The sequence below is a fragment of the Streptomyces antibioticus genome, assembly GCF_002019855.1.
In the GTDB taxonomy this organism is placed as follows: Bacteria; Actinomycetota; Actinomycetes; order Streptomycetales; family Streptomycetaceae; genus Streptomyces; species Streptomyces antibioticus_B.
Genome location: NZ_CM007717.1, coordinates 8,093,633 through 8,151,303, shown reverse-complemented (window position 1 = coordinate 8,151,303; position 57,671 = coordinate 8,093,633). Strand labels below are relative to the sequence as shown.

The following is a 57,671-nucleotide window of genomic DNA, read 5'->3' as shown; positions in this document are numbered from 1 at the left end:
ATCAACTACTACTTCAGCGACACGGTCGCGCCGGGCGGTGAGGACGAGGAGCCCCGACGGGTGCCCCAGCCCGAGCTGCCGCTGACCGCCATGCCGTGGGAGATCTACCCGCAGGGCATGACCGATCTGCTCATCGGCATCGACCGGGACTACCCGACGCCGCCCCTTTACGTGACGGAGAACGGCGCCGCCTTCGACGACAGTGCCTTCGGCACCGACGAGGACGGCCGGATACAGGACTCCCCGCGCACCGCCTACTTCGCCGATCACCTGGCCGCGGTGGCCCGGGCCCGCCTGGAGGGCGTCGACGTACGGGGCTACTTCGCCTGGTCCCTGCTGGACAACTTCGAGTGGGCGTACGGCTACGACAAGCGTTTCGGTGTCGTCCACGTCGACTTCGAGACCCAGCGCCGCACGCTGAAGCAGAGCGCCGTGTGGCTGCGCGAGGCCGCCCGCAACAGCCGTACGCGCTGATACACCCCTGCCCCTGACGGCTGCGTGCCGTCACCTTCCGGCGCCGTACGGCACACAAGTCGCCCCCTTCCTTCATGTCTTGAAGCAGGCGGGCCCGCTGCCGTCAGAAACTACGGTTTCTCGACTCCCCACAGAGTCTCCCTGTTTCGAGTCTTGACGGGACACCCCGAGGAGCGGCAGGCTCCACCCGTCGACTGGGAGCGCTTCCAAAACGTTCCATCACGAAGTCCTAGGAGGCTTCCCCATGCACATCGCACGAGCCGCGAGAAGCACCTTGATACGGCTGGGCGCCGTCGCGCTGGCCTCGACCCTGCTGGCCGCCTGCGGCTCCGGTTCGACCGGCGGTCAGCAGAGCGACGGCAAAGTCACCCTGAGCATCGACCTGTTCGGGACGTTCGGCTTCGAGGAGGCCGGCCTCTACAAGGAGTACGAGAAGCTCCACCCGAACATCACCATCAAGCAGACCGACACCGAGCAGGAGCAGAACTACTGGAAGTCGCTCCAGACGCGCCTGGCGGGCGGCGGAGGTCTCGCCGACGTCCAGGGCGTGGAGATCGGCCGCATCACGTCCGTCGCGCAGTTGCAGAGCGACAAGTTCGAGGACCTCAACCAGTACGGCGCGGGCAAGCTCAAGAAGAACTTCACCGCCGCCAAGTGGGGCGCGGCCACCACCAAGGACGGCGCGGTGATCGGCCTGGGCACCGACAACGGCCCCGGAGCCATGTGTTACCGCACCGACCTCCTCAAGAAGGCCGGGCTGCCCACCGACCGCGAGGTGCTCGCCCAGCGGTGGTCCACCTGGCAGGGGTACCTCGACCTCGGCAAGCAGTACAAGAAGAGCGCGCCCGGCAAGAGCGCCTGGATCGACAGCGTGCGCAGCATCTACACCAACGTCGCCGGGCAGTCCGAGGAGCGCTACTACGACACCTCCGGCAAGCTCATCTGGGAGACCAGCCCCACGGTCAAGGAGGCATGGGACCTCTCCGTCGAGGCGGCCGAGGCCGGGCTGAGCGGCTCGCTGGACCAGTGGTCGCCCTCCTGGAACCAGGCGTTCGCCGCGGGCTCGTTCGCCACGCTGCCGTGCCCCGCGTGGATGCTCGGCTACATCAAGGGCCAGGCCGGCAAGGCGGGCGAGGGCAAGTGGGACGTCGCCAAGATGCCCGGACGGGCGGGCAACTGGGGCGGCTCGTACCTCGCCATCCCGAAGATGAGCCAGCACAAGAAGGAGGCGTACGACCTGGTCCAGTGGCTGACCGCCCCGGAGCAGCAGGCCAAGCTCTTCCAGAGGATCGGCAACTTCCCCTCCAGTGTCCCGGCGATCGAGAAGGTGGCGGACACCAAGGACCCGTACTTCTCGGGCGCCCCGATCGGTGAGATCTTCGGCAGCGCCGCCGAGCAGGCGCCGGTGCAGATCCTCGGCGTGAACGACCAGGACGTCCAGGAGCAGATCGCGAAGGCCCTGTTCGAGGTGGAGCGCAAGGGCACGAGCTCGAGCACCGCGTGGAACAACGTGAAGAAGGGTGTCCAGAACGCCCTCGGCTGATCCTTCTGCCGCAGGACCGGAAGCGCTTCCAATCCCGTCGCACCCACCATTGGAAGCGCTTCCACCCTCCTCCTTCCATCCCCTCCTTCCGCCCCGCTCCCGCACCTGCCGTACCCGATGCCCGAAGGGCCGTCGCATGACTCTCACCGCTCCCGCGCCCAGCGCCCCAGCTCGGCGCGCGCCCCGGCCGGCTCCGGCCCGCCGGTTCCTGCGCGCCGTGTCGCCGTACAGCTATCTCGCACCGTTCTTCACCCTGTTCGCGGCGTTCGGCCTCTTTCCCCTGATCTACACCGCGTACATCTCCTTCTACCGCGTCGAACTCCAGACGTCCGGTGACAAGGCATGGCGGGGCTGGGGCAATTACGTCGCCATTTTCGAGGACCCGTTCTTCTGGACGGCACTGCGCAACACCTTCACGCTGGGCGCGCTGTCGACCATTCCGCAGCTCATGCTCGCCCTCGGACTGGCGCATCTGCTCAACTACCGGCTGCGCGGGCGCACATTCTTCCGCACCGTGATGCTGCTGCCGTACGCCACCTCCGTGGCCGCCGCGACCCTCGTCTTCGCCCAGTTGTTCGGCCATGACTTCGGGCTGGTCAACTACGTGCTGTCGCTGTTCGGGATCAGCCCGGTCGACTGGCAGACCGGCACCTGGACGTCGCAGACCGCCGTCTCCTGCATCGTCATCTGGCGCTGGACCGGCTACAACGCCCTCATCTTCCTGGCCGGCATGCAGTCCATCCCCGGTGACCTCTACGAGGCCGCCGAGGTGGACGGGGCCTCGCGGTGGCGCCAGTTCTTCCACGTGACGCTTCCCGGGCTGCGCCCGACCATTGTCTTCGCCGTCATCATGTCCACCATCGGCGCGACCCAACTCTTCGGTGAGCCCCTGCTGTTCGAGGGCTCGGCGTCCGGTGGCATCAGCCACCAGTACCAGACCCTCGGCCTCTACATGTACGAGCAGGGCTGGTCGTTCTTCCACCTCGGGCGGGCCGCGGCGATCGCCTGGGTGATGTTCCTGCTCATCCTGCTGCTCGTCGGGCTCAACACCCTGCTCGCGCGCCGCCGTACGGCCAAGGAGACAGCCCGGTGACCACCACCCTGCCAGACACCCAGCGGACGCCCGCGGCCCGGAAGTCCACCGCGAGCCCGGCCCCCGCACGACGCCGTCGGCGCTCCGGGCGCACGATGCACGCGGGCCGTCTGACCTACGTGTTCCTGATCCTGGCGACCCTCGTGTCGATGTTCCCGCTCTACTACACCTTGGTCGCGGCCAGCCGTTCCAACGCGGACATCGCCCGGGTGCCCCCGGTGCTGTGGCCGGGCCCGAACCTGCTGCACAACTTCCAACAGGCCCTGCACCAGGCCGACATCGGCAAGGCCCTGCTCAACTCCCTGATCGTGTCGACCTCGATCACCGTCGGCACGGTGCTGTGCTCGACGCTGGCGGGGTTCGCGTTCGCCAAGCTGCGCTTCCGCGGCCGTAACGCCCTGCTGTCCTTCACGGTCGCCACCATGATGATCCCGCCGCAGCTCGGCGTCATCCCGCTCTTCATGATCATCGCCAAGCTCCAGTGGGCCAATCAGCTCCAGGCGGTCATCCTGCCCAGCCTGGTGTCCGCGTTCGGTGTGTTCTTCATGCGCCAGTACATCGCGCAGTCGCTGCCCGACGAACTGATCGAGGCCGCTCGCGTCGACGGCGCCTCCACGTCACGCATCTTCTGGACCATCGTCGTCCCCGTCGCCCGTCCGGCGATGGCCGTGCTCGGACTGCTCACCTTCATGACCGCCTGGAACGACTTCTTCTGGCCCATCATCGCCCTGTCGTCCCAAGAGCCCACCGTGCAGGTGGCGTTGCGCCAGCTCGGCGGCGGTTACGTCCACGACCAGTCGGTCATCATGGCCGGCACCCTGCTCGGAACGCTGCCGGTGCTGGTCGTGTTCGGTCTGCTCGGCCGGCAGATCGTCGGAGGGATCATGCACGGCGCCGTCAAGGGCTGAGGGGGGACGGCGGGGCCGTGCGGGCGGTGCGGGTTGTCGGGGGCGTCCGGGCGGTGCGGGTTGTCAGGGCCGTCCGGGCCGTGCGGGTTGTCGGGGCCGTCCAGGCCATGCGGACCGTCCGGGCCGTCGGGGCCCGTCCTCGTGTCCGTCGCTCGCGTCAGGCAGTGCAGAGATGCTCCCCCGCTGTGGTCGTACCGACGCGACCGACGCTGCCTGGCGCGTGCCGCGGACACGAGGGCGTGCCGCCCCGGACGCGGTTTCGCGTGAGCCGGGCGCGGCCCTGGTGAGTGTCCGGGGCGCGCCCCGGGCTTATGCCGGGGCGCGCTGCGGCCATGTGTCGGGGCGCGCTGCTGGCGCACGCTCCTGGCGTGCGCCGGGCGCGTTTCCGGCCTGCGCCGGGCGCGTTCCCCACCTAGGCCCGGCGCTTCCCCCGCGTGGGCCCGGCGCTTTCCCCGCGAGGGCTTGGTACTTTCCCCGCGAGGGCCCGGCGCGCCCTTGGCGTGTTCCCGGTCCGCTCGCTCAACTGCTCGCGCGCACTACCAGGTGCGTAGGGAGCAGGAGCGGGCTGGGATCCTGGCCGCCGATCAGCCCGACCAGCATGCGCGCCATCTCCCGCCCCAGATTCCTTATCGGCTGGTGCACGGTCGTCAGCGCGGGCTCGGCGATCTGCGCGACGGCGAGATCGTCGAACCCGACGACCGACACCTCGCCGGGCACCGAACGCCCCGCCTGCCGCAGCGCGCGCAGGGCGCCCACCGCCATGTTGTCGTTCGCCGCGAAGACGCCGTCCAGGTCCGGATGGGCCTGGAGCAGCCTGGTCATCGCGGCGGCCCCGCCGGCCTCCTCGAAGTCCCCCGTCTCGGGCTCCCGCGGCGTCACACCCGCCAGCAGCAGCGCCTCCCGGTACCCGCGGTGCCGTGCCTGCCCGACCTGGGTGTCCAGCGGCCCGCTGATGGTGACGATGTTCTTGCGTCCCCGCGCCAGCAGATGATCTGTGGCCACGCGCGCGCCGGCGACATTGTCGATGTCGACGTACCAGCGCGGATCCTTGCCGACCGGTCTGCCGCCGAATATCACGGGCGTCGCCGTCTGCTCGGCCAGGGCCGCCAGCGGGTCGTCCTCGTGGAGGGCCATCATCATCACGCCGTCGACGCCGCCGGAGCGCAGCAGGTGCTCGACGCGTGACCGTCCGCGCTCGGATGCGGCCAGGCACAGCATCAGGTTGAGGTCGGCCTCCTCCAGGACGGCGGACACGCCGACGATGACCTGCCCGAAGAAGGGGTCGGCCAGTACGGCGGGGTCGTGCTGGGAGATGACGAGCGCGGCCACGCCGGCCTGGCTGGTCGCCAGCGCGCGGGCCTTGGAGTTCGCGACGAAGCCGAGATCGCGCACCGCGCGCTCTACGGCCTCGCGCTTGGCGCGGCTGACATGGGGAGCGTCGTTGAGGACCCGTGAGGCGACCGAACGGGACACACCGGCCCGCTCGGCCACCTGGTCGAGCGTCAGCCGGCGAGGCGGTGGCACATTACTCATGAGACCGGGGGCCCTCCTGGTTCGCAACAGTACTGGAAGCCCTTCCATTCTGGACCGGCGGGGGTGCGTCGGGCTAGCGGGTTCGTGGGGGATCTGGGGAGCGGAGCTGCACACTCGGGGCGCGGAGCCGGTCCGCGTAAGATCACCGCAGGGGGTGGTGGCATGACCATGAGGAACTACCGGTGGTGCGTGACGATCGCGGCGGCGGCGCTGCTGTTGGCCGGCTGTGGTGGTGACGGTGACGGTGGGAACGGCAAGGCGGTGGCGCTCTCGAAGGAACAGGTACGGGAGACGTTGCCCGACGGCGAGGCCATGCCCGGGTGGAAGGAGTCCGCTCGGCCCACGGCGGTCGAGATGGACAAGCTCTACCGTTCGCAGGCCTGCCCCATCAAGGGCAACGCGGGCTGCGAGAACTCCCGCTTCTTCGGCGCCTCGACCTTCCAGCACGACGACAACGCCGCCACCGTCACCTTCCTGGTCATCGCCTACGACACCGAGCAGGCCGCCCACGCGGCGTACGACGTGCTCTGGGACGGCTACTACGGCAAGCGGGCGGGGCAGAAGGCCAAGGCATTCGAGATCGGCTCGCTCGGTGACGAGCGTGACGCTCGATTCGGCACCGCCGGATTCCTCGGCGAGCCCGGCGCCGTGACCCAGACCCGGGTCGGCACGGTGCTGCTGTGGACCGAGACGGCGTCCACGGACAAGGGCGGCATCGACGAGGAGGCGGTTCGGGACCTGGCAACGGTGCTCGCCGAGCGGGCCCGGCAGGCGCAGAACGGGGACGCGCCCTCGGCCGGGCTCGACGGCTGAGCGGAACCGGCCGCGTCTCAGGGAGCCTTGATCGCTGCCGGGCGTGCTGCTTGGGTGGCCTGCATGACTGATCTCGGCCCCGTCGACTGGCCAACTGCTCCCCTCCGGACCGAGAGGCTCGTGCTCCGTGAGTCCGAGGCCCGGGACCGTACGGCGTTCATCGAGCTGCTGACGTCGGCGGAGGTGCACACCTACCTCGGCGGCGCCCACTCGCGGGACGAGCTTGAGCGCGAGATGCCCGAGGTGCCCGGGCGGCGGCCCGTGAGCCTCGTGGTCGATCTCGACGGGGAGATGATCGGGCAGGTCCTGCTCAGGAGAGTCACGGAGCACCGTCGCCCGGCCGCTGTGGGGAAGGTCGATCTCGGCTACCTGTTCCTGCCGCGGGTCTGGGGATTCGGATACGCCCGTGAGGCGTGCGCGGCGGCTCTGGACTGGTTCGCAGGCGTCCATCCCGATGAGCCGGTGGTGCTCACCACCCAGACCGCCAACGCTCGCTCGATGCGGCTTGCGGCGAAGTTGGGATTCGCCGAGGTGGAACGGTTCCACGCCTGGGACGCCGAACAGTGGCTCGGCCTGCGGCCGCCGGGCACGTCCTGGGGGTAACTGGGCCTGGGCTCGGCAAGGGTGGACATCCCTGTCCCGCCTGTCGCATGATCACCGCATGACGACACAGCGAAAGGCCAGTGCCGCGTAGACGGCCCGGCGCCCTGCGCGCCCGACGCTTCAGTCCCCCGTCCGTCGACCTCCTCCCCTGGCCGACCCGGATCGACCGCCTCGACTCACGAACCGTGTCCGCCGTTCACCGGGCGGAGTGCCTGTACGCGGACTCCTTGCCCCTGCCCGACACGGACCCGAGCGCGCGGCACCGGCGACAAACCCTGTACACCGACAGGCTCGTGACGCCGGGGATCACCAGGGCCGCCGTCGCCGCGCTGCGCCGTTTCCTCGCCACCCCGGGCCGGTACCTCTACATGCGCCGCGACTACTGCGCCTGCACGCGCTGCGACCTCGAATGCAATCCTGCTGCGGCCCGTGACGTCCTGGAGGGGATGCTCCCGCTGCTCCCCCACTACGCCCGCCGCGACTTGGAGTCCCTGCTGGCCGAGCTCGACGGGGAGCTGCTGCACAGGACATTGCCGGACGTCTTCGCACACCGCGAGCCCTGGCGCAGGGGCGCCTGGTGGCACGAGCGCCTGTACGACACGGACGATCTGCTGTGAGCCTCCAACGACGGGAACGGAAGCCCCGCTCACCAGGGCAAGGCGCGCTTAGAGTGAGTGGATGGTCGAACGTGTTGTGCCGCACAGACGTATCGGGCTGCCTGCGTACACCGTCGAGGTCGGAACCGAACCCCTGGCCCGGCCGACGCGGAACTCGGTGGGCGGCTGGCCCTTCCTGGACGAGGGCCAAGCGTGGCCGGAGTGTTTCTGCGGCGAGCGAATGGCACTGTTCTTCCAACTCGACGTCCCTCAGGACGTCGGGCCTTTCGGCGGAGACCACCTGCTGGTTTTCCACTGCCGTGCGCACAACGACGCCTCCGACCCGCAGTTGACCGACGGCCGGCTCGTGCCTCGGTACTGGGACGCTGCGCAGCCGCCCTATCCGGGTCCGTTCTGGAGCCTGCTGCTCCAGCGCCACGCGACGCTGCCGACGGCGGAACCCGAGCCGTCCGTGTGTGCCCTGCCGCTGGTCCTGCGCCCCTTCGTGGACAACCCGAACGCGCGAGGGCTGGGGGCCCAGACGTTCAAAATGGGCGGCACACCGTCCTGGGCCCAAGACCCGGAGTTCTACCGGTGCGCGTGCGGCGCCGAGTTGATCTACCTCTGCCAGGTGCCGGAGGGCATGGAATTCGCCGTCCACCCGGACCAACCGGAGCAGCCCTACAGCATTGGCGCCGACACCTACGGTCTCTTCCTCGGCAACGAGGTCTATCTACTGGCCTGCCCGGCCCACTGCGACCCGGCCGCGGTCTGGCCCGTGAACCAGAACTGAAGGGGCCATGATCCTGAAGATCGAACGCACTGATTCCCGTACTTGGCACGACGCGCATCTCAAGGAGCTGTACAGCGAAGGCTTCCCGGAGTTCATCACTGCTGACCGGCTGGTGAAGGAATACATCGGGAGGGTCGGCGAGTGGTTCGCCGATCTGAACCTTACGTTGGTGGATGAGCGTGATGTGCCGGTCGCCGCAGGCTGGGGTGTGCCCATTCGCTGGGACGGGCTCCCCGAGTCTCTCCCCACGGGCTATACCCAGGCACTTGTCCGTGCCGTCGAGGGCCGTGAGCAAGAAGTCGAGCCCAATACCTTGGTGATCTGCGGAGCGATCGTCACCCCGGCGCTGAAGGGACGAGGGCTGGCCGGGGAAACCCTCAAAGCGCTCCGTCAGGCGGCGGAACAAGCCGGTTGGGACCGGGTCATAGCCCCGGTCCGCCCCACGATGAAGGCCCGGTATCCGTTGACGCCGATCGAGACATTCATGCGGTGGAGCCGTGAGGACGGCACGGCTCTCGATCCTTGGATTCGAACCCACCAGCGTCTTGGCGCCAAAATCCTTTCGGCGGCTCCGGCTTCGCAAACGATGACGGGCACGGTTGCCGAGTGGGAACGCTGGACCGGATTGGCCTTCCCCTAGTCGGGCGACTACGTGATCCCCGATGGGCTCAGCCTCCTGCGGATCGACCGCTCGGCCGATGAGGGCGTGTATCAGGAGCCCAACGTCTGGATGCAGCACGCCTGAACCGCGCCCCTCGCGTAGGCGGGGCCGAATCTCCTCTCCCCGCCTACTCGTACCGGTACTTCAGCGACTCCGCCTCCGCCTGCTCGATGTCGGCGATCGTCAGTTCCGGCATGCGCAGTTGGGCCAGCGTCACCTCGGCCGAGGTCGGCTGGGCGTCCGTCGGCAGCCACTGTTCCGGCTTCCACGCCGCGCTGCGCAGGAGCGACTTGGGGCAGTGCGGGTAGACCTCCTCGATCCCCAGCACCAGCGCGCTGGCCGGCGGTTTGCCCACGGCGGTGAGCTGCGACAGCAGCTCCGGGCGGGTGGAGATGCAGGCCCGGCCGTTCACCCTGAGCGTCGTGGTGCGCCCCGGGATGACGAACAGCAGCCCGGCCCGGCCGGTGGCGACGACGTTCTGCAAGGTGTCCAGACGCTTGTTGCCGGTCGCGTCCGGAATCGCCACCGTCCGCGCGTCCAGGACGGCGGCGAACCCGGCGGGGCCGCCACGCGGCGAGACGTCACAGTTGCCGTCGGCGTCCGCGCTGGCGACGAAGACCAGCGAGGAGCAGCCGATCAACCGCCGTGTCTGCTCGGTGAGTTCGGTCATCTGCTTGCGCATGGCCGCGGCCTTGGGCAGTTCGTAGACCTGGCGCAGCGCCTCCTGGTCGGACACGGCGTCGAGACGGAGCGAGTCGAAGGCACTGCCGGCAAGGGGTGTCGTCATGCCCTCGACATTAATGGGCCGACGTGCGATTGATCATCGTGGGTGGGTGCGGGCACGGCTCGATAGGATGGGGACTCAGGTGCGTTCCCCACAGGCGTGCACTCCCTCCCCGCGAGGTTCTTGGCGAACGGCGCCGGGGACCGCAACCGAACCAAGGGAACGGCGATGCCCCACCTACGACTCGCCTGGATCCTGTCCGGACACGGTTGGGCCGATTGCGTCGTCGGTGACCACCAGTCGGAAGCCGAAGTCACGGCGTCCTACATCACCACCGCCCCCGAGGATCTCCTGACGGCGGTGACCAGACTCGTTGGCGGCGAGTCCGAATGCCGAGCACAGTTCGAGGCCGAGCCCACCGCCTTCCGATGGATCTTCTACCGTCAAGGCACCGACGTCTGGATCCGCCTACTCGAACTGCCCCACGGCAACGCCCACGACAAGACGGGGACCGAGATCTGGTCCACCCAGCAGGACATCGACATCGTTGCCCGAGCAGTGATCCGCTGCTTCGACGAAGTCGTGAGGGAGCACGGCGAGAGCGCATACCGCGGCAAGTGGGGCGAGCACTTCCCGCGCGCCGAACTGGAAGCCCTCAGGTCCGCGTGGCGCGACCATCGTGACGACTGGGCAGCCGCGTAGCCGCCGTCGAAGCCGTGATGTTCCGGCGGCGCCATCAACTGCGCCTCGCTGGAACGATCAGCACCACGGTTCAGCGGATGACGCCGCCGTGGCTCGGCCGGACCAGCCGGCCGAGCCACTCTTCACGCGCCGTCAGCGCACGTCGATGTAATCGGCCGTGCTCGTGGTCGCGCCCGTCGTGGTGTTGCCGTTGTACACCCAGCGGTAGTAGCCGTCGACTGAGGCGGTGACCGTGGTCTTCAGGCCGCCCGTGCTGCTGGTGGTGGCCTTCTTGATCGTCTTGAAGGTGTCGGTGCCCTTCGCGCGGAATTGGAGACCGACCGTACGGCCGCTGTAGGTGCCGTACTTCTTCGTGCTCCAGTTCGCCCGGGTCAGCTTGCCCGTGACGGTGATCGGCTTGCCCTTGGTGACCGGTTCCGGCGAGGCGTTGGTGGTGAGCTTGGCCGCGCGGCGGAACTGGACGGTCGTGGAGCGCGTCTCCCGTTCCTCGGTCTTCAGGCCGCCGTCGGCCTTGAACAGCCGTAGCGTGACGCCGACCTTCCAGGTCGTGGCGTCGCTGTTGGAGTCGACGTGATCCTGGGTCCGGTCCGGGTCGATGTAGAGGTTGCCCTCACAGCGAGCGTGTTTGGCGTCCGTCTCGTAGCACGTGTAACCGCCCGGCCCGATGTAGTTCTCACCGGTCTTGGCCGCCGTACTGATGCTGCCCCGGTAGAGGAACGGCTCCGCCTCGTAGCGGAAGGGGTTGGCGGTGCTGTACCCGGAGGGCAGGGCGATGTTGAAGCGGAGCGGCGGCTCCACGACCTTCGACGTGCCGACGACGATCGGCTTGCCGTTGTTGATGACGATGCCCGACACGGTGATACCGGTGTCCGCTGCCTGAGCCGCCGGCGCGTTCAGCACCGAGAGGCCCAGCGCCCCCACGAACGTCACCACCGTGGCGGTTCGTCTGCCTGTCTTCATTCACACCTCTTCAGGAGGTTGCCGTTGCAAGAGGCGGCAGCCTATCTGACGAGTTCATGCCCTCCGACCCTGACCTCCCAGGTCAGAGCCGTCTCCCTGCGAGGGATCTTGAGACCACGAGCAGCCCGTGGCAGGCTCATGCCGCATGATCGACGACTTCGCGAAGGACACCCTGCACGGGAGACTGCGGCGGGACCGCCAGGCGCTGCTCTGGAAGCTCGACGGCCTGTCCGAGTACGACGCCCGCCGGCCTCTGACAGCGACCGGGACCAACCTCCTCGGCCTGGTCAAGCACGTGGCCAGCGTCGAGGCCAGGTACTTCGGCGAGGTCTTCGACCGTCCTTGCCCGGAGCCGCTGCCCCGGTGGCAGGACCACGACGGCAGCGATCTGTGGGCGGCCGAGGACGAGACGCGTGACCAGATCGTCGGGTTCTACCGGCGTACGTGGGACCACGCGGACGCGACGATCAGCGGGCTGCCCCTCGACGCCCCCGGCCATGTGCCGTGGTGGCCGGAGCCTGCTCCCAACACGAACCTGTTCGCCGTCATGGTCCATGTCCTCGGCGAGGCCAACCGGCATGCGGGGCACGCCGACATCCTCCGTGAGGGCGTCGACGGCCGGACCGGGATGCGCCCCGAACACGAGCAGCGGATCGACGAGGAAGCCCGTGCGGCCTACCGCGCGAAGGTCGAGCAGGCCGCCAGGTCGGCCGTGGCGATCAAGGCTTGAGCCGCGCCGCTTCGTCCCCGACCTGACTGACGGGCCCGAGCGGGAGCCGCATGTGATCACACCGGAGCGAGGTGATCGGAACCCCGCCTGACCAGGAAGAAATCCTGTGGCAGCGATGTCGTAGGGACCGCCTATGCTGCGTCGGACGATCAAGCAGAATCAGATCAAGCAGGATCATGGGGAGGGACGCGGCATGTGGGGGAAGCTGTTCGGCAGGGATGAGGAGAGACCGGCGGATCCGTACGCCCTGCCGGTGTCGCGCAAGGAGAAGCGCAACGGGGTGTACGCGCTGCGGGCCCTCGGGGACACCCGGGTCCTGGCGATGGTGGAGGCGGCGCGCGCGGGTCACTGGGAGGAGCTCAAGACGGCTTCGGCGCCCTTCGATCTCGGCCGTGACCATCAGGTGCTCGGGGAGCTGGCCGACATCGCCGGGGTGGAGTACTGGATCGGCGGGGTCGCCGAGGCGGACGAGGAGCACCGGGCCACGGCCCTGCTGATATCCGGCGCGCGCCACATCGTCTGGGGCTGGGAGGCGCGTACCTCCGCGCGGGCCTCGGACGTCTCACAGGAGCAGTGGCGCACCTTCCACCAGCGGCTCCACATCGCCGAGGAGCATCTGCTCGAAGCGGCCGAGCTGCGTCCGGAGTGGGTCGCGCCGTGGCGTCGGCTGCTCACCTCCGGCCGCGGTATGTCGCTGGGCGCCGCGGTGAACGAGGCGCGTCTCGACGCCGCCCTCCGCCGTGACCCGCTGGACCTGGAGACGCACATCGAGTGGGTGTCGCAGCTCCAGCCGCGATGGCGCGGCGAGCCGGGTGCGGCGCTGGAGTTCGCGCGGAAGGCGTTCGCCCAGGCTCCCGACGGACATCGCCTCGGCTGTGTGATCCCCATGGCCCATATCGAGGACTGGGTGGAGTCCGGCGACCGCAACTGCCTCGACACCCCGCAGATCCAGGACGAGTTGAGGGACGCGGCCAGGCGCAGCATCCTCCATCCCGACTACGTGCGGCGCCCGGGCTGGCAGGAGGACTTCGGCATCTTCGCCATGGCCCTCTCGCTGGCAGCGGAAAGCCTCGTGGCCCCGCGCGTCTACTACGAGCTGGGCGGCGCCTTCACCACGTGGCCCTGGTCCTACATGACTCAGCCGGAGAAGGTCTACGCCCGTTTCCGGCGCTTCGCGTGAGCCGGCCCGGAACCCGCCGCCATCACTGACGTGCGCCCTCCGGCGTACGGCCCGAGGCGCCACGTCTGACGCGCCACGTCTGACGCTCCACGCGCGCGACAGCCCTCCCGTCAGCCTTCGATCACCCACCCCGGACTTCTCGATGACTCTGCCTCACTCCCCCGCACACCCGGCCGCCGACGGCGACCGCACCTTCCAGGTCGACCTGCGCGGCCTCGTCGATCTGCTCTCCCATCACCTCTACTCCAGCCCCCGCGTCTATCTGCGCGAACTCCTCCAGAACGCGGTGGACGCGCTGACCGCCCGCTACCGCCTCGAACCCGCCGCCGCGGAGGGCTCGTTCGGCATCCGGCTCTTCGCCGACGGGTCGGTCGTGCGGGTCGAGGACGACGGCGTCGGGCTGACCGAGGCCGATGTGCACACCTTCCTCGCCACGATCGGCCGCAGCAGCAAGCACACCGACCAGATCGCCGAGCAACGCGCCGACTTCATCGGCCAGTTCGGCATCGGTCTGCTCTCCTGCTTCCTGGTCGCGGACGAGATCCACGTCCTGAGCCGCTCCGCCCGCACCCCGGACGCCCCCGCCGTGGAGTGGCGAGGTCGCGGCGACGGCAGCTACAGCGTCCGTACGCTGCCGGCCTCCGCCCGTCCCCGTCCCGGCACCACCGTCACGCTCACCCCGCGCGCGGACACCGCCGAGTGGACCCGGCCCGCCCAAGTGCACGCGCTGGCCCGGCACTTCGGGTCGTTGCTGCGTCATCCGGTGACCTTCCAGGACGGTACGAGCGGCCCCGGTACGGCCGTGAATCCCGAGCCGGCGCCCTGGGCTCGCACCCATCCCACACCCGGGGCCCGCTCGCGGGCACTGGCCGCCTACGGTGCGGAGGTCTTCGGCTTCACCCCGCTGGACACCATCGAGCTGGACCTTCCCGCCGTGGGCCTGAAGGGCATAGCGTGCGTGCTCTCCGAGGCCGTACCGGCCGGGCGCCGCCACGGGCACCGTGTGCACGTCAAGGGCATGCTGCTGTCCGAGCAGGCGGAGGAGATCCTGCCCGAATGGGCGTTCTTCGTGCGCTGTGTCGTCGACGCCGAGAGCCTGCGCCCGACGGCGTCGCGCGAGGCGCTGTACGAGGACGACACCCTCGCCGCCGTCCGTGACGCCCTCGCCGAGCATCTGCGGGCGTGGATCGCGCGGACCGCGGCCAGCGACCCGGACCTGCTGTCCCGTTTTCTCCAGATCCACCATCTGGCCGTGAAGTCGCTCGCGGTGCACGACGACGAGATCCTGCGGATGCTGCTGCCGTGGCTGCCGTTCGAGACCACCGACGGGCACGCCACCCTCGACGAGTTCGCGCGCGCCCACCGCACGGTGCTCGTCACGTCCAGCGTGGAGGAGTTCCGCCAGGTCGCGGCGATCGCCTCGGCGGCCGGGCTCGGTGTCGTCAACGGCGGCTACACCTACGACCGTGAACTCGTCCACCGGCTGCCCGAGATCAGGCCGGAGGTCGGTGTCGCCGACCTCGATCCCGCCACCCTCACCGCGCATCTCGACCCCGTCGACCGGGAGACCGAACTGGCCGCCGCGGCCTATCTCGCGCTCGCCCGCGACGCGCTCGCCGTCTTCGACTGCGACGTCGCGCTGCGCACCTTCCAGCCCGCGACCGCTCCCGCTCTCCTCCTCGACAGCCGCGAGGCCCGCCACGAACGCACGCGCTCACAGCTCGCCCGCGAGCAACAGGGCGGACTGTGGGGCGACATCCTCGGCCATCTGCGCCAGGAGGCACCCCGGGCGCAACTGATCCTCAACCAGCTCAACCCGCTGGTGCGCACCGCCGTCACCATCGACGAGCCCGAACTCGCCCGCACCAGCGCCGAAGCCCTGTACGGGCAGGCCGCGATGCTGTCGAGGCGCCCGCTCAGGCCCGCCGAGTCGAGCCTGATCAACCGCTCGTTCCTCGACCTGCTCGCCCACGCCCTCCGCAAGGACAACTGACGATGCCGACCACTCCCCAGACCATCGACGAGCTGCACGAGGCGCTCCAGGAGAACGGCCGCCGCCCCTACGGCCGTACCCGCACCGTCACCGCCGAGGAACTCGTCGACGCCGCCGAGCAGTTCGCCGAGCCCGTCGCGCTCGTCCATGCCCTGCTCGAACTCCAGGAGGCGTACACCTACGGCTCCGAGCCCCGTAAGTCGCCGGTCGTCTTCGCCCGTCTGCTCACGCTCTTCGACGAACAGCCCGACGTCTTCGACGAGCGTCTGCGGCATCTGCTGTTCTGGCGGTTCAAGTGGGTGGCCGCCGCCCTGCGCGCCCTGCCCGAGATACCGCTCGCGAGCCTGCGCCAGTGGCTGACGGAGATGCGCGACCGGTACGAGAAGGCCGGCCTCGGCCTCCAGCCCTACTACGGGCAGGCGTATCAACTCGCCGCGCACGTCGGGGAGGACACCGCGCTCGCCTACGAGTTGTGGGCGGGCCGCAGCCGCACTCAGCTCAGCGACTGCGAGGCGTGCGAGATCTGCGAGCGCGCCCTGTACCACCTCGCGGCGGGCGACGACGAACGGGCCCTGCGCGCCTGGGAACCCGTGCTGGCCGGGAAGGAGTCCTGCCAGGAGGAGCCCGCGCGCTCCATCTCGTACGCGCTGCTGCCGCTGGTGCGCGCCGGCCGTACCGAGGAGGCCCGACGGCTGCATCTCGCCGGGTACCGCGGCTGCCGCCGCAACCCCTCGATGGCCGGGGAGGTGGGCCGGCATCTGGAGTTCTGCGCACTGACCGGCAACGAGGCGCGCGGTCTGGAACTCCTCGCCGAGAACCGCACCCTGTTCGAGGAGGTGGACTCGCCGCTGGACCGGCTCGCCTTCCTCACCGGGGTGGACGTCCTGCTCCGCCGCGTCGAGTCCCTCGGCCACGGCGACCTGCCCGCCGCCGGACCGGCGGGCCGCACCTGGACGGTGGCCGCACTGCGCGCCGACGTCGCAGAGCAGGCCGACGGACTCGCCGCCCGCTTCGACACCCGCAACGGCACGGCCACCCACGCCGAGCGCCGCGAGGCCCGCCTCGACCGGGCACCGCTGCTGGACGCGCTCGAACTGACCCTGCGCGCCCGCAGCCTCGACGACGTGGTCCCGGCCGCGACCGTGGTCGACTCCCCCGCGCCCGCCCCCGTGGCCGAGTCGCTGACCGAACTCATTCTCCGGGCAAGGGCGTTGAGGACGGATGGGCACCCGGACGCGGACGCGTGCTGGACGCGGCTGCGCACGATGGTCGCCGCCGAGGACTACACGCATCCCGACGACGCGACCGTGGGCACGCTCGCCGAGCTGCGCGCCGACCTGCTGATCGAGGACGCCCACAAGGCCGGTGAGAAGCAGGAGTTCACCGTCGCGGCGGCCCTTCAGGAGCAGGCCGCGGAGCTGTACGACGAGGCCGGGCAGGAGGAGCACGCGCTGCTCGCCCGCGCCGGAGCCCTGCTCACGACCGCGGAGGCGACCTCGCAGGACTCCGAATCCACGGAGGCGAGGACCGCCGCGCTGACCGACGCGCACGCGTCCATGGTCCGTATGCAGGAGGCGGCGACCGGCCTCACCCCGCCGTACGAAGCGCGGCTGCTGCGGCTGCGCGCGACCGCGCTCGGCCTGCGTCTCCAGGTGTCGAGGGACAAGGAGTTCGCCGCTCCCGCGCTCGCCGAGGCGGACCTGCTGCTCGCGCACGCCACCGAGCACGACATCGCCGGACAGGTCTCCCGCGCCATGATGCTGCGGGCCGGCAGCTACGCCCTCTCCGGCGAACTGCCCACCGCCGTCGAGGAGATCGACGCCCTGCTCGACCGGCTGCGGACCCAGGGACCCGCCTGGCACCTCCCGGACGCGCTCGGCCTGCGCGGCCAGCTCCACCTGGGCCTTCGCGAAGCGGAGGCGGCCCACGCCGACCTGGCCGAGGGGATACGCCTGGCCGCCGAATGGCCCGCCGGCGCGATCGACACCGTCCGTCTCCACGGCGGCCTGGCCGAAGCCTGTATGCGCCTGGGCCGCGCGCAGGAGGCGCTGCGGCATCTGACCCGCTCCGCGGAGCTGGAGCTGCGGCACGGCAGCCGCACGGACGCGTACTGCACGTACAGCAACGCGGCCCAGCTCACCCTGGACCTCGGCCGTGTCGAGGACTGCATCGCCCTGCTCGACTCCCTGCTGTCCGAACCCGACATCAGCAGCGGCGAGTTGGACGACCGTCTCACCGCACAGCTCCGTCTGACGCGCGCCCGCGCCCTGCACGCGGGCGACGATCTCAAGGCCGCCACGGCGGAGTTCATCGCCCTGGCCGCCTCATCGGCCGGCTGGGACGACGACCCCGGCAGCCATGCCATGATCGCGGCGGAGACGGCCGTACTGCTCGGCGAGTCGGGCGAGTTCGGCCGGGCCCGCGAGGTCGTGGACCAGGCACTGGCCGCCCACGCGCGGGACGCGCGCTACGAGTCGCTCAGCAGCGCGTTGCGCGAGCTGGCCCGCCTCCAGGCGCGGGCACAGGGCCCCGACGGCCTCGCCGACGCCCTCGCCTTCCTCACCGACGCGGGCCGGATCGCGGACGAGGCGCGCGCCGCGGGCTACCAGGCCCACGGCCGCCCCCTCGACGCGGCCCTCGCCTACGAGTACGGCCGGGTCAACGCGTACGCCGGTGAGCACGAGGACGCCCTGACGGCCCTGGACAAGGCCCTCGGCCTGCTCGGCGAGCCGGGCCCGGAAGGCGGTGACCAGGCCGTCGAGTGGGCGGAGTGCGTCCGTCTTGCCGCCGCCGTGGAGGGCTTCCACCTGGAACGGCCGGGGCCCGCCCTCGCCCGCCTCGACGCGGCGATCGACCGCCTGTCCGCGCTGGGGCACAAGGAGGAGACGGAGGCACTGGCCGCGCTGGCGGCGGAACTGCGCGACGAGTAGTCGTGATCTCGGGTCAGGGTGACGGCGCTCACCCTGACCCGCGGTTCGAGGCCGTTGACCGGTGAAGCACCCCACATGACCCACATCACCTACGATCCGGCCTAGTGGGATATTTCGGACGCCATGAGCATGCCATAACCCGCCCTGACCTGCACATTGAGAGCCAGCTCACACAGGCGGTCGGGTCGGCGAATACGACCACAACTAGCAAAAGGGGTCATTGCGGACGCCTGTCCGGGGTGCTTATCTGGACGACGTCGCACGGCGCCGACAAGCCCCCCGGGCCTCGGCGCCGACGCATGCAGACACCACCACGTGACTCACATGCGAGCGATGGCAACGTCCCCGAAGAAAAAGGTTCTCTGTGTCCGTCTCCGTCATCCGCCGCATCGCCAGCCCGAAGAAGGCCGTCACCGCCGTCGCCCTCGTTGCCGCCTCCGCCGGCATCGCCATGACCGCGGCCCCCGCCCACGCGGCGACCTCCTCCGCGTCCAGCGCTCAGGCGATCGCGCACAAGATGATCCCGGACGCCGCGCAGTACAAGGCCTTCTCCAACATCGTCAGCCACGAGAGCGGCTGGAACGTCAAGGCCACCAACGCCTCCTCCGGCGCCTACGGCCTGGTCCAGGCCCTGCCCGCCTCGAAGATGGCTTCTGCCGGCTCCGACTGGAAGACCAACCCCGCCACCCAGATCAAGTGGGGCCTCGACTACATGAACTCCCGCTACGGCAGCCCCGTCGCCGCCTGGAACTTCTGGCAGACCCACGGCTGGTACTAAACCAACCCAGCCACACAGCACCACCACGCACCACGCACCACGCACCACGCATGACAACGGCGCCCCCGACCCCGGGGCCGCCGTTTCGGCGTACCCGCACGTAGGCTCACGCCTTGTGAATCATCTGGGTGAGGTTGGGAAGACGCGCCATCTGGTCCTTCACGACTACGGGATGGGGGGCCTGTGGTGGTGGGTGTGGGCCGAGTCGGCGGAGGAGATCGTCCTTGCCTGCGCCGAGGTCAAGGTGGTCACCACCCCGGAGACCGTCGAACGCGCCGAGACCTGGGCCTTGGAAGAGGTCCACCTCGACGCGCCGGACCCCAACCCACTGTCCGATTTCCGCGCCCAGCGCGACGCGCAGCGCGGTCAGCCCGGGTTCGGCGTCCTGGCAGGTCGGGACCGTGTGTACTTGCGCGGCCAGGAGGACGGCGACGAAGCCGTGTATCTGATGGAGTTCGGTCCGGACGGGCGGCGATTGCGGCAGGTCGAAGTCGGTCCGGACGGTGGTGCCGTGAAGACGACCGAGGAGGACTGTCCGTTCAACCCGCCCTTCGACCTGTATGACCCGCAGTATGCGTCCATGGAGATCGACTCCACCGACTTCGAGGAGGCGTGGCACCGGGCTCGCCCTGAGTCTCAGGGTTGATCGGCGCCCCGAGCCCCGCGCCACGCGAGGAGGTGGAGGGCCGCGCCGATGCCTACCGGGTCGTCGGTGGTGGGGCGTGGGAGGAGTTCGTCGCAGCGGGTGAGGCGGCGTACCACGGTGTTGCGGTGGGTGTGGAGGCGTTCGGCGACGCGGGCGGCGTTGCACTGTTCGTCGAGGTAGGTGCGCAGGGTCAGGGCGAGGTCGGGGTCCGCGTGGACGAGGTCACCCAGGGTGTCGTCGATGAAGCGGTCGGCCTCGGCAACGTCGTGGCTGAGCAGGGCGACCAGTTGGGTGTCGGCGTAGGTGCCCGCGCGGCGGGAGGTGGCGAGGCGGGCCATCATGCGCTGGACGGTGGCGGCTTCGAGGTGTGTCTGCCGGAAGCCGTCGAGGCCGAGCCGGGGGTGTCCGACGGCGACGTGGACCGAGGGCACGGTGGTGAAGGCGGCATTCAGTTCGTCCGAGCGTGGCGCGGTGGGGACCGGGAGCCACAGCCAGAGCGAGGAGCCGGTGGCGAGGACGGTCAGGCGGCCGGTTGCACCGGTCGCCGTGAGGAGGAGTTCGGCCGCGTTCTCGAGCCGGTCCCCGGGTACGTCGTGTCCCCAGACGATCGCTCCGAGGTGGTGCCCGGTCAGCCGGTAGCCGAGTCGGGTCTCCGCGGTCTCGCGCGAGACGGGCGCGCCTTCGAGGAGGAGGGAGACCGTCGCGAGGCGTTCGGGGTGGGTGCCGCGGGTGAGGTCGTGGCGTTCGGCCCTGATGGTCTCGGCGACGGCGGCGACGGTGTCGTCGATGAAGGCGGAGATCGAACGCGACGTCACGGCCAGGACCTCGTGGAGGACGGCCTGGTCGTCCGTGAGGCCGAAGCAGATCTCCATCCAGCGGCGCCACGCCACGTTCTGGCCGCGGCGCCAGGTCTCCAGGGCGGTCTCGTCGAGGCCCCGGCGGACCATGTCGCGCTTGGCTTCGAGGAGGTCGGGGCTGCGGTTCGCGCTCACCCTCGCGCCCGGGTCGCGCACGTTGGCGGCGGCCCAGTGGAGCAGGTTGGACAGGTTGGCCCGGCGCGCGCCTTCCTGGAGGACGGGATCGGTGTACGCCGGCTCCGTGCGCTCGCTGTGCACGACCGCGTCGAACAGCTCGGCGAGCCATTCCGGACGGGGGTCGAGGGCCTGCTCGGCGCCGCGCCGGATCACCTCCCGTGCCGCCTCCGACGGCGTCGGCCAGCCACAGCTATCGCGGTCGCGGTCGCGCTTTAAGTTTTCGCTCACGGGTCTATTTCACACCATTCGAGACCAGATCACGGTTGATTTTGAACCTCGCTCGCCGTGCGTCCGTCTCGGACACTGGTCCCGACAGCGGCCCCGAGCAGAACCAGGACCACCATGCCCCGCACGGACGTCTCCTTCCCCTCCGGCAGCGACTCCTGCGCCGCCTGGCTCTACACGCCCACGGCCGACGGCGAGGGCCCGGCACCGGCGACGCGTCCGGTCGTGGTGATGGCGCACGGACTGGGCGGCGTCAAGGAGGAGCGTCTCGACGCCTTCGCCGACCGGTTCACCGCCGCCGGCTATCTCTGCCTGGTCTTCGACTACCGGCACTTCGGCGCCAGCGGGGGCGAGCCGCGTCGGCTGCTCGACATCGAGCGCCAGCGCGAGGACTGGAGGGCGGCCGTCGCCCACGCCCGCACGATCGAGGGGGCCGACCCCGGACGCGTGGTGGTGTGGGGGACGTCGTTCGGCGGCGGGCATGCGATCGTGACCGCCGCCCAGGACCCGCGGATCGCGGCCGCGATCTCGCAGTGCCCCTTCACCGACGGCCTCGCGTCCTCCCTGGCCGCGCCGCCGCTGACCTCGCTCAGACTCACCGCTCGCGCCATCGCGGACCTGGTCGGCTCGCGGCTGGGGCGGGCCCCGGTCATGGTCCCCAGCTACGGCGAGCCCGGCTCCACCGCGTTCATGACGGCTCCCGACGTCGTCCCCGGCATCAGGAAGCTCCTGCCTCCCGGCGCGGACGTTCCGAAGGACATCGCGGCCCGCTTCGCGCTCGACATCGTCCGCGACTTCCCGGGCCGTCAGGCCAGGAACGTCGCCTGTCCGATCTTCTTCGCCGTCTGCGAGCGCGACTCCGTGGCGCCACCGGGGCCCACGCAGAAGTGGGCGGCCCAGGCTCCCCGGGGCGAGGTCAGGCTCTACGACGCCGGCCACTTCGACATCTACGTGGGCGAGGACTTCGAGCGCAACGTCGCCGACCAACTGGCCTTCCTCACACGGCACGTGCCCGTCGCCTGAGCACACGACCGACGCCCCCGCCCTCCTCCGAATCCGAAACCGAAACCGAAACCCAATCCACATCCGAACGGACCGTCATGCCTCGCTACGACCTCGCCGGCCGCACCGTGCTGATCACCGGCTCCACCGGCGGCCTCGGCACGCCCCTCGCACGCGCCCTGCGCGACCGCGGCGCCCATCTCGCCCTGCTCGACCTCGACGGCGACCTCGCGCGGCGACAAGCCGCCGACCTCGGCCCGGACACGGTCGCGCGGGGCTGGGCCGCCGACGTGCGCGACCTGGACAGCCTCCGGTCGGCAACCGACGCCGCAGCCGCTCACTTCGGGCGCCTCGACGTCGTCGTCGCCGGTGCCGGCGTCGGATCCATGGCTCCCCTCGAAACCCTCGACCCCGAGGCATGGGAGCGGGTCGTCGACATCAACCTCTCCGGCGTCTGGCGCACGTTCCGCGCCGCACTCCCGCACGTCAAGCGCCACCGTGGCTATCTGCTCGCCATCTCGTCCATGGCGGCCTTCGTGCATTCCCCGCTCAACGGCCCCTATGTCGCGAGCAAGGCCGGGGTCTGGGCGCTGTGCGACGCCACCCGGCTCGAACTGCGGCACGAGGGTGTGGGCGTGGGCAGCGCGCATCCGACGTTCTTCAAGACCCCGATGATGGACGACGTCCACGCCGACCCCGCCGGCACCACGCTCTGGGGCGGCAACGAGAGGGGCTTGTGGAGGATGATCCCTCTCGACAAGGTCGTGGACGCCGTCGTGACCGGGATCGAGCGCCGGTCCCCCATGATCGTCGCCCCGCGCCGCCTGGGCCTGGCCGCCCGAACGCCCGGGCTCGTGCGCCCACTTGTCGACCGGATCGGGTTCCGCGGCACGACCGTCCCGGATGCCATCGCCCGGGCCACCCCGGCCGGTTGGACCACCCGGGATCGGTGAGCGACCCGGCATGGACCTGGCCGAACCGCTCCTCGTGCACGGCGCCCGCGACCTCACCGACGAGGAACTGAAGCGGACGGCGGAGCGATACCAGGAACTGCTGTGCGCCGCCGGATGCACGCAACGAACGTTCCAGTCGAGGCTGTTGAGAGGAGGGGACGCACCCTTGACGGGCCGTCCCCCGGAGTTGAAGGATGGGCGGCGCTTCCCTGACAACGTTGTCCAAGAGAGGTGGCTGACGCCCATGAGATGGACTCGGCGCGTACGCGGGGCGGTGGTGGCGCTGGCGGTCGTCGTGGCCGCGTTCGTCGCCCCGGCCCCGTCCCCCGCGGCGGCAGCGGCCGCGACGGCTACGGCGGACGGTGGCGGTCAACTCACCGACCTGGTCAACCCGTTCATCGGGACCGAGAACGAGGGCAACACCTACCCGGGCGCGGCGGTGCCGTTCGGGATGGTGCAGTTCTCGCCGGACACCGGGCACAACACCGGCTACGACTACTCCCACAACCGCATCCGGGGCTTCTCCCTCGTCCATCTCTCCGGTGTCGGCTGCGGGCTCGGCGGCGATCTGCCGGTGCTGCCCACCACCGGTGACGTCACCGAGACGGACTACGCCCGGTACGCGGCCGAGTTCAGCCACGACGCCGAGAAGGCGAGCCCCGGCTACTACAAGGCCGCGCTGAAGACCGGCATCACCGCGGAACTGACCGCCACGGAGCGCACCGGCGTCCAGCGGTACACCTTCCCCGCCACTGACAAGGCCAACGTCCTGCTGAACGCGGGCCAGTCGCTGCATCGCACCGTGTCCACGAAGGTCGAGGTGTTGGACAACCGCACCGTGCGCACCGCGATCACCGGCAGCGGCTTCTGCCAGGACACCGAGCCGTACACCGTCTACACGATCACCCGGTTCGACCGCCCGTTCACCGCGCACGGCACCTGGAACGGCTCCACGGTCACCGACGGCTCGCGCACCGGCCGGGACGGCGCCTACGTCCGCTTCGACACGACCCGGGACCGTACCGTCGAGGCGACGACGGCACTGTCGTACGTCGACGCGCGCGGCGCGGCCGTCAATCTCCGTGCGGAGGGCGGCCGTTCCTTCGACCGTGTCCGCGACGCGGCGCGGCGCGCCTGGGAGGACCGGCTCGACGACGTACGCGTGCAAGGGGGTGGTGACACGCTGCGCCGCACCTTCTACTCGTCGCTGTACCGGTCGTTCCTGGCGCCCAACATCGGCAGTGACGCCGACGGCCGGTACACCGGCTGGGACCAGCGGATCCACCGCGCCCGGGGCTTCACGTACTACCAGAACTGGTCCCTGTGGGACACCTACCGCACCCAGTCCCAGCTCCTGTCGCTGCTCGCGCCGCGCGAGGCACGGGACATGGCGATCTCCGTCATCAGGATCGACGAGGAGAGCGGCTGGCTGCCGAAGTGGGGCTACGGCACGGTCGAGACGAACATCATGACGGGCGATCCGGTCACCCCGTACCTCACCAACGCCTACCAGCAGGGCCTGCTCAAGGGGTACGAGGAACGGGCGTACCGCGCGCTGAAGAAGAACGCCGACGGCGTGCCGCCCGCCGACTCGCCGGCCGTGGGCCGCGAGGCCAACGCGGAGTATCTGGCGGGCGGTTTCGCACCGTACGTCAAGGGCCGTCCGCACGCGAAGCCCGGTGACTCCGACTACGACCACGGGGCGTCCGCGACACTGGAGTACGCGCTGTCGGACGCGATGCTCGCCGCGATGGCCCGGGACCTCGGCCACACCGCCGACGCGGCACGTTACGCCGCCCGGGCCCAGAACTACCGTAAGATCCACGACCCTTCGACCGGCTTCTTCCGGGCGCGTGACGCCTCCGGCGCGTTCACCGGGCCCGCGGATCCGGCGCGCAGCGAGGGCTTCCACGAGGGCACGTCGTGGCAGTACCAGTGGCTCGTCCCGCAGGATCTGCCCGGGATGGTCGGCCTGATCGGTGGCCGGCAGGCGGTGAACGACCGTCTGGACTCCTTCTTCGCCTACGACGAGTTGGTGCGTGACCCGGCGCGAACGGCGCGCGAGGTGTGGGTGAACGGGCCGTACGACTACTACAACGCGGACAAGTACAACCCGCAGAACGAGCCCGACCTGATCGCCCCGTACACCTACCTCTCGACCGGCCAGCCGTGGAAGACCACCGATGTCGTGCACGCCGCGCTGACCCTGTTCACGGACGCCCCGACCGGCATGACCGGCAACGACGACCTCGGCACGATGTCCGCGTGGAACGTGCTGTCCTCGATCGGCATTTTCCCGGTGCAGCCCGGCTACGACACCTGGGGCCTGTCCACACCCGTCTTCGAGCGGGTCGACCTGCGGCTCGACCGCCGCTACTACCCGCGCGGGAAGCTCACGGTGACGGCGCCCGGCACCTCGGACGACCGCCGCTACATCCGGTCGGCGCGGGTCGACGGCGCGCCGTACGGGCGGACGTATCTGACGACCGACACGCTGCGCCACCTGCGGTCCCTCGATTTCACGGTCGGCACCGCGCCGTCCGCGTGGGGGACCTCTCCCGAGGACGCGCCACCACCGCTGAACTGACACGGGACGCCGTCTGTCGGCCGTCACGGTGAACGGACGGGCCGCGTCGGGCCCGGATGCGCTCCGCGTCGCGGTCCGGTCAATAGATTCCGACCGACCGGACCGCCCGCACGGCGGCGTCGTGACGAGCGGGAGTGGGAGGTGTGGACCTCAGGGACGATGGCGTCGGACTTCGTGCTGCGCGAGCAATTCGTCACCACCGCGACCCGCGGCACGACCTCGCTTCCAGGTCCCACGTGGGCGACGTGGCCGACGCCGGGCGGCGGAACTCGGTTGCGACGGCTTCTGCGCCCACCCGTCCGTGGGCCCGTCGGCCCTGGGCCTTCCCCCCTCTGGAGCAGGCGTGGCGCAGCGCCGTCCGGGGTCGGTGTGGGAGCCCGGCCGAGTCGCGTCCGGCTGAGACCGGCGGGCGCCCTGCGTGTTCTCTCCGCCCGGCGCTCGCCGGTGCGCGACGATACGGACACCGAAGGGAAAACCAGACAAAAGCAGCACGAAGGCAGGGAGAAGAGGCGGACGTGTCCGGCAGCGAGAGCGAGAACCCAGCAATCCCCTCCCCGACGCCCAGGGCGACCCGGCCCTGGTCGAACCAGGACTGGTGGCCGCAGCAACTGGACCTCCAGGTCCTCCATCGGCACGCGCCCCAGGCCGATCCGATGGACGCGGACTTCGACTACGCGAAGGAGTTCGCGACCCTCGATCTCGACGCCCTGAAGCGGGACGTGTTCGAGGTGATGACGGCGTCCCAGGACTGGTGGCCCGCCGACTACGGCCACTACGGGCCGCTGTTCATCCGGATGAGCTGGCATGCCGCGGGGACGTATCGCATCGCCGACGGCCGGGGCGGCGGCGGTTCCGGCGCGCAGCGCTTCGCGCCCCTCAACAGCTGGCCGGACAACGCGAGCCTCGACAAGGCCCGTCGGCTGCTCTGGCCGGTGAAACAGAAGTACGGCCGGAAGATCTCCTGGGCCGACCTGCTGGTGTTCGCCGGGAACTGCGCCATGGAGTCGATGGGCTTCGAGACGTTCGGGTTCGGTTTCGGACGGCAGGACATCTGGGAGCCCGAGGAGATCTTCTGGGGGCCCGAGGACACCTGGCTCGGGGACGAGCGTTACAGCGGTGACCGGGAACTCTCCGGCGCGCTGGGCGCCGTACAGATGGGCCTGATCTACGTCAACCCGGAGGGGCCGAACGGCAATCCGGATCCGCTGGCGGCCGCCAGGGACATCCGTGAGACGTTCGGGCGGATGGCGATGAACGACGAGGAGACGGTCGCGCTCATCGTCGGCGGACACACGTTCGGCAAGTGCCATGGCGCGGTCGATCCCTCGTACCTGGGCCCGGAACCCGAGGCCGCTCCCCTGGAGCAGCAGGGTCTCGGCTGGCGCAACACCCATGGCAGCGGGGCGGGTTCGGACACGCTGACCAGCGGTCTGGAAGGCGCCTGGACGACCGAGCCGACGCGGTGGGACAACGGCTACCTCGACAACCTGTTCCGCTACGACTGGGAGTTGACGACCAGTCCGGCGGGGGCGAAGCAGTGGACTCCCACGGACGCCTCGGCGCAGGGCACCGTGCCGGACGCGCACGATCCGTCGAAGCGGCACGCCCCGATGATGCTGACGACGGACCTCGCGCTGAAGGCGGACCCCGTCTACGGGCCGATCTCCAAGCGCTTCCACGAGAACCCGGACGACCTGGCCGTCGCGTTCGCCAAGGCCTGGTACAAGCTGCTGCACCGCGACATGGGTCCCCTGTCGCGCTATCTCGGCCCGTGGGTCCCCGAGCCGCAGTTGTGGCAGGACCCGGTGCCGGCCGTCGACCACGAGCTGCTCGCGGACGCGGACGTCGCCGCCCTCAAGGGCGTGATCCTCGCCTCGGGGCTGTCGCTCCCCCAGTTGGTCACCACGGCCTGGGCCGCGGCGGCGAGCTTCCGCGGCACCGACAAGCGGGGCGGCGCCAACGGCGCCCGGATCCGGCTCGCGCCGCAGAAGGACTGGGAGGTCAACGACCTGCCCGAGGTGACCGAGGTACTGGAGACCCTGGAGCGGATCCAGCGGGACTTCAACGGCTCGCAGACCGGCGGCACGCAGGTCTCGCTGGCCGACCTGATCGTCCTGGGCGGGTGCGCGGCCGTCGAACGGGCCGCGAAGAACGCCGGGTTCGACATCACGGTCCCCTTCGCGCCGGGCCGTACGGACGCCTCGCAGGAGCAGACCGACGCGGAGTCGTTCGCCGTGCTCGAACCCCGGGCGGACGGGTTCCGCAACTACGTCCGGGCGGGCGAGAAACTCTCCCCGGAGACCCTCCTGCTGGACCGCGCCAGCCTGCTGACGCTGACCGCGCCCGAGATGACCGTCCTCGTCGGCGGCATGCGGGTCCTGAACACCGGCTTCGCGGGATCCTCGCACGGCGTGCTCACCCACCGGCCGGAGTCGTTGACCACCGACTTCTTCGTCCATCTCCTCGACATGAGCACCGAGTGGAAGCCGTCGGCCACGGACGAGAACGTCTTCGAGGGACGCGAGCGCGTCACCGGCGAACCCCGGTGGACCGCCACCGCCGCCGACATCGTCTTCGGCTCCCACTCCCAGCTCCGCGCCCTCTCCGAGGTCTACGCCTCCCAGGACGCGGGCGAGAAGTTCGTACGGGACTTCGTGGCGGCCTGGGACAAGGTGATGAACCTGGACCGGTTCGACCTGCGCTGAGCCCACGGGCCGCGGGTGGCCGGACCGCGCGGTCCGGCCACCCGCGGTGCGAGCGGTGTGGCTACTGGGGCATCTCGTAGGCGCCGGACAGCGCCTCGACGCGCTGCCAGACGCGCTCGGTGCGGGACGCGTCGATCGCCGGGCGCCGCACCGCGCCGAGCGCCCACTCCTGCTGGCGTTCGGTCGCGGAGTCCTTGCCGTGGAGTTCGACGGCGTGCGCGGAGAAGTCCCGGACCAGGACGGCGAAGAGTTCGTCGAGCACGTCCTCGTCGAGTCCGCTCAGTGCGGCCTGCTCCAGGACAAGTTGGCCGTGCACGACGAGGGCGAAGAGCTGGCCGACCGCGAGGAGGAGGTCGAGGTCGCGGCTCTGCTCGGCGTCGGGGGCGGCCGTGGTGACGAACTCGCAGAGCGCGTCGGCCTGTTCACGGAAGCGGGCCACGTTGGGCAGGTGGGCGTAGGCGTCGAAGGCGGGCCGCCAGTCGTGGAAGCGCACCGAGCCCAGACCGCGGGCCGGACCCTGCCGGAACAGGAAGTCATCGTCGGCCGCGTCGAGTCGCGTCGGTACGGCGGGGTAGTCCGCCGGGTCGAGGAGGTGGCTGCGCATGAACTTGAGGATCAGCGCCAGGTTCACGTGGACCGTGCCTTCGAGCTTGGGCAGACCGCGGATCTCCACCGCCGCCTGGCCGAAGTAGGTGTCCTTCTCGAAGCCCTTGGCCGCGATGACGTCCCACAGCAGGTCGATGACCTTCTCGCCCTCCGTGGTCACCTTCATCTTCGTCATCGGGTTGAACAGCAGATAGCGGCGGTCCTCCGGGCCGGCGGTGCGGAAGTAGTCGACGGCGCGGTCGCTGAAGTGCTTCATGCCGACGAGCCGCACGTACGCGTCGGTCAACTCCCGCCGCACATGCGGGAAGTCGGTGACTGGACGGCCGTAGAGGACGCGGTTGTGGGCGTGGGTGACGGCCTCGTACATCGCGTGCTCGCAGATGCCGATGGAGGCGGTGCACAGGTTGAACTTGCCGACGTTGACGGTGTTGAGGGCGGCGTCGAAGGCAGCGCGGCCGGTGTGCAGAACGTCCTCGGCGGCCACGGGGTAGTTCGCGAGGCGGAACTCGCTGACGAACTTCGAGGAGTCGACGACGTTCTTGACCAGGTGGTAGTCCGGATGCCTGCTGTCGGCGGCGAAGAACACATAGCCGTCGGGGCCCTCGACGTCGGTGCGGCGGCCGAAGACGGAGACGAGTCCGGCGGCGTTGCCGTTGCCGATGTAGTACTTGGAGCCGGTGGCGCGGAAGCCGCCGTCGCCGTCGGGCTCCAGCAGCATGTCGGTGGAGTAGATGTCGGCGCCGTGGGTCTTCTCCGACAGTCCGAACGCGAACACCTCGCCCTGCGCGAGGAGTTGTGCGGCGCGGGCGCGGGCGGCGGCGTTGTCGCTCTGCCACACCGGGCCCAGGCCGAGGATGGTGACCTGCCAGGCGTACCAGTAGTCGAGGCCGTAGAAGCCCAGGATCTCGTTGAGCGCGGCGATGCGGGCGGTGTCCCACCGCTTGTCCGCCTCCGTCTCGCCCGCCTCGGACGCCGGCGTCAGGAAGGTGGCGAAGAGGTTCTCCTTCGCGGCGAAGGCGAGGAAGTCACCGAGCCAGGCGCGGGTGCGGTAGTCCTCCATGAGCTGCCGCTTCCCGCGCTCCTCGAACCAGTCGACGGTGGCACGCAGCAGACGGCGCGTCTCGGGGTCGAAGTGCGCGGGGTCGTACGTCCGCGGGTTGAACAGCAGGCGGTCGGCCATGTCAGGGACACCTTTCGGCAGGGGGATTCGGGTGCAGGGTGGCGACGATCAGCGGGCCGGCGCGAACTTGGCCAGCGTGGCGAGGACGTCGTCCAGCCAGCCGATCATCATGCGCTCGTAGGCGATGCCGCCGCGCAGAACGACGTGCTGGAGCTCTCGTTCCGGGTCGAGGGGTGCCGTCCCCGGACCTGGGAAGTCACGGGTCTCCCCCGCCAGGTAGTGCGCCAGGCGGTCCCGGTGCACCTGACGGTGCCGCTCCACCTCGCCGATCAGGGCGGCGGGGTCGTCGAAGGCGGCGCCCCTGATCTTCACGGCGAGATCGTGGCGGACGCTCTCCGGTTCGATCGGATCGCCCAGCCAGGAGGACAGCGCGGCGCGGCCCAGGTCGGCGACGCGGTACTCCCGCTTGTCCGGCCGGCCCTGCTGCGGGACGTCCTGGGCGCCGACCCAGCCGTCGACCTCCATGCGCTTGAGCACGCGGTAGATCTGCTGGTGCGTGGCGGTCCAGAAGTAGCCGATCGACCGGTCGAAACGCCGGGCCAGCTCATAGCCGGAGCCCGGCTTCTCCAGGAGCGACACCAGGATCGCGTGTTCGAGCGCCATGCCCGTGATCCTTCTATGCAACTCGTTGCATAGCAAGCGGGGCCGAGCCCGATGCGACGCGTTTCACGCCGCACCGGGCCTTGGGCGTTGCGTGGCGGCTACCGGTACCGGACGGTCACCTGCTCACGGACGCTGTGCGCGGGCAGGGTGACCCGGAGGGTGTGGGTGTCGGCGTCCCACTTCCAGGCCGACGCGGACAGCCGGGCGCCCTGCACCGTCATCTGGCGCGGCGCCTGTTCCACGCCGAGGAAGGACACGGTCCACCGGCGACGGCTCACCTGTCCCGTGAAGGACCCCTTGGCCGATCCGATCGTCAGCAGGTGGGAGTCGCCCTGCTCGGCGTACCGGATCCGGGTGGTGGCCGCGCGTCGTGAGGGGGCGCTGTGGCCGTCGTCCTCGTAGAGGGAGAAGGTGCCGGAGTCCCCGGCGGCGACCGTGAGGCTGACCTTGTCCAGCGGGCTGTGGGCGTCGTGGGGCACGTTGTCGGTCCGTGTGGCGAGGACCGCGCCCGCGCGGACGAAGACCGGCATGGTGTCCAGGGTCGTCGTAACGTCGTACGTCGCTCCGCCCTCGGGCGCGGTGTAGGTGCGGCCGGTGAAGTAGTCCGTCCACCGGCCCGGCGGGAACCACACGGAGGTGGTGGCCGTGGTGCCGGGCGTGGTCACCGGGGCGACCAGGAGATCGGGACCGTAGAGGTACTCGCCGCCCGCCCTGTCGTAGGCGGCCGCCTCCTCCGGGTAGTGCAGGTACAGCGGTCGCACGATCGGCACCCCGGTGGCGTTGGCCTCCCGTGCGAGCGTGTACGTATAGGGGACCAGTGCCTCGCGCAGCCTCAGGAACTTCTCCGAGGACGCGCGCGCCTCCGGGCCGTACTGCCAGGGCAGGCGGTCGCTGTGGTTGCTGTGCAGACGGTCGATCGGCTGGAAGGTGCCGAACTGCACCCACCGCGCGTACAGGTCGTCGGGCAGCTTGGTGGTACGGCGGGTCGTGCCGTCCACGACGTAGGTCTCGGCTCCGGGGATCCCGTAGCCGTCGTTGTGGCCGCCGATGTCGTGGCTGACGGCGGGCAGGCCCGTGGCGACGGACTCCCCCGGTGTGTAGCCGACTTCGGCGCGCAGCGTGCCCCAGTTCGACGCGGTGTCACCCGAGAAGTGCAGGGTGCTCCGCTTGTCGGCCCAGGGGCCGGTGGGCAGGCCCACACCGCCGCTGTAGCCGCCGGCCTGCAACGACCCGTAGGCACGGGAGACGACGAAGCCGCGGTCGCCGGTCTCCGACGTGAGGTCGGCGTACTTCTGGTTGATCCAGGCGTCCGGGGTGACTCCGGACTGCGAGGAGCGGGAGGCGTCGCAGCACCAGTCCAGCCACCACACGTCGTTGCCGGCCCGGTCCATCGGCCGGTGCAGGTCGAGGTAGGCCGTGAGCTGGTCGGGGTCGCCGAAGTCGAAGGCGTAGCAGTCCGATCCGGCGGCGGGCGCGCATCCGCCCTTGCGGAGCTTGCCCTTGGCCGTGGCCTGCGCCTTCGCGAACTGCGGATCGGAACCGAGGATGCTCGGGTGCACGTTGAGCGAGTTGGCGAGCCCTTGACCCTCCGACCAGTCGAAGAATCCTTCCGGATCAGGGAACTTGACCGGATCGAAGTTCCAACCGCTCCAGGTGTTGGGCCACTTGAAGTCGGTGTCCGTGACGAGCACGTCCAGCGGCACGCCGGCGGCTCGGAACGCGGGCAGGATCGTGTCGCGGTAGTCGGACTCGGTGCGGTCGATGTACTCGGAGTACCAGACACCGTAGGCCCAGCGGGGCAGCAGTTGCGGAGGACCGGTGAGGGTCGCCAGGTCGCTCAGGCCCTGCCGGTAGTCGTGGCCGAAGCCGAAGAGGTAGCCGTCCTGGTAGGGCAGACCGCCGTGCGCGGGACGCGGGGTGGCGGTGCCGGTCCGGGCGTCGTAGACCGCGGAGGACGTGTCGTCGAGCAGGTACCAGCCGTCGCGGTGCAGAAGCCCGGGTGTGGTCCAAGGAGTCGGGTCGGCGTCGCCGTCGAGCCCGTCGAGGCTGCGCCGGTATCCGCCGAGGGCGAGGTGCGGGGCGGGGGCGGGATCCGTGACCGGGGCGAGCGCGAGCGTGTCCACGTTGACGTGACAGCCGTCGGTGTCAGGGCAGTTGAGGGTGAGGTTGTCGGTCCCCGCCTTCAACTCGACGGGGATCGAAGCCGACCGCCAGGTGTCCCAGTTGTCGGTGACGGGGAGGACGGCGCTGTGCGGGGAGCCGGTGGCGGTGACGACCTCGATCTTCCGCGGCTGATGCAGGCCGTCGCCTCCCCTGCCGTTGGCGTAGCGCAGGTGGAGCTGGTAGGTGCCGTCCGCGGGCACGCCCGCGATCGGCACCGACAGCCCGGCGCCCTTGGTGAGTTCGGCGACGAACCCGTACCCGGCATGCCCCTCGTGATCGGTCGCGACACCCGCGGAACCTGCCAGGAGCGCGTCCTCCGCCTCACAACTGGTGCCGAACCGGCAGCCGGGAACGGCACTCGCGGCCCGGGACGGATACGCCGCCCCGGGCGGAAGCAGGGAGACGCTGTCGACGTTCACATTCCCCGAGTCGTCAGGCGCGCGGTTCAACCGCACCGAGTGGTGACCGGCGCCGAGCGACAGCGGCAGACGTGCCACGCCCCAGGTGTTCCAGTCACGCGTCTCTGGCAGGCTGATGGTGCGGTCGGCGCCGCCGTCCACACTGAAACTGAGCGTCCGGGTCTCGTGACGGCCGTCGCCCCCAACAGAGTTGGCGTACCGCACGGCGAACTCGTACGCACCGGCCTGGGGTGCCTTTACATCCGCGGCGAGGGAGTGACGGTCGACCTCGAAGCCGGCCAGGAACCCCTTGCCGGTGAACTGCGCGTGGTTCGAGGCGAGTCCGGGACCGTCGTACACCTGGTCCTCCGCCTCGCAGAGGGCGCCTGCCGCGCACACCCGGTGCTGCCATGGCGCGGCCAGCACGGGGTCCGGTCCCGCCTTGAGCCGCACGGTCAGGTTGTCGGCGGTGAACGGCCCGAAGCCGACTCGGTAGTTCAGGGTCAGGGCGCTGGTAGTGATGGTGAGGAGCCCGTCCTCGACGGAGGACGTGTAGCGGGGCGGCGCCGAAAAGGCGTCCCGGCCAACGGCGTTGAAGGTGGCACGGTTCTCGAACTTGTCGTCCCCCGCGTACTCGGTACGGATCAGCGTCGGCGACAGCACCTGGAAGCGGGCGTGGGGGACGGAGACGGTCGAGGGTGGGGTGCCGGCGGCCGGCCGGGCTGCGGTGCCCGCGGCGGCGGCATCGACACCGACCAGCCCGAACACCACCGCCAGACAGACGGCGAAACGGCTGCCGGCCTTGGGCACACGCGAGGAACGGAACAATCCGGAGTTCGACGGTCGCACGGGCACGCTCCCATTCCCGACGGACAGGCGGCAACGACTCCACAGACGCACGTGTTGCAACGATGTAAAAGCGGCTCTCAGGCATGAGAGCACGTCGATCGTCTCGGTGTCCACACTCGAATCAGGACATCGCCGAGTGTGGCGGGAGGGACTGCTTGGGGCTGCTTGGGGCTGCCGTTACGGTGTCTGGGGCAGGCCCGGTTGGAGGTAGTGGTGGCAGACCATGGCACGTCCCGCGGCGGTGCCCGCCTGTCCGCCCACGGCGCCGTATCCACGTCGTTGGCGCTTCGAAGTGACCGCGAACTGCGTGATCTCGTGGACGCCGGCGCATCGCTCGGGTCGGGCATCGGCGGGCAGACGGTCCTGCTGGAGGTCGAGGGCACCCCGGTCTTCGTCAAGCAGGTACGGCTGACCGATCTGGAACGGCAGCCGGAGCATGCGCACTCCACCGCGAACCTCTTCGACCTCCCGGCCTTCTGCCACTACGGCGTCGGTGCCATCGGCGGGCCGGGGTTCGGAGCCTGGCGGGAGTTGGCCGTGCACACCATGACGACGGAGTGGGTTCTCGCGGGGGACTACGCGGGCTTCCCGTTGATGTATCACTGGCGGGTGCTACGAGACTCGGGCCGGCTGCTCCCCGAGGAACTTGCCGACGTGGAGCGAGCCGTCGCCTACTGGGGAGGCGGTTCGGAGGTACGACGCCGGATCGAGGCCCTCCAGCAGTCCACGGCGAGTCTCGTGCTGTTCCTGGAGTACATCCCGCAGAACCTTCACGACTGGCTGGGCGTCCGGATCGGGGCGGGTGGCGAGGTGGCGGAGCGGGTCTGCGCCATGGTGGACGACGAGCTGAGAGCCGGGATCTCGTTCATGAACGCCCGCGGACTGCTGCACTTCGACGCCCACTTCGAGAACATCCTCACCGACGGTCGCCGGCTCTACTTCACCGACTTCGGCCTCGCGATCTCCTCCCGTTTCGAACTCGCCCAGGCCGAGGCGGACTTCTTCGACGAGCACCGCGCGTACGACGAGTGCTACGCGGTGACACACCTGGTGAACTGGCTGTCCGTCGCCCTGTACGGACACAGCCCGGAGGAGCGCCGGGCCTTTGTCCGCTCCTGTGCTGAAGGGGTGCCTCCGGAGGGGGTTCCGGAGTCGATCGCAACGCTGCTGGTCCGGTACGGGGCGGTGGCTGCGGCGATGGGGGACTTTTATCGCGCGTTCCGGGAGGGGAGCCGGGAGGCTCCGCATCCGTTGGCGAGGATCGGGCGGGGGCCACGGTGTGCTGTGGGGGATCCTTGATGTAGCTGATGGCGGGCGGGGGATGGTTGTGCGGGGGGGGCGGGGCGGCTCAGGTGCCTGGAGGCTCAGCCGGAGAAGGACACCCTGGCGCCGGGGCGCGTCACCCGGTCGGCTCCGTGGCGCCGCATGGCCACGAGTGTGGCGGGGAGGTCGGTGTCTCAGCCCACGTCTTCTCATCGACCCCGTCAGCAAGATCACCAGCCTGCGAGGACGACGTTTCCGCCCGATACGGCTCACGGGCAACCATCGTGCGGCCTGGGAACCGGTGCGTTCCATCCCGTCGGTCCGGCCAAGCCGACCACGATGACCGCTGCTCTCCTCACCCCTGATCCGACCCGAATCGACATGATCGACGCAGCAGCGAAGCCCGGCTCGCGCCCGAGCCGCCGGGATGCCTGCGACTCCGTTGGCGGTGACCGTCGCGGACGTGTTGGCGTGGGACCGTGCTCGCGGCGAGCCACCGCTGGGGCGCGGGTTGTCCCCAGAGGAGGAGGCGAAGCTGTTCTCTGGGGCCTGATCGCCAGTGCGGGCGAGGGCACCCAGCGACACCACGGTTGGCGGCTGGAGTTGGAGCCAGCGTTGAACGGGCCTTATGCGAGGGTGGGGGCCATGCTGCAACTCGGCTCCCGGCTCCGGTCCTTCAGATTCGCGTCCGGGCTCTCCGCGACGCGCTTCGCTGCGTGTCGAGAAACAGGCGTGTTGGGTCCGGAACACGCCTTGGCGGAGGGCGCGACGCTCTGTGGCATTCCTCGGCGTCGTGTGACCGTCTATCGGCATCTGTTCGTCGCGCGGAGATCCGGGAGGTGCCCGGGATGCCGAACAGAGGCGGTCAGGGTCATGTCCGAGCGGGCTCGGGTGTCGACGGACGGTGAGAGTCGGTGAGGGTCAGGCTGTCTTGTTGTCGTCCTCAAGGTCTCCTCGCTCGCCGACCTGCACGAAATGCCGCCCCAGACGGGCAAGCGGCGACAAGGCCATCAGCACCGGGGACAGCAGCATCCCTACAGCCGTCATCAGGAGGCTGCCACGCACACCCCACTCCTCCGCCAGGAAGCCACCGAACAGGGCGCCGAGTGGGGCCAGGCCCATGCCGACGAATGTGATCGTCGCGGCCGCGCGGCCTTGCATGCGGTACGGCGTGACGGCCTGCCGGACGGTCATCACCGTGACGTTCACCAACTGGCCGCCGGTCCCGAACACGAAACTGACCGCGATGAGTGCGAGGACCGTCACCGCGGACGAGCCGTGCAGCGCGGGTACGGCCAGGAACGCACCGTCCCCGATCGCCGCCGCCACCACGAGCACCGCGCCGTACCCGAACCGACGGGGCAGGCGGGCCGCCAGCAGTGAGCCGAGGAGCGCGCCAGGCCCGGTCGCCGCGAGCGCCAGCCCGACGGCGGTGCCCGAAAGGTGCAACTCCCTTGGCAGGAACAGCAGGTCGACGGTCATCGTCGCCGCGAAGAAGAACTGGAAGGCGGCCGAGGCGAGGCACACGGCCCGCAACAGGGGCTCGCCGATGACGAATCGGAGCCCTTCACACACTCGCCCCCATGTGCGCGGGGGTCGTTCCGAGTCGTCCGGGATCGATTCGAGCCGGTGGATGCGGCGAATCGACAGGGACGACAGCGCGAAGAACAGTCCACCGGTAGCCGCAGCGATCGGCGCCGAGAGCAGGGAGACGAGCGCCCCTCCGAGGGCAGGACCACCGATCTGCGCCGCCGACCTGCTCCCCTCCAACGCACTGTTGCCCCGGACCAACTGATCGTGCGTCACCAGTCTGACGAGGGAGGTTTGATAAGCCACGTCGAAGAACACGGACAAGGCCCCGACCGTGAAGGCGACCACGAACAGCGCGGGCAGGCCGAGCCAGCCGAGGAGGCCGGCTACGGCGGCGGCGCCCAGGGCCAGGGTCCGACCGACATCCGTCAGCACCATCACCGTTCGGGTCCGCCATCTGTCCACCCACGCCCCGACGAAGAGTGAGAGCAGCAGAACGGGCGCCTGCCCCACCGCGCGGAGGACTCCCAACTGGCCGGCGCTCGCGTTGAGGGTCAGTACGGCGAAGAGCGGCAGGATCACCAGAGTCGTGTGTTCGCCGAGTTGTGAGGCGGTCTGGCCCGTCCACAGTCTGCGGAAGTCGCCGTTCCGCCAGAGGCTGGACGACGCGGGTCGGCCGGAATCGGATCCGGCGGAGGAAACAAGCGGCACGGGAGAGTTCCTTGTGTTGCAGACAACGAGGCCCCGCCGCCCGGCACATGAACGGTGCTCGACGGTTCAGGGAGGGAAAGGCTCGCTGTGCCGCGACATCAAGGGCAGCACGCGATGACAGGCCGTCACGGCCTACGAAGTCAACGCGCGCTCGGAAGACCGGGCATGTCTGTCAGCTCCTCAGAGATCGCTTGCCACCCGCACGGTAGCTCTTGGCATCCGGGCGACGAAAGCTGTTTTCCTCGCAGTCGATCGCCAACCCATGCCGCCCGAAAATCCTCAGGCGAGAAGGGCCCGTAGGCGACTGCCGAACGTCTCAGGCAGGTTGGACTGGGCTTCGATGCCGTCGAGGAAGGTCGGGTCCGTGCTCGCGGTGAGAGCGTCGAGCGTGAGTGAGTCCAGGGACGAGACCAGCAGTCGCCCTTCGGCGATGGTCGGTCCGCTCGGTATTCGGGTGCGGGTGTGGAGAAGCGGGAGTCGAGGGCGTAGTTCGCTGCCGGTGGGTGCGATCTCGTCGAGGGCGAGCCGCCACACCGGCGCGTCGTCGATCAGCGGAGGGATACGCAGTTTCTCCAGCCGTGAGGCGAGGAGAGGGAGTTCGGCGAGGACGTCGGTGAGGTGTGCTGTCGCCTCGGCGAGCGTCAGGTCGCCCACGAGAGGATCAGCGGAGGGGTGGTGGAGGTGGAGGGAGCGATCCGCTGATGCGTGGGCGGGCAACGGCTCCAGCAGTGACGTGTCCGGGGTGAGCTGTTCCATCAACTCCGTCATGCCGTAACGGGCGACGCCGTTGATCACCACCAATGTGATGTCCGTGTCTCGGGCGTTGACCAAGGACGTGTACGGGTCGTCGTCCAGCCCGCGTATCACCACGATGTCGGCATGACGCCCGGGGGTCAGGGATCCGACCGCCTCGTGCCAGCGCAGAATTCGCGCGGCGTCCCGCGTGGCCATGGCGACCAGTTCGCGATCGGTGAAGACCGTACCGGCGGCGGCCGACGCGAGCTGCGCGGCCTTCAGTTCGCCCAGCAGGCCCTTGCTGCCCGACACCGACCAGTCCGAACCCAGGCCGATGAGGATGCCTGCCGCCTTCGCCGCCGCGACGTCGGCTGTCTTGCCGTAGAGCAGAAGGTTGGAGAGCGGCGACCACACCATGGAGCCGCCGTGTTCGGCCATGATCTGGAAGTCGTCGCCGGTGAGTGGCGTGCAGTGGATGCCGACGAGATTTTCGGTGATCGCCCAGTTGCCGGGCTCGAATTCGAGGGCCTGGAAGTGCGCCCGCGCACGATGGTCGACGCCTTCCGCCAGGTGGAGGAGAAGGCGGTGCGGCTGTTGCAGTCGTGCCAGGAATCGGCGGGCGTCCTCCGCCTCCACGTCGGCGATACGCGTCTTGGCTTCCGGGAGTGCCGGGTCGTCGGTGGCTTCGATGTTGCGGACGGTGCCGCGGTACATGCGCCGGGAACCGGAGTTGCTGAAGAGGGCGATGCCTTGGCTGGTGGTGGTGCCGTTGATCAGTGCCTTCGCCTCGACGTAGCGGACTATGGCAGGCATGGACTCCGGGTCCTCCCCCAGGACCCGCATGGGGCCGGTCACCAGGCGCCGGTAGTCGGGGTTCGAACTCCCTCCCCACTGCGACCGGTTGGTGAAGAGACGCGGCACCTGCCACAACTGGAGGATGTCGTACGGGAGATGGTTGTGCAGCTCGATCAGCCCGGGGTAGGCCGTGCCGGCCGTGTCGATGGGTGGCACGTCGAGGAAGTCCGCGGGTGGCGGGGCGGCGGCCGGGAGTACCTGGTCGATGAGGCCACGGTTGATGTAGAGGACGCCGTCCTCGATGACGGTGTCCTGGCGGTCCATGGTCACGATGCGCCCACGCAGGGCGAAGCGGCCACCCTCCGCTGCATCCACCGGGGGCATGACGGGCCCCTCTCTCCGCGCGCACTGGGCGCTGTCCCCTACGCACTTCAGAATCAATTAGACGACGGGAGAGATGTCACCGCCATGGGGCGCATGGGGCTCATGGGGCGGCCCGGGTGCACCGCGACCTCGGCGGGGTTTCAATGAAGGTGTACGCATACGCAGCCGGTGTCGATCTCAGAGGGCGCGCCATGCACGAGATCACGCGGAAAGAGCAGGATCAGCTCCTCAAGATCATGCGTCGACACAAGAAGCGCTTGATGCAATACCCGAATGTCCGTTCAGTCGACGTCGGTTTCAAGTTCAAGCGGAAGCGTCCCTCCGATCGCCTCGCGATCCGCGTGCATGTCGAACGCAAATTGCCGAAGTCGAGGCTCGACAAATCCGACCTGTTGCCCGACGAGATCGACGGAATTCCGCTGGACGTCATCCAGAGCAATCCCGAACTCCTGGCCGACTTCCGGAACTCCCGTCAGGATCCCGTGGTGGGCGGCATCAATGTGGGGAACGTCAAACTGACCGGCCCCGGCACCCTCGGCTCCATCGTGTTCGAGCGGGGCACGCTGCGCCCGCTGGCCCTCACCGCTTGGCATGTGATCGTCGCCGACCCGGCGGTGAGCATGGACCCGGTCATCCAGCCCGACCCCAAACCGCCCGACACACCGCTCCCGAACGCCTTCCTCGGCCGCCTCCTCCGGTGGGACGAGCCCCTGGACGCCGCCGTCTGCTCCATCGGCCAGCAGGACGGAACCCAGGCGCGCAAGATCTCCACCTCCCTTGTCGGACTGCCGCGGCCCGCGGCCGGGAGCAAAGCTCCCCTCACCGGCCTCAAGGTGATCAAATCCGGACTGAGGACCGCCGTCACGCGCGGAATCATCGACGGAACCGACGGCGTGGAATTCTCCGTCATCGAGGACAGCGATGCGCCGCCGTCCGACGGTGTCCTCGGTGGTCCAGGGGATTCCGGGTCACTGTGGCTGGACCGACAGACCCATGCGGCGGTGGGGGTGCTGTTCAAGGGCGAGGCGAATCCCGAGTTCCGTATCTGGGCGCATTCGGTGCCGAGAATCTGCGACAAGTTGAACATCTTCGTGCTCGATACCGCGGCCATAGGAACTGCATGGATCGGCGGCCACTGCCGCGTACTCGCCAGCACGCGCCCACTCGCTCCGTGCGCCCTCAAAGTCGTCTACCCCAGCGGCCGCAAGAGCTCCGCGAGCGGGCTGGGGCCGGCGCAGGCCAATGCGCAAGGCATCGTCGAATGGCGCTGGAGAATAGGAACCAGCACGCAACGCCGCCCCGGCGTGAAACTGAACGCGCAGCTGACTCTGGACGGTGTGCAGCATCTCCTCACTGCGGAACTTGAGGGTGCTACGGATCTCACGCACTGACGGCGACTGACGGCCGGTTGGCGCGCAGGAGGCACAGCAGCGCCTACCTGCTCGGCTCTGCCGGCGCATCGGCATGAGCAAGCACGGCTCACCTGGGATCGTCGCTGTCCCACGGGTAACTGAAAGAAGCCGGCTGTATCCCCCAGAGCGCGAGAACGCCTTCCAGCGCCGGCTCGTCCGCTGCCGAGACGGCGCGCACCAGCACCGCACCCACGTCGTAGTCGAACCCGTCGATGCGGTCAGCGTCGTACTCCCAGTGCTCCAGGCGGAAGCCGCGTGACGCATCACCGCGTACCCACCCCTCCTGTGCGGCCAGGGCATCACGCGCATCCCGTCCCGGTGTGTTGTCCACGAACGCCCGTCGACCAGGTCGGGACGCCGAAACCTCTGTGACCAGCCGACGCCCCAAGCGCAGCGTGTGCTTCCGCACGGATCTCATCCTGACGATCGCGAGGGAACGACGCCACGGGTTACGCCGCCGTCCGCCCCGGGCCTGTGCAGGCTCGTCTTGGGCCGCCGTTCGTCGGCTGTGAGACCGCGGAGTGTCCAGAGTCCGTACAGGGCGAGCAGGGGTTTGGCGAGTGTCCACTCGCCGGGGCGGTAGTCGTCGGCACGTACGAGTCTGTCCGCGAGATCAGGGCGCTGCCGACGCAGGTACGCGCGGGCCTTGAGGGCGTGAGCCGGCTGGGAAACAATCTTGATGCGGTCGACGTCTTCGAGCAGCGGGATCACGTTGGTGATGTTCTCCCATGTCGTGCGGCTTTGATCTTCGAGGATCACCGTACCGTCGAACCCGAGCACCGACTTCGCGTAGTCGGCCATCAACTGGGCTTCCGCGACACCTCCGTTGGGCGAACCGCCGCTGAAGATCACGCGTGTGCCTTGTGCGGCGTCAGTGCCGATGGAACGGATTCCTGCGCGGACCCGCCAACGGTTGATGAAGTTCGCGGTGGCTTGGGGGTTCTGGAATCCCAGCACGACCACGGCCTCGACGGGGCCCTCTCCGCTGCCCACGAGAGCGCGAGACCAGCGCCTGTTCAACCACTCGCCCCACGCGAGGGCTACCGCCCCGGCCCCGACAACCGCCATCCCTGCTCGTCGTCGCATACGGCGACTCTAGGCGTTGTCCCTCGCCTTGGGTCGCGCCCTGGTATGTAGCTCACTGACGTGGGTGTGGGCCTGGAAAAGGGAAGCGGGACTGGATGAGTGTGGTGTGGGCGGCGACGTCGCCGGAATCGGGGGGCTTCCTTCCGGCTGAGCGACTTACCAACGTGGAGGCTCTGTCAGAACGCGTCGGTGATCTGCGTTCCCGTGGCCAGGGATACGTTGAGGTTCGGTCGCCGGGCGAGGAGTTCCCGGTGCTGACCCTGGCCTTCCGGGGCGATCATGCTGTCGTCCACCTGATGAGTGACCCTGAGCGGACGTCCCTGCTCGTAGGAGACGGCACTGTGCCCTCGGGCGCCGAGGTCGAAGTTCCCATCATGGACGACCTCGCTGTGTTCACTGGCGACTTCGTGCTCAGCCTCGACCGGGCGTGGGAACTGGTACACGACTTCACACAGACGTGGGCGGCCGCCCCTCTGGGTGAGTGGTGTGAGGTGTAGTCAAGAGCGTGTCCGTAGCCAGCGAAGCGCGGCAACCAGCGTCACTTCGATGTCGTCGCTCCATGAGCAGACTTCCAGCCACGACAGGTAACCGTTCTGGGTGAAGACCAGAACCTCACCAGGGCACTCCCCCGCCTCGGTGACGAGTTGCGCTTCGGCCGCGACGACCGTGCCGGGGGCGGTGGGCGCGGGCTCCACCTTGCCGGTGTCGAGTTCGAAGTAGGCCGTACCGCAGCCGCACGTACAGCGTTCTCGCACGCTGACGTGCGGAACCTGCTCTCGGAGCGCGGCATTAATCGGGCTGTCGGCGTTCAGGACTGCCGCGAGGACATCGGCGATGTCGGCAGGCAGGCTTGCGGTCATCCCCTCACCGTATCTGACCAGCCGCTTTCGGAGATCCGCTCACCAACGGGACTCAGCGCACCGGGAAGCCGAAGGCGTAGCCCTGATCCTTCAGCCACGGCAGGATCCGGCGCAGGGCCTCGACGGTCTGGGAGCGGTCGCCTCCCGCGTCGTGGAAGAGGAGTGTCGGGCCGTTGGGCAGCTCGCGTTCGACCGTGGCGACGATGGCGTCCGTGCCCGGTCGTTCGAAGTCCTTGGTGTCGACGTTCCAGCCCAGCGGCCGCATGCCCCGGGACGCGGCGAGGGAGCGGCTGTAGGGGGTGAAGGCGCCTCCGGGTGCTCGGTAGTACATCGGCCGTACGCCCCCGGACGCCTCGGTGATCATGCGTTCCGCGTCGAGTATCTGCTTCGACTGGTACGACTGGGATTCCTTGTCCATGGCGGTGTCGTGGGACACGGAGTGGTCGCACAGCCGGTGTCCGGCCGCGACGACCTTCTTCACCAGGTCCGGGTGGGCCTGCGCCTGCGTTCCCACCATGCAGAACGTGGCCTTCACCCCGTACTCCCGCAGCACGTCCAGCACTTGGGGGGTCCACACGGGGTCGGGGCCGTCGTCGATGGTGATGTTGACTCCGCGCTCGCCCTTGTCCGAGGCGTGTGCGATGGTCACCTCGACCGGCTTGACGTCACCGGCCGGCTTGGCCGAGGCGGCCGACTCCGGCGACGAGCCGCCGACGGCACCGGCCTGAGCGGTCCACACCGAGGCGCCGGCAGCCAGCACCGTCACCCCGAGCGCCGCCCCGACCATCTTGCCGTACCAGCCACGTCCGCCGCCGTGCCGCGCCATGTCCGCCCCGCCTTCGCGTAGTTCCTCGCCGATCCCCGGTCACCTTGCGACCACCAGGCAGGACGAGGGGCGGTGGCGAGAGGATCCGCCCGTTACAGATCGCGGACAATCCCGGGGGAGTTCGCGGACAACTCGGCAGGTGGCGGTTGGCCCACCCCCTGCCATGGCTCAGGATGGCGTGCCTGTCGACCGGGGCCTGTCCCGTCAGAATCCCGGCGTCGGGAGCAGGCTCGGCCACCACGGGGGTGTGCCGTTGGGGCAGGCTGGGGTGGGGTAGCCCCAGAAGGTTGCCGTGGCGCACCAGAGCACCGTCAGGAGCGTTGCCGCGAGGGCGCCGGCGCGTAGGAGACGGGGGCGGTTTCCGACCAGGGCGCCTGTCGCCAGCCAGGTCAGGAGCAGGATCGTCCAGAGGGCCGGGATGAAGAGGAGGGTCAGGAAGGAGCCGTTGGCCGCGTTGTTCACGCCCACGTCGCAGGCGGTCCAAGATCTGCCCAGGAGGAGGGCCGTGAGCAGCGAGAGGGTCAGGGATACCGCCGCGCCCAGGCAGCCGTGCAGTCGTCGCAGGTCGTCGTTTTCTGTCTTCATCTCTTCACCGCCTCCGCGATCTGCCGTGCGGCCTCGGCCGGCGTGAGGTGTGTCGTGTCGATGACCTCGGCCTCCTCGTGCAGCCAGGTGCGGGACGCCTCCGCGTACGGCTCCAGGTGGTTGAGGCGGAAGAGGGACGGGCCCATGACGGTGTCTCCCTCGATGCGCGCCCGGAGGGTTCGTTGGTCGGCGTGGAGGACGAAGTGGTGGATCGGGATGGCGTGTTGGGCCAGGCCCGTGCTGATCTCGCGCCAGTACTGCTCCACCAGGACCGTCATGGGCATCACCAGGGTGCCGCCCGTGTAGTCGAGGACGCGGCGGGCGGTTTCTACGACGAGGGGGCGCCAGGGGGGCCAGTGCTGGAAGTTGTCCGTCTGCGGCAGACCCGGCGTGATGTCCATCAGGGTCTCGCCGACCTTCTCGGCGTCGAAGACGCGTGAGTCCGGGATCAACTGCTGCACGAGCTTGCTGGTGGTCGTCTTGCCTGCGCCGTGGGTGCCGTTGAGCCATACGATCATGGATCACGACCTTAGACGTCGTTGCTCGTGGTGCGGGGTCACTGCGCGTGCGGGAAGGCTGTTGCGGACAGCGTCTTTGCGGCGCGGCGTACGGCGTTCTCCCAGGACCGGACCTCTTCGGGGGACATGAAGTCGAGCTGGTACTCAGGGCCCACGGCCGCCACGAACTTCCGCTCAGGATCTGTCACCGCCTCGATCCCCTGCCAGACTCGAGCTGCGGTCTCCTTGGGTGACACGACACCGGCGGACAACTGTGTCGCCATGTGGTGCAGGAGGCAGCGTTCAGCGGTCTCGTAGTCCGGGATCTGGATCCCGAGCTCTTCCATGGTGTGCCCGAAGAGCTCGCGGATGTCTGCCGGGTGCTCGTGCCGTGAACGACCGGCCAGGTCACGCAGTGAAGGAGAGTCGTGGCCGGCAGCCAGGAGGTCGGCTGCCACCATGGGCAGGTCTTCCACGCGGATGAGGCTCGCCGCGTACTTCCAGGCGATGGTGGCGGGCTGGTCCATGAGCGGATCCTGACCTAGGAGAACGCCTCTGACCAGTGAGTTATCCGATCCGTGGTCATCGCAAAGGTGGCAGGTCGGCTCGTAGGCGGTGCGGGCCGATCAAGTACGCCGCGTGCGGGCCCACGTAGAAGCGGTCGTGGCGGCCGTGGAGGATGTCGTCGGACGTGACCAGTACGGCGCCTGCGTCGTCGGGGTCGGCCGCGAGTGTGAGGAGGGCGTCGCGCAGGGCGGTCGCCTCCGGGGTGTCGAGGTGGAGGTCGAACACGTCGAAGAAGCGGATCTGCCGGAAGGCGCGGCCCGGGACCTTCAACGGCCCTTCCAGGACGTGCCGTACGTGGGCGAAGCGCAGGTGTGCGATGTCCGTGGTCAGTTCGGGGTGGCCGATCTCGGTGAGTTCCTCGGCGAGTTCGCGGCGCATCGCCTCCAGGGCGGTCTCGCGGTCGCGTTCGGCGTCGAGCCAGCGTGCGAAGCGCGGGAGTGCCCTGGCGGGCAGGAAGCCGCGCAGGTCGCTGCGCATCCGCTGGTCCACCCGGCCGTCCTCGCGGAAGCCGAGGCGGTCCAGGTCGGGGCGGGCCGTGGGGTGGTACTTGAGTACGCCGCCGAGCGGGCCGTAGGAGTCGGGGCGGTAGGGCGAGTGGACGAGGAGGTGACGGTCGTCGTCCTGGATCCGCAGCAACGAGGCGACGGAGACGCGGACTTCGCGGCGGGGCCGCAGGGCGACCGCGAGGAGGGAGAGGCGGCGCCGGTTGCGCCACAGGGTGGCGGCGAGCCAGCTCAGCAGTGCGACGAGCAGGCCCGTCCAGATCGCTTCCAGCATGCGTGTACCCGCCCCCCACGAGTGCTTTCGATGCGAGACTACCGGCACGCGAGCGTGCTGGGGGGCGAGTGGTGGAAGTGCGCTTCATGCCCGGCTGCGGGGTCGACGACGGTGAGCGGGCCGAGATCGAGTGGGTCCTCAGCCGGATCGCCGTGGGCGAGGGTCCGGGGCGCCTGGTGCCGCCCGTGCACCGGGTGGAGGTCGTCCGGCTGATCACCGGCGGCCGCAGCGGGGCGCAGGTCCTGGAGGTCCGGGTCCGGCGCGGGGCGCCGGAGGTCACGGAGTGGCACGTGGCGAAACTCCAGGACGCCTCGGCGGCCCGCGCCGAATGGACGGCGTACCAGGCGTACATGGCGCCGCTGGAGACTCCCTACCGCACGTCCGTCAGCGCGGTGAGCGAGACCGTGCTGGGCGCGGGCGCACCGCTGCCCGGCGATCGTGAGGTCGTCGTGTACCAGCACGTCAGCCAGCGGATCGGGGAGCCCGGCCGGCCCTTGGTGACGCTGGAGCAGCTCGCCGGGCAGGCCCTGGACGGCTCCGGCGCGGGCCTGCACAGCGCCCGGACGGCCGTACGACGGCTGCTGCGGCAGCTCGGCGGCACCCTCTACCTCTCCGCGGCCCCCGACCCCCGGATCTCCCTGCGCTGGCTCAACCCCACTCTCGGACCTGACCTGTTGGTCGAGGCCGAGGAGGGGGGCGGAGCGCGAGCGGTGCGGGTCTATCCCGCCGATCTGCTCGCCGCCTCCTGCGCCGCGGACGACGACACGCGCGATCCGCGGTTCCGCGCCGGGGAACGGATCGCCGTGGAGGTCTCCTCGATCGTGGCCGACGAGGAGGGTGTGCTGCTGGCCCGTCCCTCGTCGGACACCCGTATCGAGGTGTGCCCCGGGCCCGGGGGCGAACTGCCGCACCGTGCGGGCGCGGCGAACGGCGGTCGGCTGTTGTACGCCACGGTGGTGGCCACCCGCACCGAGCGGTACGGGCGGCTCTGCCGCGACCTGCTCGGGGACGCGCTCGTGCTGGAGAACTCCGTTGCCCGCATCGACAGTTGCGCGTTCGGGCATCCGTTCGCCCGGCTGCGGTCCCTTCTCGGTGATCCGGTGGAGGGCTGGGTCTCGTCGCCCGCCCACGGCGATCTCAACCCGCGCAATGTGCTGGTGGCCGACGATCAGCCCTATCTGATCGACCACGCGCGGGCCGCCGACCGGCAGCCGCACATGGGCGATCCGGCCTGGCTGGAGATGAACCTGCTGCGCAATGTCGTCGCGCCGAGACTCGGTTGGGGTGAACTCGTACGGCTCCAGAGGGTGTTGGCGGTCCATTGTCGGCTCGGGCCCTCGACGGACGATCCGCTCGCGGTGAGCGGCGCCGAGGTGTGGCCGCTGGACGGTGAGTCCGCGCAATTCGTCGCCGCGTTCCGGCTGTTGTGGCAGGTGCGGGCCACCGCTCGTGGCATCTACCCGGAGCAGGCGCGCCGTCCCTGGTGGCGGGAGTATCTGGCCCAGCTCACCCTGGCGGCCTGCCGGACCCTGAAGTGGCCGGCCGAGGCCCACGACCGGTTCAGCGCGGGCGCGGCACTGGTGGCCGCGGGCGTGGCCGGTGAGTTCCTCGCCGACGACCGGGAGGGCGGGAAGCGGGACGCCTTCCGCTTATGGCCGGCCGTCGAACTGCGGGCGGTGGCCGCGTGGTTGCTGCCGCGACTCGATCCGGGCCTGAGCGACGAACTGGCGCTGCTGCTCGATCTGGTCACGGGCCTCGCCGCGCTCCCGGCGCTCGCCGACAGCGGCTCAGGCACCCCCGACCCGCTCGCCGCCGTCCTCGAACAGGCCCGGGAGCAGGCCGTGCGCGCGCTGTGCGGCACCGCCGTCGAACGGCGGCTGCGCACGCTGCGGCGCGGGCGGTCACCGTACATCGCCCTGCGGGCCTCCACCGGCGGCGGCACACGGGAGGGCAGCGCGCTGCGTCTGCTGGCCGAGGAGCAGGCGGCCGTCCTCGTGGGCAGCGCGGGGGCCGGCAAGTCGACCGTGCTGCGCGAGCTGGAGTACGGCTACGCCCGCGCCGTCACCGGGGAGTCCACGCGGCTCGAACTGGCCGTCCGCATGCCGCTGTTGCTCTCGGCGGCCGACATCGCGCGCGCTTGGCGCCCCGCCCTCCGGCACGACGAGCTGCTGGCCCTCACCTGCCCCGGCGCGGATCCGGCGGACGCCGCCACCTACGCGGCGCTCCTCGCCCTCGACGGGGTCCATGTGCTGGTCGACGGTCTGGACGAGGTCTCCGAGCAGGCCAGGACGACCGTGTCCCGGTGGCTGGAGCGGCTGCGCGCCGACCATCCCGCCGTCCGGTTGAGCGTCTGTCATCGCACCTCGGCCTACCACGCGGCGCCCGCCGAGATTCTGCGTCTGCCGACGGTGGTTCTGCATCCCGTCACCCGTGAACAGGCCCGCAGTTACACGGGCGGACGGCTCGCGGGCCTGCTGTTCGACGACGAGGGCGACGCCGACACGGACGGCGGAGCGGGTGCGCCGGCGGGTCTGCGCCGGCTGATGGGCACTCCCCTGTTCCTGTGGATGGCCGTCGAGGCGCAGACGTCCCTCGACCCGCCGCCGCGGTCCGTCGGCGAGCTGTTCGCCGCCTTCACCACCTGGTACCTCACCGAACGGCACCATGAGGACGACGACACCGCCGACAACCGTTTCCGGTACGGCCTGGCGGACAAGCTGCCGCTGCTGGAAGCCGTCGGCGAGCATCTGACGGAGAGCGGCAACCTCGCCCGCGTCCCGCTGAGCGTGCTCGGCCCTCGCCTGGAAGAGGTACGCCCGGACTGGCGGGAGGTGCTCGACGAGGTGATCGCCTCCGAGTTCCTCACCGAGGAGCACGGATCGGTGGGCTTCTTCCACGAGTTGTTCCGGAGCTACTTCGCGGCGCGGGCTCTGGCCCGGTCGGCGGCCACGGATCCGGACGGGCCGCTGCGCAGGATCCTGCGCTTCGAGTGGCAGGAGGCGGCCCGCATGCTGGTCGGCCTCCCGACGGACGACCGGAGCGGCGTCACCCGGCTCCTGGAGACGGCGGCCTCGGCGGATCCGCGCTACGGCGCCTGGCTGCTGCGTCACTGTCTGGCCCCGCCGCCCGACCTGACCCGGGACTTCGTCGCCCGCCGGAAGGAGACGCTGGAGGCTCCCGGCGCGGGGCGCACGGCCTGGCAGCGGGCGGCCACCGCGCTGGCGGTGCTGCGCCGGGAGCCCGCCTGGTCGGTCCTGGCCGACGTCGCCGCGGGACCGGACCGCCCGGCGGGCGCCCGGGTCGCCGCCCTGCGGGCCATGACCGATCCGCTGAGCCGTGACACCGCCGCCGCCCGCCGCGACGGCGACCGCGGTTCCGCCGATCTCGCCGCGCTGCGGCAGGCCGTGGACGCCGTCCTCGGCGCACCGGATCGCGCGCCGACCGAGGTGGAGGTGGCCGCGCTGCGGGCGATCGGCCGGGCGAGGCTCATGTCCCTCAGCGGGTACGCGGGCGAACGCGTCGAGGCGGACGCGCCCTGGTCACTCGTCCGGGAGGCGTGCGCGGCCCTGGCCGCCCTGGACATCGTCCTGACACCGCGTCAGCAGGCCCTTCGTGAGGCCGCCTGTGCCGAACGGCTGCGCGCGGCCGACGCCGAGGCGGACGGCACCTCGGTCGCCGCCGAGAGCGCCGCGCTGGCGAGGGAGCGGGCCGAACTGCTCGCCGTGCTCGGGCAGTCACGTGATCCGTCGATGCTGGACCTGCTGCTGGAACACCGTTTCGTGCCCGGTCTCGCCGATCTCCCGGACTGGTCGGGGCTGTTGAACGGTCCCGCGCGTGCCCGGCTCGCCGCCGACCCCGAGGATCCCGCGGCCTCCCTTCTCCTCTCGGAGGACGAGACGCGGTCGGAGGCGTTGCGGGTCTTCGCCGAGGGCGACGAACTGTCGGCGGTGGCCGCCGCGCACCGGATGCTGTCCGATCCGTCGGGGCCGCCCTGGGATCTGCTGGGGCTGATCTCGGCAGAGTCGTCCGATCGACGGCTGCTGGCGGCCGCCACCGCCATCGGCGGCCTCGGCCCGGGGTCTCTCGTCCTGGCACGGCGGATCATCCGCCGGATCACCGCCGCGCCGGGGCCCGACCGGTTGGACGTGCTGGCCGCCCTGGTCACCGCGGTCGGCCGCCATTCGCGGCAGGGGCGGGTCCAACTGGCGCACACGACCGCCCGGGAGCTGGAACGGCACGGCGTGCGGCAGGCCATGCACGGCTCCTGGGCCCGGACCTTCTACGAGTCCGAGATCGACGACGACGTCCTCACCCGGTTGCTGGAGCGACCCGACGACGACAGCCTGGAGGAAGCCCTCGGCTACATGGGCGCGATCGACTTCCTGCTCACGGCCGGCGGGCGCCCGGAGGGTCTGACGCTCTCGGCCGACGCGCGTCGGCGACTGCTGAGCCGACTCCCCTACGACGCCGAGGAGTTCGGCGCGCCGGAGGACGTGCTGCGGCGGGTGCTGGCCGTGTCCTACGCGGGGCTGCGGGGAGCCTCGGGGTTCGTGGAGGCCGTCGCGGGTTCGCCGGTGGCGGCCGCGACGCCGGTGCGTTACGTGCACTCCGGGCACGGCGTTCTCGAAGTGGCGCTGTCCGCCCACGCCATCACCGCCGTCGGCTGGTTCGGGCGGCTCGCGGCGGAGAGACAGGACCAGCGCGCACTGCGGGAAGCCCAGACATGGCTTCAGCACCTGGACGTGGTGGACGGTCATCCCAGCCTGGAGCGGGCACGGCTGGTGGGGCTCGGGATCCTGGGTGTCTGGCGGCCGCTGCTGCTCGGGCTCGTACCGGGCGACCCCGTGCTGCACGAGGCCGCCGCGAACGTCGTCATGGACTGGCTGCCGACGCCGTACCCCACCGACACGCCGACCGATCACGCGAGCGTGGCCCGGTGGATCGGGCAACGACTGACGGCGGGGAGGGTGACCGATCCGGAGGTGCGGGAGGTACTGTCCACCCTCGTGACCGCGCTGGGGCAGCGGCTCGGGAGCTACGTCCATGATCCGATGCCGACGACACCGCCCACGGTGTCGATCCCGTCGATGCCTGACCTCGGGGGGCCGCAATGAGCGAATTGCCCGGCTTCCCCTGGCAAGGTGACGTCTCTCGGCGGGGCCGGCCGACGCGGCCGCCCCTGTCCGACACCACGCGGGTGCGCACGGCGCTGCTGGAGCTGCTCGCGGACGATCCGTCCGTCGTCCGCACCACACACGTCTGGCTCGACGACCTGGAGCAGGTACTGCAACGGCCTCTGCCGGTCGGCGGGGACGTGTCGGGGCCCGAGGCGCTGCGAACCGTCGTCGACACCTGTCTGAGCGAGCCCTTCGGCCTGCGCACCCTGGAGCAGGCGGTGACCGCCACGGCGGGAAGCTCCGAGACGGCCCGCGCACTGGCTCAACTCGCCGACGAATGGCAGGGGTTGGAGCTGCTTCCCGGTGCCGACTGGAGTGCCCTGCGCGCCCTCCTCGGCGACCTGGAGTCGCCCGCGCTCCCGGCTCTGGGCCGACAGGCGGCGGGGGGCCGTATCGACGGGCTGCCCGGTCACTGCGTCACGGCCTGGTCGGCGTTCCTGTATCTGCTGGGCCTCAACGTGCCGGCGTCCGGTCTGCCGCCCGCCGCCGAGTTCCTGCTGCTGCTCGCCGAGGACGACCAGTTCGTCCGCACACACGGTGAACGGGGGACCCGGGTCCTCGGTTCCTGGCTGGACAGTTGGGCGCGGGCCTGGTCACTGGAGGAGGAGTTGGACCATGCCCGGCGCCTGGCGCACCGGGCGGAGGGAGCACGCGCGGAGCGGTTGCTGATGGTGCAACTGGCCCCCGATCTCCTGGAGTCCGACCGGTACACGCTGTCGCGATGGGTGGGATCGGGTCACGACCTGGTGCCGGGCGACGAGCAGTCGGTCACCGCCGACGAGGTCGCGTCCGCGGTGGCGGGCGTGATCGCGGACGAGGTGCGTGCGACGGAGGCGCTCGGCGCCGTCGAACTCATCCTGCCGCTGGCGCTGCTCAATCTTCCTGCCGACCTCATGCGGCGGGACGACGTCACCGGGATCGGCATGCGCGACCGGCCCGTGGTCGTCCGTAGCCTGGAACGGCTGCGCAACCGCGCGTCGCACCGGCGATGGATGGAGCGTTGGAATCGCCTCAGCGCCTCCGAAGCCACCTCGTCGGTGCGCTGGAACCGCCTGGACGAGGGCGTCGAGGGCTACCAGCTCTACGGGGCGCTGACGTCGGACGCCGGGCTGGTGGGATGCGTGCTGAGCACGCCGCCGGGCGCCGGAAGCCCGCGCGGCCAGCGGGAGGCCCGGGCCGCCCTGCAACTCGGCTTCCCCATCCTGCTCTGGGACATCGAGGACTGTTCACGCCCGGACTTCCGGGCCGCGGCCGAGGAGTTGCTCTCGCCGGGCCGGCTCGCCGACCTGCCCGACCGGCTTCTCGATCTGCGCCGACGGTCCCCGGCGGGCGCACGACTGGTCCTGCTGTGGGACGACCCCTACCGGCAGCCGGTGTGGAGCGGGCTGTGAGCGGGGAGGCCGAGACGGCACCTGCCGACGCGGAGGGACCGGCCGCCCGTTCCTGGGTGATGGTCCGCGCCCTGGAGCGCCCGCCGTGGCCGCGCCCCGGCGCACCCGCCGTGGGACCGCTCGGCGAACGGCAGATCATCCGGGCGCTGCACGCGCTGCTGGACGGCACCCCCTCGGACACGGTCGAGGACCAGGCGTTCCTGGCCGAGGAGCGCCATCACCGGGGCGCCGGAGCGGCGGGGCGCTGGGAGATGACGGTCGCGGTCGACAACGCGCTGTCCATGGAGGTCTGGCAACCGGTCGTGCGGGGCCTGGTCGAGTTGCTGATCCGGCTGGGGCTGTGCCGTCAGGAACGGGTCGTCGAGTTCGACAGCCACGGACCGCGGCCCTCGGCGGTCGCTCCTGAGCGCGTCCCGCCCGGACCTCTCCTGGTGCTGACCGACGGCATCGCGTCCGCCTGGCAGCTCGGGGCCCTGGACGGTCCCCTGCACGCCCTCGGACAGAACCACTCCGTCGCGGTGATCCATCTCGTGCACGACCGGCTGTGGCCGAGCACGGGGATCCGGCCCGAGCCCCTGACCCTGCTGCCCACGGGCGCCGACGGGGCGCCGTCCCGTCTGACCGGCTGGGAGGAGACACGCCCTGGGGTGTTCCCGGTGCCCGTTCTCGCTCTGCGGGAGGACCATCTCAAGCAGTGGGCCGACTTCCTGACCGGGGGTGCGAACGGCTGGATACGGCTGCCCGCCGTGCTGGTCCCCCGCGACCCGGCGGACACGGCTCCCGCCGCCCCGCAGGACGGCCCGGCGTCGGCCGCCGACCTGCTCGCGGTGTTCGAGAACGCGGGCACGGAGTGGGCGCTGCGACTGGCCCGGGCCCTGGCCGCCGTACCGCTGAACCTGCCGGTGATGCAGCGCGTGCAGTCCCGGCTGATCCCCGGTTCCGCGCCGCATCTGCTCTCGGAGCTGATCATCGCCGGGCTGCTGGTGCCGGTGGTGGGCCGGGAGTCCATACGCCGACACGACCAGGTCACCTTCGACTTCCCGGACGGGGTAAGGGAGTTGCTGCTCTCCGCGGCCACTCGCGCTGACACGGTACGGCTCTTCGAGGACGCTGTGCGTTTCCTGGACCGGGACCTCGGGGTCGTCGGTCTGCGGGGGTGGGACAACCTGACGACGGCTGCCCCTCGGGCCCCGGAGCCTCCCACGCCGGAGTCGGCGGCGTTCCACCGGGTCCGCGCGGCGGTCCTGAGCGCCGTGTCGGGACCGTACCGTCCGCGGCCCGGCGAACCGGGGCGGTGAAGTCCACCGACGAATACCGCAGTTCGGCCGATCGTGGCGCGAATCTTCGCCAGGATGGGCACACGAGGTGAGTGCCACAGCGTACGTGCCACAGCACCGTCCGGCCGCAGCTCGGCCGGCGAAAGGGGGAACCGCGTGACCACTGATGTCTCCGACTACGGGCCCGCGAGTCCGTCCGACCCGGACTGGGGGATCTACCGGGGCACGGGGGTGCCTCGGCCGGACGGGATCGACGACCTCCCGCCCCCTCCCCCTTGGCGCACCTTCAACGGCGGTCCCCCGCAGCCCGGCCCGCCCGAGGACGCGGACGAGATCCGGCGCCGCCTCGGGACCTTCTCGCCGACGGCGCCGACCGACAAGGCGCAACTGGACGTCATCAACGCGGCGTTGTGTCTGCGCCGTCCGCTGCTGGTCACGGGACGGCCCGGTTCCGGCAAGTCCACGCTGCCGTACCGGATCGCCCACGAGCTGGGCCTGGGACGGGTCCTGTACTGGCCCGTCACCAGCCGTACCACGCTCCAGGACGGGCTCTACTCCTACGACGCGATCGGCCGCGTGCAGGCCACGGCGACCTGGCGGGCCATGAGCGGTGTCCCGGGCGTCGCGACGGATTCCGAGGGTGCGGGAGAGGCCCCGTCGGTCGGTGACTTCCTCAGTCTCGGTCCGCTGGGCACCGCTCTGTTGCCGTACGAACGGCCCCGGGTCCTGCTGGTCGACGAGTTGGACAAGAGCGACATCGATCTGCCCAACGACCTGCTGAGCGTGCTGGAGGAGGGAACGTTCGAGATACCCGAACTGGTGCGGTCCGAGGCCAGGTCACCGTATGTGGAGGTGCACACCGACGACCCCGACATCAGGGTGCCCGTGCAGGGCGGGCGGGTGCGCTGCCGGGCCTTTCCGATCGTGGTCATCACGAGCAACGGGGAGCGGGAGTTCCCCGCGGCCTTCCTGCGCCGGTGTCTGCGTCTGGACATTCCGCAGCCCGGCGTCGAGGAGTTGGCGGCGATGGTGGCCGCGCACTTCTCGGCCGAGGTGGCGGAGAGAGCCCGTGACGTCATCGCGCAGTTCCACGAACGAAGCTCCAGGTCGGGCGGGTTGGCCGCCGATCAACTCCTCAACGCCGTCCACCTGATGACCTCCGGGGACCACCCCGCACAGGGCGAGCAGTGGGACAAGCTGATGGCCGCCGTGTGGCGGCGTCTGTCCGACTACTGACCCGGGAACGGGGCTACCGTCTGGGACCGTTCACCGTCGGCCGGGGTGCCGGTGGTGATGTGGGACGTGGCGGTGCTCTTGGACGATCCCGACGGAGCGAGCCGGGACGCGAGCGAAGACGGACGAGACCGAGGACGGGGGGACACGAGCGATGACGCAGCAACGGCCCGAGCCCTCCGGCGATCTGACGGCCATGGAGATCGCCGAGGCGATGTGGCTGGCGAGCGTGATCAGCCGGCGGGGCGGTGCGCTGGACGGCCCGACCGACCCCGATCCGCGCCCGACGGACGTTCCCGCCGACTCCCGGGAATCCAGCCCGTCGCCGCCCGCCGACCATGTCCCGCCGCCCCCGGACGCCGCCGAGGTGCGGCTGCCCGACCGTTCGGCGCCGACTGTCGGCGCGCCCGACCGCGTCGACACCGAGAGCGCCACGTCCCGGCAACCACGGCCGTCCGGGCACCCCTCGGAGGACGCCCCCTCGCTCGGCGGACCGTCCGGCCGCCTGCCCGCGCTGTCCAACCCCTTGGCCCTCGCCCGCGCCCTACGGCCGCTGCGGACCCACGCCGCCGAGAGCCGCGATCGCCTCTTCGACGAGGCGGCCACCGCCCGGCGGGCCGCCGAGGACGACTTCTGGCTGCCCGTGTTCCGGCGGGCCCGCAGCCGCCCCTGGGACGAGGCGACGCTGATCATCGACGACAGCCCGACGATGAACCTGTGGAACCGGACCGGCGCCGAGTTCGCCGAACTGCTGGCGCGCATCGACGCGTTCGCCACCGTACGGACGCTCAGGCTCGACACCACGAACGGTGCCGACGGCCGCCCGCCCGTGCTGCGCAACCGGGCTGACGAGGTCTCGCCCCGGTCCCTGGGCGGCCCGGGCCGACGCAGCGTCGTCCTGGTCCTGACCGACGGCATCGGCGCCGCCTGGCGTACGGGGACGGCGCCGGCGCTCCTGCGCGACCTGGCCCGTACGCACACGACCGCGGTCGTGCATCTGCTGCCCGAGCGAGCGTGGGCGCTGTCGGGAATCACTGCCCGGTCGGTACCGCTGCGCCTGGCCGCGCCCGGGCCCGGCAACACCGGACTCCTCGTGTCCGGGCGGCCGGAGGAGGACGCGTTCGACGAGTTGGCTTTTGACGAGGAGGGATGGGACGCGGAGGGGCCGGCGGAGCCGCTGGTGCCCGTCCTGGGGCTCCGTCCCGGCTTCCTGGGTCAGTGGTCGCGGTTGGCGGCCGGGCGGCGCACGTCCCAGCCGCTGAAGCTGCCTGTGATGCTCGACGTCGACAGCGCTTCCGAGGGGTCCGGGGCGGCGGCACGGGCAGCCGCCCCGAGTGCCGAGGACGCCGTTCGCCGAGCGCGTTCCCGTCTGTCGCGGACCGCGTTCGACGGGGCCGTCCGGCTGGCCGCGCTGCCGCTGTCCGAGACCGTCGTGCACCGCCTGCCGCCCCTGCTGGACCCGGGGTTCAAGCTGGAACACCTCGGCGAGCTGCTCGCTTCCGAGCTGTTGCTCATGGAGCCCGCGGGCGTCGAGGGCGGCTTCGCCTTCGATCCCGGCGTCCGTGAGGAGCTGCTCGCGTACGGCAACCGCGCGGACACCTTCCAGGCCCTGCGCATGGCGCGCCCCATCGTCACCGACCGGGTGCAGCACGAGTTCCTGGCGTATCAACTGCGGGTGTTCCGTGGCGAGGACGCGACGCCGCCTGTCGTGACCGAGGCCGATCATGCGCACATGACGCTGTCGACGGCGGTGCTGCGGGCTGTGTCGGGACCGCTCGCGGCTACCGGGATTCGTGCGGTGCCCGACGAGGCGGTGGTCCACCAGCCCGTGCCTGTAGCGGCCGTGGCCACGGCGGAGGCCGTGGCACTGTCCACTGGCGGCCGGTCGCACCGCCCCTCCAGCATCTGGTACGGCTTGCCGCTACGCAACGTGCACTTCTCCGGCCGTGAACGTGAACTCGCCGCTCTGGAGCAGCGGTTGATGCCGAATGGCCCCATGACGGGCGTCGACGTGTTGCTCGGTATGGGAGGCATCGGGAAGTCGCAACTCGCCATCGAGCACGTGTACCGGCACAGCCACGCCTACGACGTCGTCTGCTGGATACCCTCGGAGCAACCGGCACGCATCATGGCCGCCTTCCAGCAGATCGCCCATCTCCTGGGACTCCCGCTCTCCTCCGACGCCCCCACGAACGAGGCGGTACCCGCCGTCCTGGAGGCCCTGCGCACCGGGGACCTGTGGCAGCGGTGGCTACTCGTCTTCGACAACGCTGAGTCGGTGTGGGACGTACAGCCCTTCTTCCCGCTCAGTGGCCCGGGTCGGGTTCTCGTCACCTCCCGGAACAGTCAATGGGCGCATGTGGCACGGACGTTGGACGTGGATGTGTTCTCCCGGCAGGAGAGCCGCAGCCTGCTGCGTCGACGCGGTGACCACATCAGTGACGACCAGGCCGATCGCCTGGCGGAGGCCCTGGGCGACCTGCCGCTCGCGCTGGAGCAGGCGTCCGTCTGGTTGCTCGACACCGGTATGCCGGTGCCGGAGTACCTTCACCTCTTTCAGGAGAAGCACGACGAGTTGCTGTCCGTGAACTCCATCCAGC

The 57,671-nt window shown here is 70.3% G+C and carries 45 protein-coding genes (2 of these 45 running past the window's edge); 28 read left to right on the top strand and 17 right to left on the bottom strand.

Annotation, left to right across the window (positions count from 1 at the left end):
• From AFM16_RS36680 to AFM16_RS36665, 4 genes are all read left to right on the top strand, one after another.
• A protein-coding gene (locus AFM16_RS36680) for a GH1 family beta-glucosidase (protein WP_078636574.1) crosses the window boundary here: on the top strand, positions 1 to 474 show its 3' end. 921 nt of this gene lie to the left of the window's left edge; 474 of the gene's 1,395 nt are visible here — the last part of the coding sequence; its start codon lies beyond the left edge, outside the window; its stop codon occupies positions 472 to 474.
• A gap of 244 nt (positions 475 to 718) precedes the next feature.
• Positions 719 to 2,017 (top strand): ABC transporter substrate-binding protein, encoded by a 1,299-nt coding sequence (locus AFM16_RS36675; RefSeq protein WP_078636573.1) that lies wholly within the window; start codon positions 719 to 721, stop codon positions 2,015 to 2,017.
• 136 nt (positions 2,018 to 2,153) lie between these two features.
• On the top strand, positions 2,154 to 3,110 hold the full coding sequence (locus tag AFM16_RS36670) for a carbohydrate ABC transporter permease (protein WP_078636572.1): 957 nt from the start codon (positions 2,154 to 2,156) through the stop codon (positions 3,108 to 3,110).
• A gap of 95 nt (positions 3,111 to 3,205) precedes the next feature.
• Entirely contained in the window at positions 3,206 to 4,018 is an 813-nt protein-coding gene (locus tag AFM16_RS36665; RefSeq protein WP_078637235.1) for a carbohydrate ABC transporter permease, read from the top strand.
• A 519-nt stretch (positions 4,019 to 4,537) separates the two neighbouring features.
• On the opposite strand, the gene AFM16_RS36660 is transcribed toward AFM16_RS36665, so the two are convergent.
• Entirely contained in the window at positions 4,538 to 5,551 is a 1,014-nt protein-coding gene (locus AFM16_RS36660; RefSeq protein ID WP_078636571.1) for a LacI family DNA-binding transcriptional regulator, read from the bottom strand.
• A 162-nt stretch (positions 5,552 to 5,713) separates the two neighbouring features.
• Between AFM16_RS36660 and AFM16_RS36655 the strand changes: the two genes are divergently transcribed.
• From AFM16_RS36655 to AFM16_RS36635, 5 genes are all read left to right on the top strand, one after another.
• The gene (locus tag AFM16_RS36655; protein WP_078636570.1) at positions 5,714 to 6,364 is read left to right on the top strand and encodes a hypothetical protein; all 651 of its coding nucleotides are present in this window, start codon (positions 5,714 to 5,716) and stop codon (positions 6,362 to 6,364) included.
• 63 nt (positions 6,365 to 6,427) lie between these two features.
• Entirely contained in the window at positions 6,428 to 6,967 is a 540-nt protein-coding gene (locus tag AFM16_RS36650) for a GNAT family N-acetyltransferase (protein ID WP_078637234.1), read from the top strand.
• Positions 6,968 to 7,152: 185 nt separating this feature from the next.
• Complete coding sequence (locus tag AFM16_RS36645; protein ID WP_078636569.1) at positions 7,153 to 7,584, top strand: hypothetical protein; 432 nt, start codon at positions 7,153 to 7,155, stop codon at positions 7,582 to 7,584.
• 61 nt (positions 7,585 to 7,645) lie between these two features.
• A complete protein-coding gene (locus AFM16_RS36640) occupies positions 7,646 to 8,356 on the top strand; it encodes a hypothetical protein (protein ID WP_078636568.1) in 711 nt (236 codons plus the stop codon).
• A 7-nt stretch (positions 8,357 to 8,363) separates the two neighbouring features.
• Positions 8,364 to 8,996 (top strand): hypothetical protein, encoded by a 633-nt coding sequence (locus tag AFM16_RS36635; RefSeq protein ID WP_245177901.1) that lies wholly within the window; start codon positions 8,364 to 8,366, stop codon positions 8,994 to 8,996.
• Positions 8,997 to 9,144: 148 nt separating this feature from the next.
• On the opposite strand, the gene AFM16_RS36630 is transcribed toward AFM16_RS36635, so the two are convergent.
• Positions 9,145 to 9,804 (bottom strand): MSMEG_1061 family FMN-dependent PPOX-type flavoprotein, encoded by a 660-nt coding sequence (locus tag AFM16_RS36630; protein WP_078636567.1) that lies wholly within the window; start codon positions 9,802 to 9,804, stop codon positions 9,145 to 9,147.
• A gap of 165 nt (positions 9,805 to 9,969) precedes the next feature.
• Here AFM16_RS36630 and AFM16_RS36625 point away from each other — a divergent pair, with 165 nt between their 5' ends.
• Positions 9,970 to 10,443 carry a hypothetical protein gene (locus tag AFM16_RS36625; protein ID WP_179123353.1) on the top strand — a complete coding sequence of 158 codons (474 nt, stop codon included), beginning with the start codon at positions 9,970 to 9,972 and terminating at the stop codon, positions 10,441 to 10,443.
• Between the two features lie 132 nt (positions 10,444 to 10,575).
• Here AFM16_RS36625 and AFM16_RS36620 read toward each other — a convergent pair whose 3' ends face one another.
• Positions 10,576 to 11,403, bottom strand: coding sequence for a hypothetical protein (locus tag AFM16_RS36620; RefSeq protein ID WP_078636566.1), 828 nt, complete (start codon positions 11,401 to 11,403; stop codon positions 10,576 to 10,578).
• Between the two features lie 145 nt (positions 11,404 to 11,548).
• Here AFM16_RS36620 and AFM16_RS36615 point away from each other — a divergent pair, with 145 nt between their 5' ends.
• From AFM16_RS36615 to AFM16_RS36590, 6 genes are all read left to right on the top strand, one after another.
• Positions 11,549 to 12,133: a DinB family protein gene (locus AFM16_RS36615; RefSeq protein WP_078636565.1), complete on the top strand. Its 585-nt coding sequence runs from the start codon at positions 11,549 to 11,551 to the stop codon at positions 12,131 to 12,133.
• A gap of 193 nt (positions 12,134 to 12,326) precedes the next feature.
• Positions 12,327 to 13,313 carry a hypothetical protein gene (locus tag AFM16_RS36610; RefSeq protein WP_078637232.1) on the top strand — a complete coding sequence of 329 codons (987 nt, stop codon included), beginning with the start codon at positions 12,327 to 12,329 and terminating at the stop codon, positions 13,311 to 13,313.
• Between the two features lie 142 nt (positions 13,314 to 13,455).
• Positions 13,456 to 15,306: an HSP90 family protein gene (locus AFM16_RS36605; protein ID WP_078636564.1), complete on the top strand. Its 1,851-nt coding sequence runs from the start codon at positions 13,456 to 13,458 to the stop codon at positions 15,304 to 15,306.
• Between the two features lie 2 nt (positions 15,307 to 15,308).
• Positions 15,309 to 18,236, top strand: a complete 2,928-nt coding sequence (locus AFM16_RS36600; protein ID WP_078636563.1) for a hypothetical protein — start codon at positions 15,309 to 15,311, stop codon at positions 18,234 to 18,236.
• Between the two features lie 364 nt (positions 18,237 to 18,600).
• Positions 18,601 to 19,014, top strand: coding sequence for an aggregation-promoting factor C-terminal-like domain-containing protein (locus tag AFM16_RS36595; RefSeq protein ID WP_078636562.1), 414 nt, complete (start codon positions 18,601 to 18,603; stop codon positions 19,012 to 19,014).
• A gap of 115 nt (positions 19,015 to 19,129) precedes the next feature.
• Complete coding sequence (locus AFM16_RS36590; protein ID WP_245177900.1) at positions 19,130 to 19,660, top strand: hypothetical protein; 531 nt, start codon at positions 19,130 to 19,132, stop codon at positions 19,658 to 19,660.
• Here the strand turns inward: AFM16_RS36590 and AFM16_RS36585 are convergent.
• Positions 19,651 to 20,922, bottom strand: a complete 1,272-nt coding sequence (locus AFM16_RS36585) for a PucR family transcriptional regulator (protein ID WP_078636560.1) — start codon at positions 20,920 to 20,922, stop codon at positions 19,651 to 19,653. The genes AFM16_RS36590 and AFM16_RS36585 overlap by 10 nt on opposite strands.
• Positions 20,923 to 21,036: 114 nt before the next feature.
• On the opposite strand from AFM16_RS36585, the gene AFM16_RS36580 reads away from it, so the two are divergent.
• From AFM16_RS36580 to katG, 4 genes are all read left to right on the top strand, one after another.
• Positions 21,037 to 21,942 carry an alpha/beta hydrolase gene (locus AFM16_RS36580; RefSeq protein WP_078636559.1) on the top strand — a complete coding sequence of 302 codons (906 nt, stop codon included), beginning with the start codon at positions 21,037 to 21,039 and terminating at the stop codon, positions 21,940 to 21,942.
• Between the two features lie 77 nt (positions 21,943 to 22,019).
• Positions 22,020 to 22,874 carry an SDR family NAD(P)-dependent oxidoreductase gene (locus AFM16_RS36575; protein ID WP_078636558.1) on the top strand — a complete coding sequence of 285 codons (855 nt, stop codon included), beginning with the start codon at positions 22,020 to 22,022 and terminating at the stop codon, positions 22,872 to 22,874.
• 244 nt (positions 22,875 to 23,118) lie between these two features.
• Positions 23,119 to 25,461 carry a GH92 family glycosyl hydrolase gene (locus AFM16_RS36570; protein ID WP_078636557.1) on the top strand — a complete coding sequence of 781 codons (2,343 nt, stop codon included), beginning with the start codon at positions 23,119 to 23,121 and terminating at the stop codon, positions 25,459 to 25,461.
• 515 nt (positions 25,462 to 25,976) lie between these two features.
• A complete protein-coding gene (katG, locus tag AFM16_RS36565; RefSeq protein ID WP_078636556.1) occupies positions 25,977 to 28,166 on the top strand; it encodes a catalase/peroxidase HPI in 2,190 nt (729 codons plus the stop codon).
• A gap of 61 nt (positions 28,167 to 28,227) precedes the next feature.
• Here the strand turns inward: katG and AFM16_RS36560 are convergent, their stop codons facing one another.
• The 3 genes from AFM16_RS36560 to AFM16_RS36550 form a co-directional block, all read right to left on the bottom strand.
• Entirely contained in the window at positions 28,228 to 29,952 is a 1,725-nt protein-coding gene (locus AFM16_RS36560; protein ID WP_078636555.1) for an acyl-CoA dehydrogenase family protein, read from the bottom strand.
• A 48-nt stretch (positions 29,953 to 30,000) separates the two neighbouring features.
• Positions 30,001 to 30,555 carry a PadR family transcriptional regulator gene (locus AFM16_RS36555; RefSeq protein ID WP_078636554.1) on the bottom strand — a complete coding sequence of 185 codons (555 nt, stop codon included), beginning with the start codon at positions 30,553 to 30,555 and terminating at the stop codon, positions 30,001 to 30,003.
• A 98-nt stretch (positions 30,556 to 30,653) separates the two neighbouring features.
• Complete coding sequence (locus AFM16_RS36550) at positions 30,654 to 33,926, bottom strand: TIM-barrel domain-containing protein (protein ID WP_502620628.1); 3,273 nt, start codon at positions 33,924 to 33,926, stop codon at positions 30,654 to 30,656.
• Positions 33,927 to 34,178: 252 nt separating this feature from the next.
• Here AFM16_RS36550 and AFM16_RS36545 point away from each other — a divergent pair, with 252 nt between their 5' ends.
• Positions 34,179 to 35,264, top strand: a complete 1,086-nt coding sequence (locus AFM16_RS36545; protein WP_107419225.1) for a protein kinase family protein — start codon at positions 34,179 to 34,181, stop codon at positions 35,262 to 35,264.
• An 885-nt stretch (positions 35,265 to 36,149) separates the two neighbouring features.
• Here AFM16_RS36545 and AFM16_RS36535 read toward each other — a convergent pair.
• Positions 36,150 to 37,469 carry an MFS transporter gene (locus tag AFM16_RS36535; RefSeq protein ID WP_078636553.1) on the bottom strand — a complete coding sequence of 440 codons (1,320 nt, stop codon included), beginning with the start codon at positions 37,467 to 37,469 and terminating at the stop codon, positions 36,150 to 36,152.
• 279 nt (positions 37,470 to 37,748) lie between these two features.
• Entirely contained in the window at positions 37,749 to 39,383 is a 1,635-nt protein-coding gene (locus AFM16_RS36530) for an amidohydrolase family protein (RefSeq protein ID WP_078636552.1), read from the bottom strand.
• Positions 39,384 to 39,574: 191 nt separating this feature from the next.
• Between AFM16_RS36530 and AFM16_RS36525 the strand changes: the two genes are divergently transcribed.
• Positions 39,575 to 40,774 (top strand): hypothetical protein, encoded by a 1,200-nt coding sequence (locus tag AFM16_RS36525; RefSeq protein WP_143648526.1) that lies wholly within the window; start codon positions 39,575 to 39,577, stop codon positions 40,772 to 40,774.
• 88 nt (positions 40,775 to 40,862) lie between these two features.
• Here the strand turns inward: AFM16_RS36525 and AFM16_RS36520 are convergent, their stop codons facing one another.
• A complete protein-coding gene (locus tag AFM16_RS36520; RefSeq protein WP_051780166.1) occupies positions 40,863 to 41,126 on the bottom strand; it encodes a hypothetical protein in 264 nt (87 codons plus the stop codon).
• Positions 41,127 to 41,209: 83 nt separating this feature from the next.
• A complete protein-coding gene (locus tag AFM16_RS36515) occupies positions 41,210 to 41,758 on the bottom strand; it encodes a YdcF family protein (RefSeq protein WP_245177899.1) in 549 nt (182 codons plus the stop codon).
• A gap of 218 nt (positions 41,759 to 41,976) precedes the next feature.
• Between AFM16_RS36515 and AFM16_RS36510 the strand changes: the two genes are divergently transcribed.
• The gene (locus tag AFM16_RS36510) at positions 41,977 to 42,378 is read left to right on the top strand and encodes a hypothetical protein (RefSeq protein ID WP_078636549.1); all 402 of its coding nucleotides are present in this window, start codon (positions 41,977 to 41,979) and stop codon (positions 42,376 to 42,378) included.
• Here the strand turns inward: AFM16_RS36510 and AFM16_RS36505 are convergent, their stop codons facing one another.
• The 6 genes from AFM16_RS36505 to AFM16_RS38875 all read right to left on the bottom strand — a co-directional run bounded on the left by AFM16_RS36505 (position 42,379) and on the right by AFM16_RS38875 (position 45,993).
• The gene (locus tag AFM16_RS36505) at positions 42,379 to 42,741 is read right to left on the bottom strand and encodes a hypothetical protein (protein ID WP_030782194.1); all 363 of its coding nucleotides are present in this window, start codon (positions 42,739 to 42,741) and stop codon (positions 42,379 to 42,381) included.
• A gap of 52 nt (positions 42,742 to 42,793) precedes the next feature.
• Positions 42,794 to 43,567: a polysaccharide deacetylase family protein gene (locus tag AFM16_RS36500; protein ID WP_030782196.1), complete on the bottom strand. Its 774-nt coding sequence runs from the start codon at positions 43,565 to 43,567 to the stop codon at positions 42,794 to 42,796.
• A gap of 204 nt (positions 43,568 to 43,771) precedes the next feature.
• Positions 43,772 to 44,152: a hypothetical protein gene (locus tag AFM16_RS36495; protein ID WP_051780168.1), complete on the bottom strand. Its 381-nt coding sequence runs from the start codon at positions 44,150 to 44,152 to the stop codon at positions 43,772 to 43,774.
• Positions 44,149 to 44,670: an AAA family ATPase gene (locus tag AFM16_RS36490; RefSeq protein ID WP_078636548.1), complete on the bottom strand. Its 522-nt coding sequence runs from the start codon at positions 44,668 to 44,670 to the stop codon at positions 44,149 to 44,151. The genes AFM16_RS36495 and AFM16_RS36490 overlap by 4 nt, the downstream gene beginning before the upstream one ends.
• A 38-nt stretch (positions 44,671 to 44,708) precedes the next feature.
• Positions 44,709 to 45,176: a hypothetical protein gene (locus AFM16_RS36485; protein ID WP_078636547.1), complete on the bottom strand. Its 468-nt coding sequence runs from the start codon at positions 45,174 to 45,176 to the stop codon at positions 44,709 to 44,711.
• Between the two features lie 55 nt (positions 45,177 to 45,231).
• A complete protein-coding gene (locus AFM16_RS38875) occupies positions 45,232 to 45,993 on the bottom strand; it encodes an SMODS-associated NUDIX domain-containing protein (protein WP_030782207.1) in 762 nt (253 codons plus the stop codon).
• Between the two features lie 71 nt (positions 45,994 to 46,064).
• On the opposite strand from AFM16_RS38875, the gene AFM16_RS36475 reads away from it, so the two are divergent.
• From AFM16_RS36475 to fxsT, 5 genes are all read left to right on the top strand, one after another.
• On the top strand, positions 46,065 to 51,107 hold the full coding sequence (locus AFM16_RS36475) for a hypothetical protein (RefSeq protein ID WP_143648524.1): 5,043 nt from the start codon (positions 46,065 to 46,067) through the stop codon (positions 51,105 to 51,107).
• On the top strand, positions 51,104 to 52,561 hold the full coding sequence (locus tag AFM16_RS36470) for a VMAP-C domain-containing protein (RefSeq protein WP_143648522.1): 1,458 nt from the start codon (positions 51,104 to 51,106) through the stop codon (positions 52,559 to 52,561). Before AFM16_RS36475 ends, AFM16_RS36470 begins: the two co-directional genes overlap by 4 nt.
• The gene (locus tag AFM16_RS36465; RefSeq protein WP_078636543.1) at positions 52,558 to 53,859 is read left to right on the top strand and encodes an SAV_2336 N-terminal domain-related protein; all 1,302 of its coding nucleotides are present in this window, start codon (positions 52,558 to 52,560) and stop codon (positions 53,857 to 53,859) included. Before AFM16_RS36470 ends, AFM16_RS36465 begins: the two co-directional genes overlap by 4 nt.
• A gap of 135 nt (positions 53,860 to 53,994) precedes the next feature.
• Positions 53,995 to 55,074, top strand: a complete 1,080-nt coding sequence (locus tag AFM16_RS36460) for an AAA family ATPase (protein WP_245177898.1) — start codon at positions 53,995 to 53,997, stop codon at positions 55,072 to 55,074.
• A 151-nt stretch (positions 55,075 to 55,225) separates the two neighbouring features.
• Positions 55,226 to 57,671: the 5' portion of an FxSxx-COOH system tetratricopeptide repeat protein gene (gene fxsT / locus AFM16_RS36455; protein WP_078636541.1), read on the top strand. It continues 530 nt past the right edge of the window; only the first 2,446 of its 2,976 coding nucleotides appear in the window; its start codon is at positions 55,226 to 55,228; its stop codon lies beyond the right edge, outside the window.

Coding starts and splice junctions, on each gene's coding strand:
- AFM16_RS36485 (WP_078636547.1), bottom strand. CDS start 45,176: ATGGACCAGCCCGCCACCATCGCCTGGAAGTACGCGGCGAGCCTCATC.
- AFM16_RS36570 (WP_078636557.1), top strand. CDS start 23,119: ATGAGATGGACTCGGCGCGTACGCGGGGCGGTGGTGGCGCTGGCGGTC.
- AFM16_RS36670 (WP_078636572.1), top strand. CDS start 2,154: ATGACTCTCACCGCTCCCGCGCCCAGCGCCCCAGCTCGGCGCGCGCCC.
- AFM16_RS36630 (WP_078636567.1), bottom strand. CDS start 9,804: ATGACGACACCCCTTGCCGGCAGTGCCTTCGACTCGCTCCGTCTCGAC.
- AFM16_RS36495 (WP_051780168.1), bottom strand. CDS start 44,152: ATGAAGACAGAAAACGACGACCTGCGACGACTGCACGGCTGCCTGGGC.
- AFM16_RS36560 (WP_078636555.1), bottom strand. CDS start 29,952: ATGGCCGACCGCCTGCTGTTCAACCCGCGGACGTACGACCCCGCGCAC.
- AFM16_RS36655 (WP_078636570.1), top strand. CDS start 5,714: ATGACCATGAGGAACTACCGGTGGTGCGTGACGATCGCGGCGGCGGCG.
- AFM16_RS36575 (WP_078636558.1), top strand. CDS start 22,020: ATGCCTCGCTACGACCTCGCCGGCCGCACCGTGCTGATCACCGGCTCC.
- AFM16_RS36610 (WP_078637232.1), top strand. CDS start 12,327: ATGTGGGGGAAGCTGTTCGGCAGGGATGAGGAGAGACCGGCGGATCCG.
- AFM16_RS36605 (WP_078636564.1), top strand. CDS start 13,456: ATGACTCTGCCTCACTCCCCCGCACACCCGGCCGCCGACGGCGACCGC.
- AFM16_RS36650 (WP_078637234.1), top strand. CDS start 6,428: ATGACTGATCTCGGCCCCGTCGACTGGCCAACTGCTCCCCTCCGGACC.
- AFM16_RS36640 (WP_078636568.1), top strand. CDS start 7,646: ATGGTCGAACGTGTTGTGCCGCACAGACGTATCGGGCTGCCTGCGTAC.
- AFM16_RS36470 (WP_143648522.1), top strand. CDS start 51,104: ATGAGCGAATTGCCCGGCTTCCCCTGGCAAGGTGACGTCTCTCGGCGG.
- AFM16_RS36555 (WP_078636554.1), bottom strand. CDS start 30,555: ATGGCGCTCGAACACGCGATCCTGGTGTCGCTCCTGGAGAAGCCGGGC.
- AFM16_RS36580 (WP_078636559.1), top strand. CDS start 21,037: ATGCCCCGCACGGACGTCTCCTTCCCCTCCGGCAGCGACTCCTGCGCC.
- AFM16_RS36530 (WP_078636552.1), bottom strand. CDS start 39,383: ATGCCCCCGGTGGATGCAGCGGAGGGTGGCCGCTTCGCCCTGCGTGGG.
- AFM16_RS36665 (WP_078637235.1), top strand. CDS start 3,206: ATGCACGCGGGCCGTCTGACCTACGTGTTCCTGATCCTGGCGACCCTC.
- AFM16_RS36615 (WP_078636565.1), top strand. CDS start 11,549: ATGATCGACGACTTCGCGAAGGACACCCTGCACGGGAGACTGCGGCGG.
- AFM16_RS36505 (WP_030782194.1), bottom strand. CDS start 42,741: ATGACCGCAAGCCTGCCTGCCGACATCGCCGATGTCCTCGCGGCAGTC.
- AFM16_RS36620 (WP_078636566.1), bottom strand. CDS start 11,403: ATGAAGACAGGCAGACGAACCGCCACGGTGGTGACGTTCGTGGGGGCG.
- AFM16_RS36500 (WP_030782196.1), bottom strand. CDS start 43,567: ATGGCGCGGCACGGCGGCGGACGTGGCTGGTACGGCAAGATGGTCGGG.
- AFM16_RS36525 (WP_143648526.1), top strand. CDS start 39,575: ATGCACGAGATCACGCGGAAAGAGCAGGATCAGCTCCTCAAGATCATG.
- AFM16_RS38875 (WP_030782207.1), bottom strand. CDS start 45,993: ATGCTGGAAGCGATCTGGACGGGCCTGCTCGTCGCACTGCTGAGCTGG.
- AFM16_RS36490 (WP_078636548.1), bottom strand. CDS start 44,670: ATGATCGTATGGCTCAACGGCACCCACGGCGCAGGCAAGACGACCACC.
- AFM16_RS36625 (WP_179123353.1), top strand. CDS start 9,970: ATGCCCCACCTACGACTCGCCTGGATCCTGTCCGGACACGGTTGGGCC.
- AFM16_RS36675 (WP_078636573.1), top strand. CDS start 719: ATGCACATCGCACGAGCCGCGAGAAGCACCTTGATACGGCTGGGCGCC.
- AFM16_RS36600 (WP_078636563.1), top strand. CDS start 15,309: ATGCCGACCACTCCCCAGACCATCGACGAGCTGCACGAGGCGCTCCAG.
- AFM16_RS36635 (WP_245177901.1), top strand. CDS start 8,364: ATGATCCTGAAGATCGAACGCACTGATTCCCGTACTTGGCACGACGCG.
- AFM16_RS36660 (WP_078636571.1), bottom strand. CDS start 5,551: ATGAGTAATGTGCCACCGCCTCGCCGGCTGACGCTCGACCAGGTGGCC.
- AFM16_RS36510 (WP_078636549.1), top strand. CDS start 41,977: ATGAGTGTGGTGTGGGCGGCGACGTCGCCGGAATCGGGGGGCTTCCTT.